The 57,671-nt window shown below is 51.4% G+C and carries 50 protein-coding genes and 1 pseudogene (1 of these 51 running past the window's edge); 30 read left to right on the forward strand and 21 right to left on the reverse strand.

Features of this window, described 5'->3' with window-relative positions; translation table 11 throughout:
* Positions 1–47: 47 nt before the first annotated feature.
* The 3 genes and pseudogenes from C5S62_RS12240 to C5S62_RS12255 form a co-directional block, all read right to left on the reverse strand.
* Positions 48–1,112: pseudogene (locus tag C5S62_RS12240) on the reverse strand (phage integrase SAM-like domain-containing protein); the annotation flags it as partial.
* 406 nt (positions 1,113–1,518) lie between these two features.
* On the reverse strand, positions 1,519–1,932 hold the full coding sequence (locus tag C5S62_RS12245; RefSeq protein WP_104405664.1) for a hypothetical protein: 414 nt from the start codon (positions 1,930–1,932) through the stop codon (positions 1,519–1,521).
* 280 nt (positions 1,933–2,212) lie between these two features.
* Positions 2,213–2,611, reverse strand: coding sequence for an XRE family transcriptional regulator (locus C5S62_RS12255; protein WP_104405666.1), 399 nt, complete (start codon positions 2,609–2,611; stop codon positions 2,213–2,215).
* A gap of 121 nt (positions 2,612–2,732) precedes the next feature.
* On the opposite strand from C5S62_RS12255, the gene C5S62_RS12260 reads away from it, so the two are divergent.
* The 28 genes from C5S62_RS12260 (at position 2,733) to C5S62_RS12380 (ending at position 19,742) form a co-directional block, all read left to right on the forward strand.
* On the forward strand, positions 2,733–2,927 hold the full coding sequence (locus C5S62_RS12260; protein WP_104405667.1) for a hypothetical protein: 195 nt from the start codon (positions 2,733–2,735) through the stop codon (positions 2,925–2,927).
* 11 nt (positions 2,928–2,938) lie between these two features.
* Positions 2,939–3,136 carry a hypothetical protein gene (locus C5S62_RS12265; RefSeq protein ID WP_104405668.1) on the forward strand — a complete coding sequence of 66 codons (198 nt, stop codon included), beginning with the start codon at positions 2,939–2,941 and terminating at the stop codon, positions 3,134–3,136.
* A complete protein-coding gene (locus C5S62_RS13665; protein ID WP_190311590.1) occupies positions 3,133–3,273 on the forward strand; it encodes a hypothetical protein in 141 nt (46 codons plus the stop codon). Before C5S62_RS12265 ends, C5S62_RS13665 begins: the two co-directional genes overlap by 4 nt.
* Before the next feature lie 19 nt (positions 3,274–3,292).
* Positions 3,293–3,529 (forward strand): lipoprotein, encoded by a 237-nt coding sequence (locus C5S62_RS12270; protein ID WP_104405669.1) that lies wholly within the window; start codon positions 3,293–3,295, stop codon positions 3,527–3,529.
* Positions 3,530–3,540: 11 nt separating this feature from the next.
* On the forward strand, positions 3,541–3,759 hold the full coding sequence (locus C5S62_RS12275) for a hypothetical protein (RefSeq protein ID WP_104405670.1): 219 nt from the start codon (positions 3,541–3,543) through the stop codon (positions 3,757–3,759).
* The gene (locus tag C5S62_RS12280) at positions 3,756–4,034 is read left to right on the forward strand and encodes a hypothetical protein (RefSeq protein WP_104405671.1); all 279 of its coding nucleotides are present in this window, start codon (positions 3,756–3,758) and stop codon (positions 4,032–4,034) included. Before C5S62_RS12275 ends, C5S62_RS12280 begins: the two co-directional genes overlap by 4 nt.
* 134 nt (positions 4,035–4,168) lie before the next feature.
* Positions 4,169–5,194, forward strand: a complete 1,026-nt coding sequence (locus C5S62_RS12285; protein ID WP_104405672.1) for a recombinase RecT — start codon at positions 4,169–4,171, stop codon at positions 5,192–5,194.
* A 24-nt stretch (positions 5,195–5,218) separates the two neighbouring features.
* Positions 5,219–6,433: a hypothetical protein gene (locus C5S62_RS12290; RefSeq protein ID WP_104405673.1), complete on the forward strand. Its 1,215-nt coding sequence runs from the start codon at positions 5,219–5,221 to the stop codon at positions 6,431–6,433.
* Between the two features lie 2 nt (positions 6,434–6,435).
* Positions 6,436–7,092, forward strand: coding sequence for a PD-(D/E)XK nuclease-like domain-containing protein (locus tag C5S62_RS12295; protein WP_104405674.1), 657 nt, complete (start codon positions 6,436–6,438; stop codon positions 7,090–7,092).
* On the forward strand, positions 7,089–8,549 hold the full coding sequence (locus C5S62_RS12300) for a DEAD/DEAH box helicase (protein WP_104405675.1): 1,461 nt from the start codon (positions 7,089–7,091) through the stop codon (positions 8,547–8,549). The genes C5S62_RS12295 and C5S62_RS12300 overlap by 4 nt, the downstream gene beginning before the upstream one ends.
* A 140-nt stretch (positions 8,550–8,689) precedes the next feature.
* Positions 8,690–8,977, forward strand: coding sequence for an HU family DNA-binding protein (locus C5S62_RS12305; RefSeq protein WP_104405676.1), 288 nt, complete (start codon positions 8,690–8,692; stop codon positions 8,975–8,977).
* On the forward strand, positions 8,961–9,590 hold the full coding sequence (locus tag C5S62_RS12310) for a DUF4494 domain-containing protein (RefSeq protein WP_104405677.1): 630 nt from the start codon (positions 8,961–8,963) through the stop codon (positions 9,588–9,590). The genes C5S62_RS12305 and C5S62_RS12310 overlap by 17 nt, the downstream gene beginning before the upstream one ends.
* Positions 9,583–10,026, forward strand: coding sequence for a DUF1064 domain-containing protein (locus C5S62_RS12315; RefSeq protein ID WP_223301235.1), 444 nt, complete (start codon positions 9,583–9,585; stop codon positions 10,024–10,026). Before C5S62_RS12310 ends, C5S62_RS12315 begins: the two co-directional genes overlap by 8 nt.
* A gap of 3 nt (positions 10,027–10,029) precedes the next feature.
* Positions 10,030–10,614: a DUF6291 domain-containing protein gene (locus tag C5S62_RS12320; RefSeq protein ID WP_104405678.1), complete on the forward strand. Its 585-nt coding sequence runs from the start codon at positions 10,030–10,032 to the stop codon at positions 10,612–10,614.
* A gap of 2 nt (positions 10,615–10,616) precedes the next feature.
* The gene (locus C5S62_RS13980; protein ID WP_223301236.1) at positions 10,617–11,444 is read left to right on the forward strand and encodes a hypothetical protein; all 828 of its coding nucleotides are present in this window, start codon (positions 10,617–10,619) and stop codon (positions 11,442–11,444) included.
* A 2-nt stretch (positions 11,445–11,446) separates the two neighbouring features.
* Positions 11,447–11,656, forward strand: a complete 210-nt coding sequence (locus tag C5S62_RS12330; protein ID WP_104405679.1) for a hypothetical protein — start codon at positions 11,447–11,449, stop codon at positions 11,654–11,656.
* Positions 11,653–12,018 carry a hypothetical protein gene (locus tag C5S62_RS12335; protein ID WP_104405680.1) on the forward strand — a complete coding sequence of 122 codons (366 nt, stop codon included), beginning with the start codon at positions 11,653–11,655 and terminating at the stop codon, positions 12,016–12,018. The genes C5S62_RS12330 and C5S62_RS12335 overlap by 4 nt, the downstream gene beginning before the upstream one ends.
* Complete coding sequence (locus C5S62_RS12340) at positions 12,015–12,341, forward strand: hypothetical protein (RefSeq protein ID WP_104405681.1); 327 nt, start codon at positions 12,015–12,017, stop codon at positions 12,339–12,341. The genes C5S62_RS12335 and C5S62_RS12340 overlap by 4 nt, the downstream gene beginning before the upstream one ends.
* Positions 12,338–12,505 carry a hypothetical protein gene (locus C5S62_RS13670; protein ID WP_190311591.1) on the forward strand — a complete coding sequence of 56 codons (168 nt, stop codon included), beginning with the start codon at positions 12,338–12,340 and terminating at the stop codon, positions 12,503–12,505. Before C5S62_RS12340 ends, C5S62_RS13670 begins: the two co-directional genes overlap by 4 nt.
* Before the next feature lie 43 nt (positions 12,506–12,548).
* Positions 12,549–12,875, forward strand: coding sequence for a hypothetical protein (locus C5S62_RS12345; protein ID WP_104405682.1), 327 nt, complete (start codon positions 12,549–12,551; stop codon positions 12,873–12,875).
* Entirely contained in the window at positions 12,868–13,140 is a 273-nt protein-coding gene (locus C5S62_RS12350) for a hypothetical protein (protein WP_104405683.1), read from the forward strand. Before C5S62_RS12345 ends, C5S62_RS12350 begins: the two co-directional genes overlap by 8 nt.
* 192 nt (positions 13,141–13,332) lie before the next feature.
* Positions 13,333–13,476, forward strand: a complete 144-nt coding sequence (locus C5S62_RS13675; protein WP_190311598.1) for a hypothetical protein — start codon at positions 13,333–13,335, stop codon at positions 13,474–13,476.
* A 257-nt stretch (positions 13,477–13,733) separates the two neighbouring features.
* Entirely contained in the window at positions 13,734–14,444 is a 711-nt protein-coding gene (locus C5S62_RS12360; protein ID WP_223301237.1) for a hypothetical protein, read from the forward strand.
* Complete coding sequence (locus tag C5S62_RS13985) at positions 14,437–14,637, forward strand: hypothetical protein (protein WP_223301238.1); 201 nt, start codon at positions 14,437–14,439, stop codon at positions 14,635–14,637. The genes C5S62_RS12360 and C5S62_RS13985 overlap by 8 nt, the downstream gene beginning before the upstream one ends.
* The gene (locus C5S62_RS12365) at positions 14,634–15,128 is read left to right on the forward strand and encodes a hypothetical protein (protein WP_104405685.1); all 495 of its coding nucleotides are present in this window, start codon (positions 14,634–14,636) and stop codon (positions 15,126–15,128) included. Before C5S62_RS13985 ends, C5S62_RS12365 begins: the two co-directional genes overlap by 4 nt.
* Positions 15,097–16,647, forward strand: coding sequence for a DNA (cytosine-5-)-methyltransferase (gene dcm / locus C5S62_RS12370; protein WP_104405686.1), 1,551 nt, complete (start codon positions 15,097–15,099; stop codon positions 16,645–16,647). Before C5S62_RS12365 ends, dcm begins: the two co-directional genes overlap by 32 nt.
* Positions 16,648–16,689: 42 nt before the next feature.
* Positions 16,690–17,064: a hypothetical protein gene (locus C5S62_RS12375; protein WP_104405687.1), complete on the forward strand. Its 375-nt coding sequence runs from the start codon at positions 16,690–16,692 to the stop codon at positions 17,062–17,064.
* The gene (locus C5S62_RS12380; protein ID WP_104405688.1) at positions 17,061–19,742 is read left to right on the forward strand and encodes a hypothetical protein; all 2,682 of its coding nucleotides are present in this window, start codon (positions 17,061–17,063) and stop codon (positions 19,740–19,742) included. Before C5S62_RS12375 ends, C5S62_RS12380 begins: the two co-directional genes overlap by 4 nt.
* 86 nt (positions 19,743–19,828) lie before the next feature.
* Here C5S62_RS12380 and C5S62_RS12385 read toward each other — a convergent pair whose 3' ends face one another.
* From C5S62_RS12385 to C5S62_RS12450, 16 genes are all read right to left on the reverse strand, one after another.
* Positions 19,829–20,353, reverse strand: coding sequence for a hypothetical protein (locus tag C5S62_RS12385; RefSeq protein ID WP_104405689.1), 525 nt, complete (start codon positions 20,351–20,353; stop codon positions 19,829–19,831).
* Positions 20,354–20,364: 11 nt separating this feature from the next.
* A complete protein-coding gene (locus C5S62_RS12390; protein ID WP_104405690.1) occupies positions 20,365–20,874 on the reverse strand; it encodes a hypothetical protein in 510 nt (169 codons plus the stop codon).
* A 23-nt stretch (positions 20,875–20,897) separates the two neighbouring features.
* Complete coding sequence (locus C5S62_RS12395) at positions 20,898–21,461, reverse strand: hypothetical protein (protein WP_104405691.1); 564 nt, start codon at positions 21,459–21,461, stop codon at positions 20,898–20,900.
* Positions 21,461–22,045 (reverse strand): DUF6808 domain-containing protein, encoded by a 585-nt coding sequence (locus C5S62_RS12400; RefSeq protein ID WP_104405692.1) that lies wholly within the window; start codon positions 22,043–22,045, stop codon positions 21,461–21,463. Before C5S62_RS12400 ends, C5S62_RS12395 begins: the two co-directional genes overlap by 1 nt.
* A complete protein-coding gene (locus tag C5S62_RS12405; RefSeq protein WP_104405693.1) occupies positions 22,042–22,713 on the reverse strand; it encodes an N-acetylmuramoyl-L-alanine amidase in 672 nt (223 codons plus the stop codon). Before C5S62_RS12405 ends, C5S62_RS12400 begins: the two co-directional genes overlap by 4 nt.
* Before the next feature lie 6 nt (positions 22,714–22,719).
* Positions 22,720–23,169 (reverse strand): phage holin family protein, encoded by a 450-nt coding sequence (locus C5S62_RS12410; RefSeq protein WP_104405694.1) that lies wholly within the window; start codon positions 23,167–23,169, stop codon positions 22,720–22,722.
* Between the two features lie 116 nt (positions 23,170–23,285).
* On the reverse strand, positions 23,286–23,771 hold the full coding sequence (locus tag C5S62_RS12415; protein WP_104405695.1) for a hypothetical protein: 486 nt from the start codon (positions 23,769–23,771) through the stop codon (positions 23,286–23,288).
* On the reverse strand, positions 23,768–24,259 hold the full coding sequence (locus tag C5S62_RS12420; protein ID WP_104405696.1) for a hypothetical protein: 492 nt from the start codon (positions 24,257–24,259) through the stop codon (positions 23,768–23,770). The genes C5S62_RS12415 and C5S62_RS12420 overlap by 4 nt, the downstream gene beginning before the upstream one ends.
* Positions 24,260–24,352: 93 nt before the next feature.
* Entirely contained in the window at positions 24,353–24,556 is a 204-nt protein-coding gene (locus tag C5S62_RS13990) for a hypothetical protein (RefSeq protein WP_223301239.1), read from the reverse strand.
* A 41-nt stretch (positions 24,557–24,597) separates the two neighbouring features.
* Positions 24,598–25,920 (reverse strand): RNA-directed DNA polymerase, encoded by a 1,323-nt coding sequence (locus C5S62_RS12425; protein ID WP_223301240.1) that lies wholly within the window; start codon positions 25,918–25,920, stop codon positions 24,598–24,600.
* A gap of 258 nt (positions 25,921–26,178) precedes the next feature.
* Complete coding sequence (locus tag C5S62_RS12430; RefSeq protein WP_104405697.1) at positions 26,179–34,581, reverse strand: hypothetical protein; 8,403 nt, start codon at positions 34,579–34,581, stop codon at positions 26,179–26,181.
* Positions 34,578–35,213, reverse strand: a complete 636-nt coding sequence (locus tag C5S62_RS12435) for a hypothetical protein (protein ID WP_104405698.1) — start codon at positions 35,211–35,213, stop codon at positions 34,578–34,580. The genes C5S62_RS12430 and C5S62_RS12435 overlap by 4 nt, the downstream gene beginning before the upstream one ends.
* Positions 35,214–35,225: 12 nt before the next feature.
* Positions 35,226–35,789: a hypothetical protein gene (locus C5S62_RS12440; RefSeq protein ID WP_104405699.1), complete on the reverse strand. Its 564-nt coding sequence runs from the start codon at positions 35,787–35,789 to the stop codon at positions 35,226–35,228.
* Between the two features lie 79 nt (positions 35,790–35,868).
* Positions 35,869–37,446, reverse strand: a complete 1,578-nt coding sequence (locus tag C5S62_RS12445) for a hypothetical protein (RefSeq protein WP_104405700.1) — start codon at positions 37,444–37,446, stop codon at positions 35,869–35,871.
* Between the two features lie 27 nt (positions 37,447–37,473).
* Entirely contained in the window at positions 37,474–37,644 is a 171-nt protein-coding gene (locus C5S62_RS13680) for a hypothetical protein (RefSeq protein WP_190311592.1), read from the reverse strand.
* A gap of 2 nt (positions 37,645–37,646) precedes the next feature.
* Entirely contained in the window at positions 37,647–38,387 is a 741-nt protein-coding gene (locus C5S62_RS12450; protein ID WP_104405701.1) for a hypothetical protein, read from the reverse strand.
* A 137-nt stretch (positions 38,388–38,524) separates the two neighbouring features.
* On the opposite strand from C5S62_RS12450, the gene C5S62_RS12455 reads away from it, so the two are divergent.
* Positions 38,525–38,971 (forward strand): hypothetical protein, encoded by a 447-nt coding sequence (locus C5S62_RS12455; protein ID WP_104405702.1) that lies wholly within the window; start codon positions 38,525–38,527, stop codon positions 38,969–38,971.
* Complete coding sequence (locus tag C5S62_RS12460) at positions 38,925–41,036, forward strand: terminase (RefSeq protein ID WP_190311593.1); 2,112 nt, start codon at positions 38,925–38,927, stop codon at positions 41,034–41,036. The genes C5S62_RS12455 and C5S62_RS12460 overlap by 47 nt, the downstream gene beginning before the upstream one ends.
* Before the next feature lie 17 nt (positions 41,037–41,053).
* Here C5S62_RS12460 and C5S62_RS12465 read toward each other — a convergent pair whose 3' ends face one another.
* Together C5S62_RS12465 and C5S62_RS12470 are read right to left on the reverse strand one after the other, a co-directional pair.
* Positions 41,054–43,006 (reverse strand): hypothetical protein, encoded by a 1,953-nt coding sequence (locus tag C5S62_RS12465; protein WP_104405721.1) that lies wholly within the window; start codon positions 43,004–43,006, stop codon positions 41,054–41,056.
* Between the two features lie 61 nt (positions 43,007–43,067).
* Positions 43,068–57,671: the 3' portion of an LPD38 domain-containing protein gene (locus C5S62_RS12470; RefSeq protein WP_190311594.1), read on the reverse strand. Its footprint extends 5,238 nt past the window's final position; only the last 14,604 of its 19,842 coding nucleotides appear in the window; the start codon falls outside the window, past its right edge; its stop codon occupies positions 43,068–43,070.

Below are 57,671 nucleotides of genomic sequence, written 5' to 3' on the forward strand. Positions count from 1 at the left end.
CCAAAGGGGTCAGTCCCGCGTGCCCGAAGGGGTCAAACTCACGCGCCTTTTCCAATGGTAGCCCACGTATGCCGGAATGTATAGAAACAATAGCAGTCTTCTTTTTCCATGCCCATATCCCTGCAAATTTTGCGGATACCGTGGTTCACGTTCGCATTGAAACTGTCGAAATCACAGTATCGCTTATGGAAGTTAAACAGGTATTCGTCTTCTTCGTCCGAAAGATACTTGTCAAAGGTTGATTGGATAAACGGTTCTATCCGCATCTCCATATAGGCTTCATCCCTTCTGCTGTGCCTGGTCTTCGCCCTCTTGTAACCTATTACGCCGTTATTGTAGTCTTTCTTTTTCAGACTATACAGGTCTACCGTATTGATGCCACCGATACAGAGTGAGAGAAGTGCAACATCCCTGCCAAGTTCGGGTAAGGAGGAAATCATCTTGGTTTGAGGCAAAGGACGGTTGAAGAACTCCCGGCAGGCTTCTGCGCTTATGGCACGTTTCAACGTGGTGTCAGACTTCGGAATTTGAATCTTTAACCAAGGATTGAATTTGATGCGTATGACACCACGTTCCTCGTCATTCAACTCGATGATAGCCTTCTTGAAGATTTGACGGATACAAGTGGGGTACATTTCCTTTGCACGATTCGTTTGAGATAGATGCTCTATCCATTTTCTCAATACAGATGATGTAAGATGGTTAAACATAATTTTGTTCGTTCCCAGATAGCGTTCCAAATGATTAACCGAGAGTTGATAGTTCTTTGCTGTACGCTGACGACCTTGGGACTCCATTTTCCCAATAAATGATTTCGCATATTCGCTAAAACAAACTTCCTCGTCTGCCTTTAACAAATACTCTAAAACTTCTTTTATACCCCAAAGAGACACGTCTGTTCGGTTTAACCGATCCGTGTATTGTCTAATTAGCATAGCACAATACTCATTGACGACCGGATCTGTCAGTTCGCCATTACTTGTGATATGTTCCGCATCAACGATTTTATTCGTTTTGATGTACCCCGGTTTTCGATTGTGCACAATTCTGATGTACACAGAGTAGAAGCCATCTGTTCTCGGCTTTCTTACCATTGCTTTTAGTGTTGTCATATCCTATCAGTTTATTACAGTGAAATTATTGGTGTAAGCAGGTGTAAGCAGGGGCTATTTTAGTGTAAGCAGAGAGTAATCAAATACGTTCATTTCGCTCATTTTTTGCGGTCAAGTGAACGAACCGTCCAAACGCAACTCAGGCTGTAATTACCGCTAATGCAGTGAATTACAGCCTGATATTAATATTTATATGTATCGGACTTTAGTCCTCTATTGCAGCCTGCGCCGCGCTCGAAAAGCACGTAATATCGGATATTTAGAGCGGCCTTGTAAGTTTCCTTACATTTTGGCTAATCATTCATTTTTGATTCATTGTTTTTGACGGTCTAACAGAGAGGGCGGAAACCCTCTATTTCTTTCAGAAATGCCCCTCTGCCGGACTTTGTGCGCTCGGTTGAGGGTTTTATTGTTTTGGCGACTGACGCGCCTGCAAATGCCTTAAAATCGCTTCCTGCTCTGCGGTCTTGTCGTATCGGTCTATTGCGGAGTATGAACAGAACCGCTTTGCCCACTGGCGAAAGGTATTGCACTCACCCGTCTCCGGGTCGGTATATTCGTCATCCCACATCTCGCAGAGAGAAGCGTATGCCTCGGCAGGGTGTGAGCCTATCGCGTCCACAACCTCGGTCGGATACTGGCGCATAATGATGTCAATCCATTCGTCCATGTCAATGCCGGGATTCTCATGCAGGACGTTCCATGCCGCCGTCTTGAGTTCGCCGTAGAAGTCCGGCTCTTCCTCGTCAAGCATATTGTCAAGTGCCTCAACAAGGGATGCCATTTCTTCGTCCGATATGTTGTAGTTGCTTTTATTCATACCTCTGACTTTTTGTTTTTTATAGCAACATACTTGGAATGATTCAAGATTTCGACATCTCTTGGAGATAGAAGCGTCTTGTTATCTTCAATCATTTCTATTAGTTCGTTGAGTGCTTCGCTCTGTTCGTTCAAGTCAATCTGTAGGGATTTGAGTTTGCTCTCAACAGTCTGAACATACTCTGACTTATCATGCTGTCTATTCAGAATTTCTCTAATTGAGTATAGTTCAGCAAATATAAGCAAACCGACAATTATAACAGCGATACTGAAGCCTGTCATTATTTCCCTTTCAGTTCCTCGATCCGTTCTTTGAGTTCTGCAATTCGCTCGTCCTTTTCCTCAATCAACTGCTGGAGCAACTTCACACGCTCGGCAAGGACAGCATCGCCGACAACCACCGAAACATCTCCGCTATCAGAGGCAGGAGAATAGTCCCCCTCGGTATGAACCTCTTTTTTGGGCGATTCTTCTCCCGTAAGTAACCAACGTGCATCAACATCGAGGGTGACCACAATTTTTGTAACCATGTCCACACTCGGTTTACTACGGCGTTGCTTGCTCAAATAACTCGACATCCCAGTAGGTGGTAAGCCTATTGATTTAGCAAAAGCAGCCTTATTACCATCAAAACGCTCATTGACAAGCATTTCAATTCGGTCATTGATAGTTTCAGCCATAAGCCAATATGTTAAAAATTCTTAATTGTTTATCAATGTTGGGAAATTGCTTTGGTAAATCAATTCAATTGCATTACCTTTGCATTCAAATTTACTAAAAAGTAATCAAGCTACCACAAAAATGGAACTAAAAAAACTCAAAACCGCTTCACTCGCCGATGCGCTCAAGGAAATGAATGTCGGAGAAACGTGCATAGCCCCCGATGGATATGCACCTGCAACGGTCATCAAGACCTGCTCTGAGTTAAAGGACAAAGGTTACCTTTTTCAGACTTCGCAACGCGCCGGAGTACAAATCATCACGCGATTGAAATAAACAATTGAATTATGGCAAAGCACGGAATTTTCTACGCACTCTGCGACCTCTTCAACGAGGGCGAGGCGGTGGTCAGCATCGACAACGCCAAACAGGTAATAACCGCAGCTCGGCACACTCTTCCCGAATTTGTGGTCTGCGCAGGGTTATTCGACCCCGATAGCAAGACAATCGAACTCTATGTGGAGAACTACAAAGACGCAAAATGATGAAGACCACTGAGCAGAAGAGAGCGCAGGCACAGCGCATAGTCAATCTGATTGACACTCGCGGCGACTGGGTCAACCGCCTCTACCGCTTCACCCAGTTCCTGCTCAAATACCACCCCTATTTAATAATCAAGTAACATCAAACCGACAATAGATATGAAAAAGTACATTCTTACCCTCGCACTCGCAACCGCCCTGCTGACCGGTTGCACCACCAACAAGGTTGCCCTTGACGACCTCCGCGCCGAAATCTCGTGGAACGCCTTTTGCGATGCCCACGGCTACGACCGCAACGACAACACCTATCAAGCAACCAATGAATACCTCGATACTTGGTGCGGCTCCGTGGACGAGGAAGCCGCCTTCATCAAGGCAGGAGTTGAACCCTATTAAATCCCACCGCCATGCTACACAAGATAGAAAAGATATACCTCATCGCGCAGGTCACATTTTCAGTACTCGTGATTCTTTTTGGATTTAGTTACGGCATTCGTTGCCTTGTAGCTAATCAGATATTCTGCGCCCTCTGCTTCGCCGTAATAGGATACGTCAGCGGATACCGTCTGCTGTTCAAGGCTTCAATGGCAGAACTCCGAGAATACAAACAGCGTGTTGGCAAATGACATTTCTCCAGTTCGCCGACAAGAGCGTACCCTACGGCGTATTCGTGAAAGATGTAGCCGCTGAGGTAGCCGTATTGCTCCAACAATTCAAGGACGACCCCGAATACATCAGCCAAAACAAGGCTTTTGCGATTTTCGGCAGGGCAAACGTGGAGCGGTGGCGCAGGCAGGGCAAAGTCACCCCATGCAAACGTCCTGGCAAACTGGAATACCGTACGGCAGACCTGCGACTGCTCCAACGGACACAACAGGACTACTTAGACCCATCGAAGTAGTCATCAAGGGAGAATACAACCAAGCGGCCGAGGTGACCAGTAGGTGAAAGCACTGGTGCGGTAAAACGCCATCGCAGGTTCGACTCCTGCTTCTCCCACCAACGAGACAACAAACATTTTTAATCTCTCAAAATATGAGCAAAATCAATCTTACCGTTGAGCAAATCAACGACCTGCAACCGCAGGACATCGCCACGAATGATTTTGTGCGCGACAAGTTCATCCAAATCTACGAAGCCATGTGGACACCCTCTACTGGCGTGTCCGGCGAAGCCGCCTATGAGCGCGAAAGCCGTAACTTCAACCGCATCCTCGCCGAGAAAGAGGACATCCGTAAGAGCTGCACCCGATTCTCGCTCTTCACGGCATTCCTTGACGTGGCTATATCGGGTCTCTCCCTTGACGCAGGAACTCGTGCGCAGGCATACCTGCTCTCTCGCTCCATCGCCGTTGACTCCGACCTCGATCAGCAGGGCAACAAGAAAAACAGATACGAAACCCAGTGCGTCCTCACCATCTCCGGCTACGGCGAACTCCTGCACCGCGCCCGTGTCGGCCAGATACGCCACGCCGACAACCCAGTCATCGTATATGCCGAGGATGAGTTTGAGTTCGGAGAGCGCAACGGCAACAAGTTCGTGAACTACACCTGCCGTCTGCCCCATACATCGGGCAACATCGTAGCCTGCTTCATGAAGATTACACGCGCTGACGGCTCGGTTGACTATGCTGTCATGCTTCCCGAGGACTGGAGCCGCCTCGCAGGTTACTCAGCACGTCAGAACCGCAAATGGGATAATCAGAACCGCCGATGGGTTGAGGGTGCGCCCAACGCCCTCTACGGACAGCGCGGACAGGACAACACATTCAAGATTGATACTGGCTTCCTCATCGCCAAGTGTATCAAGCACGCTTTCAAGTCATACCCGAAAGCGCGTGTCGGCCGTGCTACCCAACTGGAATCACAGCAGGTCGAAGAAATGGAAATCAGCGATGGCATCTACGGACTGGAGGACGGCTCTTCCGTCAACACCTCAACTGGCGAAATCATGCCCAAGCAGGACACTGGCTTTGCCCCTGCCCCCGACACATCCAACGGCGTGACAATCGACCCCGAAGCCTCTGCCGACAACGCAGGTGGTAACGATGACGTATTCTAATAACCCTTACAATACCAAAGTACAATGAGTGAAACTAATAACAACCTGCCTATCCTGCGCGAAGAGAACGTGCAGATGATAGTGCAAAGCGCACCCAACGCCTACAACACCAACTCGCTCTCATCCATGCGTTGCGCAGACTTCGGCAAGAATCTTCTTGACGAGATAGAACGTTCCGGCATGACCGATGAACTGGACAAACGATGTGCCGACTACATAGACAAGGCGAAACGTACTCTCAAGGCGATGAATGAACGCCGTGCGCCGTTCACAAAACTCTTCGACCAGATACGCTCCGAGTTCACTGGCATGGAGAACACCATCGACCCGACCAAAAAGGACACCGTGCCTTATCTGATTCAGCAGAAGCGCAACGCCTATGCCGCCAAAAAGCGTGAAGAGGCTGAACGCGCACGCCAAGAGGAAATGCGCCGTCAGCAACGCGAACAGGCTATTGCCCGATACACGCAGGAAGCCGAGGACGACTACCGCCGTCAGTTCGACAGCACCGTCACCTCCACCATCAACGAACTCACCAGCCTCAACCAGTCGCTCACGATCGAGAACTTTGACGAGGTCAGCGAGAAACTCAAGAACTTCAAGACTACCCTCGGCAACGAGTGGTTTCAGCATTGCCAGTCCTACGCCCACAAGCCGTTTGAAATCAGCGATGGCGAGGCTATCAAGATTCGCCAGTCTATCCTCAACCGCCTCTCCACGCAGTTCAAGGCGCAGTACTCAAGCGAAATCGGGGAATACCGCGACACCATTACTGACGCTCTGCCCTCAAAGAAGCGTGAACTGGAGCGCATGGCGAAAGCCAGTGCCGAGGAGCAGGCACGCATGAAAGCCGAACTGGAGGCCCGCGAAGCTGCGGAAACCCGCCGTCTTGACGAAGAGCGCAAGCGCAAGGAAGAGGAAGCGCAGGCCGCCAAGAAAGCACAGCAGACCGCTACCGAAATGGACGGACTTTTCGGCCAGGCCGCCGTTGCTACCCCGGTAGGCTATCAGCCTAAGACCGCCGTCCGCAAGCGCGTTGTCACCGACACCCCCGACGGCATCCTCGCCGTGGTATCAATGTGGTGGTCGAAAGAGGGCCGCTTCCTCTCAATGGAAGAACTCAGCAAGATTTTCAAGAAGCAGATTACCTTCTGCGAGAAACTTGCCAACGACAAGGACAACCCCGAACTCATCAGTTCGCCTTTCGTGCGCTACGAGGACGAGGTTAAAGCAAAGTGAGCATGAACAATCCCGATGCATACTATCAGCGCAGTGAGGTCAGCAACTCCGACCTCACTGCCTTGAAAGAACTCCTGCACCCTCGCCCGATGTTCGGTGACCGCGAGGCGGCTTTCCGCTTCGGGTCTATCGTGGACGCTATCATCACCGAACCCTCGCGTGTGGATTTCCTGCGCATGACGATTGATGGCGAACCGGTTGACGAGGACGAGTTTCTCCATGCACGCGAAATGCAACGCGCCCTCCGCGCCGAGGCACGCCGTGACCCATTCCTCGCCAAAGTCCTTGAACTTGCCGACACACAGCGGTTCATGGTCAACAAGGCGCAGGAGTTTGAGAACGGCGGCTTCCACTTCACGCTTGACACTCGCTGTAAGTGGGACTGGTGGTTGGATGCCGCACACTTCGGCGGTGACCTCAAGACCTGCGCAGCATCAACCCAAAGGGAGTTTGAGGATGCCGTTGACTTCTTCGACTGGGATAGGAGCCGCGCATGGTACATGGACATAGCCAAGTCCAACAAGGATTTCATCTATGCCATCAGCAAGAAGAACTGCAACATCTTCAAGTTATTCATCAACCGAGGCGATGCCATCTACAATCGCGGACGCGAAAAGTATGAAGACCTCGCTTTCAAATACTGGGCTTTCACCTTATGAGCAATCTTCAGCATAAACTCAAGGTTGAGCCGTACCCTTACCAAAAAGAGGGTATCGAGGCAGGACTGAAGTGGAAACGCTTCCTCATCGGCGATGAGCCGGGACTGGGCAAGACGCTCCAAAGCATAGGCGTGGTTGACACAGCCAACGCCTACCCCTGCTTGGTTATCTGTCCGTCCTCGCTCAAAATCAACTGGCAACGTGAGTTTGAGAAATTCACCGACAAGAAAGCACTGGTGCTTGACAACTCCGTGGCTACCACATGGCCCTATCTCCTGCGGATGGGTATGCAACAGGTCGCCATCGTCAACTACGAAAGCCTGCGCAAGTTCTTTGTTTGGGATATTCACGCACGCAAGGGTCAATCGTTCCGCCTCAAAGACGTGGTGTTCTGCCCGGACATCCAAATCTTCAAGTCGGTAATCATTGACGAGAGCCATAGGGTCAAAGACCCCTCGGCACAGCAGACAATCTTTGCGCGTGGCATAGTCGAGGGCAAGCAGTGGCGCATACTCCTTTCGGGTACGCCTGTTGTCAATCGCCCTGCCGACCTCATTGCGCAGCTCTCAATCATGGGGCGATTGGCAGAGTTCGGCGGTAGATCTAAATTCCTCGCCGACTACGGCGGTGGAGAAATCACCAAAGAACGCCGGGGCAAAGATGATGATGACGAGCCTCGCAATCTTGACCGCCTTTCGGCAGAACTCTACTCGCGGTGCATGATTCGCAGAGAGAAAGCAAAAGTGCTGACGCAGCTCCCCGACAAGACACGGACAGACCTCTATGTTGACATATCCAATCGTGAGGAGTACGCACTGGCGGCCGAGGACTTGGCAGAGTACCTGCGTACCTATGCCAAATGCGAGGACTACGAGATACGCCGTAAGATGCGCATGGAAGCGTTGGTGAAGTTCATGACCCTACGCGCCCTCTCGTCAAAGGGAAAGGTCAGGCAGGCGGTTGACTTTGTCAAGACGTTCCTTGCCAATGGCAAGCCCCTCATACTCTTCTGTTCCCTGCATGAGATTGTGGACGAGTTGAAAAAGGCTTTCCCGAAAGCGGTCAGCGTCACCGGGCGCGATTCCATGATGATGAAACAGGCGGCTGTTGATGCGTTCCAGTCGGGAAAGGCGCAACTGATAATCTGCTCCATCAAGGCCGCAGGTGTCGGTCTTACCCTCACGGCTTCCTCCAACGTGGCATTCGTGGAATTTCCGTGGACGTATGCCGACTGTTGCCAGTGCGAGGACCGTGCGCACCGCATAGGGCAAAAGGATAATGTCACCTGCTACTATCTAATCGGCCGTCACACTATCGACCGAACCCTCTACGACATCATCCATAAGAAGAAATCAATCGCCAACCAGATAATGGGTACTGACGATGACATTCCGACCGATGAGATGTATTTCGACCAACTGGCAGACCTGTTCCTGAATTCCGACCCCGATGGCTGATGTCTGCAAGACCGACCTGCAAAAGGTCATTTCCTACCTCGATGAGGCTGCGAAACTATATGACGCGCTCCCCATGCAGAAATGCAAGTGCCGGGCGTACATGATAAACCAGTTAACAACCAAATTAAAATCCAAACTCAATGACAAAAAATGATTTGGCAAGAGAGGTGTCGGTATCAGAGAAACTGCACCTTTCGACAGCAGTAAAGGCGGTGGACGGAATAATCCGTGTCATCAAGGAAGCACTCGCCAAGGGCGAGGAAGTAACCCTGCGCGGCTTCGGAACTCTCTCCGTAGTACAGCGCGAGGAGCGCAACGCGGTTCACTTCAAGACCAAAGAGCCGATTGTCGTTCCTGCACACCGCACCGTGAGAATCAGAATCAGTAAAGAACTCAAAGAACAACTCAACAATGGCACAGTGGATTGAAGTCAGAGCGCGTTACGACAAGATGATGGAGAACGGCTCGGTAAAGAAAGTAACCGAACCCTATCTCGTTGACGCGCTGTCCTGCACCGAAGCAGAGGCAAGGGTAACTGAGGAACTCACGCCCTTTATCAGCGGAGGCGACTTCCGCATTTCATCGGTAGTCACTACCAAAATCTCGGAAATCTTTTGGGATGCGTCCGGCGACCGCTTCTACAAGGTTAAGGTCAATTTCATCACCCTTGACGAAAAGACCGCTACCGAAAAGCGGACGGCAACCTACATCCTCGTGCAGGCTTCCAGTTTCAAAGAGGCATACGACAATTTCATTGACGGCATGAAAGGTACGATGGCCGACTATGAGATTGAGGCTATCAACGAAACAAAGTTGGTCGATGTGTACCGCGCCAACCTTGCCTCGGAAGCCGAAAGGGAAGCCGACAAGATGTTGCGTGACCCCAAAGTTCAGCGTCACGTCAAGAAGTTCGTAGATGCCTGCGCCGAGGGCGGTGTTGAGAGTGTCACCATGACTGCCTGCGATGGCAGGACAGTCAAGTCTGCCACGATCGAGATTCCCCAAAAGGGTAACAAGCCTAAACCAAACGACAATGGCTAAGCGTGCTAACAGAGTGGCTATGCTTGCCCGGCTCGGATATGAGGTTAAGAAAGATGCACTCTCTGCGCTCTCTGCCCCTGCCAAAAAGAACAAGTACGGCGCACAACGTGTCGGCGGTCATGCCTCTCAAAAGGAGCATGACCGCTCCAACCAACTCAAGTTGTGGCAACGCGCAGGTGTCATCTCCAATCTCTGTGAGCAGGTGTCCTATGAACTTATCCCTGCCCAGTATGGCGAGTGCGGCACCGACCTCAAAGGTAAACCGGTCCGCGTCTGCCTTGAGAAAGCCTGCAAGTACATTGCCGACTTTGTCTATACCGACAACGAAACCGGGCAGACCATAGTTGAGGACACGAAAGGAGTTCGCACAAAGGAATATATAATCAAGCGGAAACTAATGCTATATCTGCATGGCATCCGCATAAAGGAAGTCTGAACTATGGACCGTGAGAGTTTCATATTCTACCGCAGCTTCTATGAGGCTATCAAATGTATGCCCACTGACGTGCAGGCTGAAATATATCCAGCCATCTGCGAGTATGCTTTGTTCGGGAAACTGCCGAAGAATCTTTCCGAGGTTGCCAAAGGTATGTTCACGCTGATTAAGCCTAACATTGACGTGAACACCGCTCGGTTTGAGAATGGCAAGAAAGGCGGTCGCAAGAGCCGAGCCAAGAAGCAGACCGCCACAGCCGAACCTGCCTACACCCTTACCTATGAGCAGGAGGTGGAGCAGATGAGGTCTGATGAGAAATGGCGCAAAACTATCTGCGAGGATTTCAACATCACTGCGGAAGAGTATGAAAAACGCCTCTCTCGTTTCCTCGATCGCTGTAACGAAGATAAGACACGCAAGGGCAAGGAGCATCATGATAGTTTCGTGGACTGTCAGAGCCATCTGCGATACTGGATGTCCAAAGCATACGCTCACCAACAAACATCAACCCCTGCGCCCGAAGATGATGCAGTTCCTTTCCCGGATAGGGGTGATTCTTTCGGTGGCGTGGACTATGACGAACAATAACCATGAGTTACATAACAGAAAATACAACTGGACTGACACCCGAAATGATTGCGCAGGTCTACGAGAAACGGCGCAGGGACGCTCTGCGTGACGAGCAGATGAAGATTGACAATGCAATCAAGCAGGTGCAGCTTGATGTGCGCAGGGCTGCCCAGTCTTTCCCCGACCTGTCCGACCCCGACATATTCAAATGGCACTGGAACTTCCTGCATCAGGTAGCCGAGGACATCGTTCTTGCACCTCAACGGCGCAAGTTCGTGGTCGATGACCACAACAAGCAGATAATACTCTTCATGCTGTATTACTTCAACAACTGCGCCCTCGCAGAGCAGGTGTTTCCCGACAAACGCTACAAACTTGCCAAGCCCCTGCTTGTGCGCGGTGAAAAGGGAGTCGGCAAAACATTCCTCATGCAGCTCTTCTCCGAGTACCTGCGCAGGACAAAGAACCCCAACTTCTTTTTCAACGTGTCGGTTACGGAAATGGTGAACTACTATACCATCAACAACAACCTCAACCGATACACCTACAATGACCGCTCCGGAACAAAAGAGGATAACACCTTTGACGGCTGTCGCCCCTCCAATGTTTGCCTCAACGATGTCGGATTGCAGACACAGACTTTCTTCGGCCAGAACACCAAGCAACTGGTAAGCGAGTTTATCCATGCACGCTATGAGATATGGACGCAGTTCTCCTGCCGGGGTCATCTTACCACCAATCTATCCGTGCAGGCCCTCGCCAAAGAATTCTCCGATGCCTACGGGCGCACGGTCGATAGGTTCAAGTCATACAACATAATCGAAATGACCGGTTCAAGCCGTAGATAGCCATGACACCTACTGAAGAAGTTATCGTAACCCACGCTCAGGAAGCCAACCACAATGCTGAACGCGCCTACTGGTGGATGAAAGGTATCGACCGCGAAGAGGCTCAACGCCTCGGCCTGTCCGACATGGTTCAGTCGGTACTCTCGCTCCTGCAGAAGGTTGACAACATCACTATGGACATTCAAATAACAATTAAACAAAAATCAAAATGACAATCGTAACACCACTATCAATCTGCCTCACGGTCGTTTGTGCGTTCCTGCTGGGTCGCTCTGCAGTCATCAGTACCCGGCGCGACAACTACAACAAGAAACTCAAAGCCGAGGTCAAGAAACTCAACCATCGCCTCGATCGCATTGCCGATTCCTCAAAGTACGACCGCTACTATGAGATTGAAGAGGATGCAAACGCCTACAACGTCAACATGAAAGTCTATGTGCGCGTATCTTCCTACGCAGGCGAACACATTGACACCTGCTGTTACTGCCTCATCAAGCAATTCCCCTTTGCCGATGACAAGGAGTTTGCCAAACGTGAAGCCGAGGAACTCCTCGATAAACTCAACGAGAAATGAAAATCCTTGATTTAGTTGTAAAGCATAAGTGGTACGACATGGAAGAGTCCGGCGAAAAGCCGGAAGAATACCGCGCACTCTCTGACCATTGGGTAAAACGATTCCTCCGTATTGACACTGGACGAGAGGGAGCATTGAGGTATCTTGCATCGCTTCCAACGAACCAAGTGTGGCAGGAATACACCCATGTCCGCTTACATAGAGGCTATACATCAACAACAATGCTCTTTGAAATTAAGAGTATGCACATAGGTGTCGGTAATCCCGACTGGGGCGCACCCAAAGAAGAAGTATTCATCATAAAATTAGGAGAACTAATATGAGAGTAAGAATCGCACTAAAAATCTTTAAGGCAGTTGGAGAGTATTCCGGCTGGGAACGCTTCGATATGCCTTACACTGGTAAGCAGATATATGCAGCCGCCAAACGTCTGCTTCCTGTGCAGTGGCGCAAGGGATATAAGGGGTGGCATCGTGTAACCAAATAGCAAGGCATCGCCGAAGTCATGACAATTCTGAAAGGAGGTAAAAATGATAAGTAAAGAAGATGCACGCCTGCTGTATAACCTCCACTCGCAGATAGAAACAACTCAGACCATAATATCAGACTTGGAAGAGTTTGTGAAACAGCAGGGCGAAAAAGTCCCCGACATCATAGACAAAAACTATAACACCTATGGTAGTATCTCAATTGATATTCCCTACTTTGAGAGTGGCAAGTTCTCAAAACGAGGTGCAAGAGTTTACAACATCAGTTACAACGCGGCTATGCGCGTGCTGAAGAATCACATTCGTAACCTTAAAAAGCAAGTCAAGGCATTAAGCGATAGACTTGAGAAAGGAGATAACAATGATTGAATTACTTGTAAACTTCGCTTCCTTAATCATTTCGGCAGTAATAATCACTATTATCATCAATCGCATTGAGCGCAAAAGGCACGGAGATTATCACATAACCTGCGAGTATATGCGCTACCGCTACTCATACAGCAAAATGGACGAGTGCATCGCCGAACTCTGCAAGCTGGGTGCTGATGGTTGGGAAATAGCAACCTGCGCAGGCGAAGATAGTTTCGCAGCTTACCTCATACTCAAACGTGAAACCCTCCACACATCTAAATAGCCATGACTATCGCAAAACAACTCGCACTCGTTCTTGTCAAGGAGATTATCGCCAACAAGAGGAGCAGCCACATCTCGCCGGACTACGCTCTGCGCAATGAGGTCAACTTATTGCTCGGCCAGGCACTCGATTCACTGGTCGCTGATGGCTCTCTCATTCAGCGCAGCGCATCGGTAAACCGTTATCAAGCTTATGAGATTCCCCAAACGCCGTGCCAACCTGCTCTATAAGCTGCGCCGTAAAGGGATTGAGGCTGACACCAAACAACGTGTCATCTTCATTCCCTACGGCGAAGAGCCTCGGCAATACGTGCAGGCCGGTCCGGCTCTGCCGTGAGTTTTATTTCAGTATTCAATTCATTATCACATGAAGAAAGACGGCAATCGAATATCGCTAACAATAAAAGAGGCGGACGAGATAAGAGAATACCTCGAAACTCTTTATGCGATGGAAGGAACGCTTGACGAGGATTTCAATTCCGAATGTCATCGGGCAGGATTCTATGCCCGGAATATGTGTAAGTTAATCTATGGGCATAGACATCCGACATGGGATGCTGCAGGCCAAGTCGAATCTAAATACAATCCATTGATATGAACATAGGTATAGTTGACGTTGATGGGCATAACTTCCCCAACTTCGCACTCATGAAAATATCAGCGTGGCACAAGTCGCAAGGCGACAATGTGGAGATAGCGTTGCCCATGTTCGGCAACTATGACCGCGTATATCAGTCCAAGATATTCACGTTCACTCCCGATGAACAAACCGACTGGCAATGTGAAGTTGTCAAAGGTGGTACTGGCTATGATATTCACAGCCGATTGCCCGAAGAGATTGAGCAATCCACGGCAATGGACTATTCAATCTATCCCCAGTATCCTTTCTCGATCCAATTCTTTTCTCGCGGTTGCATACGGCATTGTCCGTTCTGCCTCGTCCATGACAAAGAGGGCATGATTCGTCCTGTTGAACCGGTCCAACTCAACCCCAATGGAAAATGGATAGAGGTGCTTGACAATAATTTCTTCGCCAATCCCGAATGGAAGAGCGCGATTGATTACCTCATCAAAGCCGGGCAGAAAGTAAACCTCCACGGCGTGGACATAAGAATCATGAACGAAGAGCAGGCATATTGGCTCAACAAACTGCGTCTGCGCCGGAACATACATATCGCATGGGACTTGCCTGCCATTGACCTTACCGAGAAACTACGCGAGGTCACACGCTACTTAAAGCCATACAAAATCATGTGCTATGTACTTGTCGGCTTCAACTCCACCATAGGGCAAGGATATGTTTAGGATTGAAACGCTCCGCTCCTTTGGTATCAAACCATACGTCATGCCATACCGCGACTTTGAAAACAAGCGCACGCCCTCGCAGTATGAAAAAGACCTCGCCCAGTATGTCAACAAACCAATGATATTCAAATCATGCACCTTTGCAGAGTTCTCTCCACGCAAAGGCTTCAAATGCCAAACCTATCTCCAATGAGCAATACAGATTTCAAATATCCTGCCTGCGGCTTCTGCCGTAACTTCCAATGGGAAGCAGGCAACACTTCATCGGCGCAATGCAGTGAAATGCACAGAGAGGTCACAGCCAATGGTGATGTATGTGGCTTTTACAAAGCCGCGTGTAACGAGCAAGCGATAAAAGAATACATGGCATTTCAAAAAATGTTGATAGAGGTTGATATGCGTCCAAAGTTGCACTATAGCCCCTATGTAGATGCTTGTGGAAATAATTATGAAGGACTTAGCCGTTCTGAATGCATGGATGTTTTAGTTAACCACGTTGAGGAATATGGGCTATGGTATGAACTTGATGTAATGTTCGACCCCTTTGGTAATGGTTGTGATTTCTTCTTTGCTCCTGATGTTATGTTCCATTTTTCGGCGGATGAGTACGAGGCATTTTATGCCCGGATTAGCAACGCCATAAAGAAATTTCATGAACAATTCAATGAAACTCCGCGTCTTTGAAGCCTTTGCAGGCTACGGCTCTCAGTCTATCGCCCTTGAGCTGCTTGCCCAAGCGTTCCCCGATTTCCAGTTTGACACTGTCGGAATTTCGGAGATTGACAAGAACGCTATCAAGGCATATCGTACACTTCACGGGAATATCATTCCCAACCACGGCGACATAACCAAGATTGACTGGACGCAGACAGCCGATTTTGACCTGCTTACATATTCGTTCCCCTGTCAAGACATTTCTTCGGCAGGCAAACAGCGTGGCTTCACCGAGGGTAGCGGAACACGCTCGTCCTGCTTGTGGGCCTGTGCCGATGCCATTGAAACAAAGCATCCCCAGTTCCTGCTCATGGAGAATGTAAAGGCACTCGCCACGCAAAAGAAATTCAGCGATGACTTCCGCAGGTGGCGTGAGTGGCTGATAAAGCACGGTTACACCAACTACTATGCCGTCCTCAACGCAAAGGACTACGGCGTGCCGCAGAACCGTGAGCGCGTGTTCATGGTGTCGTTCCTCGGCGAACATACTCCGTTCTATTTCCCGGCTCCCTTTGAACTGACGCGCCGACTGAAGCACGTCCTTGAAGATGAGGTTGACGAGAAATACTGGTTACAGCAGGAGCAGATTCAAGCCTTGATAAAGCACAACGAACGCAAGCAGTCCGAGGGTTGCGGATTCAAGACGAACTTTCAGACTGGCGAGGGCATAAGCGGTGCTATCAAGACCAAAGAAGGGAGCCGCGAATATGATACCTACATCAAAGTGCCGACCTACGGCAACAGCCGCCTCAACGCCATGATTGCCGACGGCAAGATTGACCCGGAGCAGACGTTGTGGATTGACTGCTACAACCAACGTGTTGACCCCGACATAGCAGGCACGATACTGGCTCGAGTAAATGCTACTGGGCATTATCTCATATCCGACCCTCGCGGCTGCGCCATGCGCGGCCGCCCCGATGCATCGGGGCGAAATTCACAGCAGATCGAACTTGGTTCGGATGTTGCCAACGCTCTCACGTCCGTCCAAAAGGACAGCATGGTAGCCGAGGCGCGTGTCATACAGGTCGGCAACCTCATAGAGGATTCCGCTTACAAGAACCCTCATCGTGGGCGCGTCTATTCCGTTGAGGGCATCGCCCCCTGCCTCAACTGCAACGAGGGCGGTCAACGTGAAGTCAAGATTATACAGCGCGGTCACGGATATGCCAAAGGCGGTGTATTCGATATTTGCCCGGCTCTCACCACCTCAAAGTGGCAGGACAATCACTTTGCCCTCATTGAGTACTGGATTCGCAAACTCACTCCGCGCGAGTGCTTCCGCTTGATGGACGTACCCGAACACTATATCGACCGACTGCTGTCCACAGGAATATCCAATTCGCAGCTCTATAAACTTGCAGGCAATTCTATCGTGGTCGCCTGCCTCTTCCACATCTTCCGAAAGATGTTCTGCGAAACGGCAAGGGGAAGCGGCTCTCCGATTGCTCATAGCCGTGAAACCCCGGCGCAGTTGTCGCTTTTCTAAACTTAAAACATCATAACAACTAATTCCCAATATCTTTGCTCCATGATTAAACTGTTGGAACATAATCGCCGACCCGACATCTCTTTCAGCCGCAAGAGAGGTACTATCCGCATTACGGCAAGGGTGGCGCGTGTCCTCGCCCTGCGTCCCGGTGATGCAATCAACATAGCCGTCAGTAACGGCGAGTATTACCTGCACGCCGTCCATATCACAAACGGCATCGGACGGTTTGAGGCGCAGTGCTGGCCCACAAAGAAAGGGAGCGGTAACTACTGCGCCAGTTGCGTGCGCCTATGCCGTTCCCTGCTTGATTCCGTAGGTGTCAAGGCTGACAAGGTCGCCTACATGGTCGGCCAGGCATTCGAGCGCGACAGCACTACCTATGTTCCAATCATAACTCTGCATCCGCTACTATGAACAAAGATGTAAAATACAATGGCTACTCCGCACAGCCGTCCGACTATGAATGTCAGGACGGCGACCTTGCCGTAGCCATAAATCTTGTGCCGGAAGATGGTGCGCTTAAACCAGTCCTGCCTCCGAAAGTCGGGGGGCAGGCTTCGGACACAATCGGCAACTGCGTTTATATCCACAAGAATTCGGGCTACACACATTACATTGTCCGCAACGGCAATTCGTTCAGTTGGTACGATAAGTCAGCACCCGACACGCTGACAACAATCGGCTCGATCTCAAAATACATCAAGGTCACATCGGTAGGCAACACGCTCATATTCCTTACTGATGACGGTATGCAATACTACCTTTGGAAAGGAGGCACCACCGGGTATCTCTATCTGGGCAACAAGATTCCCGAATGCCCTATCTCGTTTGGATTGCAGGGGAAGATGGTGCGTACCGATGAGTTCTCAATATCCTTTGATTCCATCAAAGAGGGCGACATTTGGAACGAGTTTACCGACAACAACAAGACACGCATAACCGACCAAGTGTTGGCGCACATCAATAAGTTCATCGCTGACGAGTCAACCAACAAGGGAAAGTTCATATTCCCTTTCTTCGTCCGCTATGCCTATCGTCTGTATGACGGCTCTCTCACAATGCACTCTTCTCCGGTTCTCATGATTGCTTCCTCCGACCTCGCTCCGCAGGTCTTTTGGTCGCACATTACTGGTAAGGGTAAATACACCGATGCGCAACTCCGTGTCTGCGCTATGGTGCATACGCTTGACTACGCCGTCATTCTCCAGTCACGGCTTGATATGCTCAACAACTGGAAAGATATTGTCCGCTCGGTCGATGTCTTTATCTCCAAGCCCATATACACCTACGACCAAAACGGCAAGTGTACCAAATTCGCCAACTCCGAGGGCTATAACTCCTATTGCGTCTGCAAGCATACCAATCAGGCCGTATCTACCTCCACATATCCGTTACGCTATCAGCGTCACACATTCAACAAACTCTACGCTTTCACATTCGACCCGACCAACCTCACATATCCGATGGGCCGCTTGATGATTCCGCGCCGTAGTGTCGATGCGGTCAAAGAGGATATTCGCTCCACCGCGCAGTTCTACCTGCTTGAGAGTATCAAGGTAGAGCAGCTTACGACCACGCGCACGGCACTCAATGTAGAGGAAGATTATCTTCAGTCGTTGGTGACACGCGAGGTAATGACGGATGACTACGACAGCCACGATACTCTGATTCCGCGCTATTGCTTCACCTACAACTCACGCCTTAACCTCAGCAACATATCGAAGCGTCTGTATGCGGAATACAATGCCGGGGCATTGATGACACACACCGATGGATATATCGGCAACTGGACAGATACGCCATCGGACTTTTTCGACAACACCGCAGGCGTGAGCGTTTACTTCTTCATCAAGCAGGACGGCAAGGATATTGTTGTGCAGGGTGAAAGTTGTGCCATGTCCCGTTATAAGGCCCCGTTCCTGTACCTCTACTATCCGAATGTGAACGCATATAAGGCGGTGATTGTGTCATGGTACGGTGTGCCCATGTACTATGAGGTTCAACTGGAGCAACACGGATTCCTCAACGGCTCGTTCTATTTCGCAGGTTGGGAGAATCCGAGTATGAACGGCAATATGCCCTCGGCAAGTTCCAACGCCGACCGCACGATAGAAATCCCTAATAAGATTTACACGTCCGAGGTCAACAATCCTTTTGTGTTTCCGCTTCTCGGCATCAACACAGTCGGTACTGGGGAAATAAAGGGCATCTGCTCGGCGGCAAAGGCTCTCTCCGAGGGTCAGTTCGGACAGTTCCCCCTCTATGCTTTCACGTCCGAGGGAGTTTGGGCGTTGGAAGTGTCGGCGACTGGCACATATACGGCGCGTCAGCCTATCACGCGCGATGTCTGCATCAACGCTGATGGAATAACTCAACTGGATAATGCGGTGCTGTTCCCCACGGATCGAGGCATAATGTTGATTTCGGGTTCGCAGACACAATGTATTTCAGAAAGCATAAATTCTGAGTATCCGTTTAATGCCCTTGACCTGCCCGGCTTTGACAAACTGCACGATATGTTGGGGCATGACCCGGTTACCGACAAGTGCCTGCCGACACTACCGTTTACGGAGTTCCTTAAGCAATGCCGAATGATTTACGATTATGTGCATCAGCGCGTCATCGTCTATGCTCCGAATATAACCTATGCCTATGTGTTCTCGTTGAAGTCTAAACTATGGGGCATGACGTTCTCAAACATCGCCTCACACCTCAACTCCTACCCGGAGGCTCTTGCCGTTGACAAGGAGAATAACATAGTGAACTTTTCGGAATCGGACGAAACGCAGGTCAAATGTCTGTACGTTACACGTCCGCTCAACCTTGATACCGTCAATATCCACAAGACCATTGACAGCATCATTCAGCGCGGATTCTTCCGAAAGGGCAATGTGGCAACCGCACTCTACGGCTCACGCGATTTAGTCAACTGGTATCTGATATGGTCAAGCAAAGACCACTACCTGCGCGGCTTCCGTGGCACGCCCTACAAGTATTTCCGCATTGCAGGTGTCGCCACGCTCGATGCTGATGAAAGTATCTATGGCGCGTCTGTGCAGTTCACTCCGCGCCTCACCAATCAACCGAGATAACTCATGTACTAATTCAATATCTATTGTAAGACGAGAAAGGCCGCCATGCGTGATGCACAGCGGCCTTTCGCTTTGATATGGCAACATTAAAAAGGGTGCATACGTCTGCGTGCCTTTGCTATCCTGTTGTGCAGGTTTATCCGTATCTCGCTCTCCGCGTCCTCGGCTTTGGCTTCCCATACCTGCGCCTTTGCGGTGTTGGTAATAGTCAGCCAGTCGGCCACAGCCTTGCAGACAAGGTATTCGTGGATGAGGTTCTCAAGCAGGTAGAGTGTGGTCTGCGAGAAGTCGAGCGGTACGCTCAACACTATCCCATAGACAGGCGGCTCACGCAGGTTGTCGTTCAGTTCCGTGCGGTGCAGGTCGTTCTTGGTGTAGGGATAAAGGAGTTCCCTGCATTTGCACACGGTCAGATTCAGCACTCGCGTCACACGGTCCACGTTTCCGTCCTCGCCCACATCCTGCACCATGTGGCGGTTGTGGTTGCTTTCCGTGTCCATGACGCTACCCTCTATAAAGGCATAGTTCTTTATGTCATACAGCAGTTGGTCGCGCTTGAACCCTAACACGGCGTTGAGCCTGCCGTCCTTTTCTTCCAAAAAGCAACTCATGGAACCTGGGATTAGTTGGTGGGACGTGCCGGGCGGCTACGCTTGCTCACGGTCTGACGGATTAACTCCATGTTCTTGTTTGCAAGGGCGTAGTATTGCTCCGCGTCTGCCTTGTTGGTAACCATGTACCAGTCGGCGATAGCGGTGTTGGCGAGATATGCGTGGACGGCTTCGCCTACGCCGGTTGTCGCGGCTTCGTTGAAGTTGCTCGGCATGGTGAGATTCAGCACAAGGTCATGGCTTCCGTCATAGTGACTGTTGTCGGTCGTTGTGCCGTTCTCGTTGAGATACTCGCCCAGTTCGGTCTGAACCTCCGCAAAGGCTCTCTTGACTGAGCGGAGTATCTTCTCGCGGTTTTCCTCGTCCTCCGAGGCGAACATACTTGCAACCTCTTTGTGGTTGTCTTTGTTCTGAATGGTACGTCCGCGCAGGAACGTTTCATTCATGATGTCATAAAGCAGCCACGAGATTTTGATTGTGGCTGTGACTGGTTTCTTTGCGCCTAAAGTGGGGTTTGGCATAGTTCGTAGTTATTAAATGTTGATTAGTCGGTGGGGCGTGTCGGCTTTCGGCGGCTGTAGAGTAACCTCTCGGCGGTTTCCATCATGTCGGCCGCCTGCGTGAAGTAGTCCTTTGCCTCGCCTTTGTTTGCGAATTTGAACCATTGCCCGATGATCGAGGCAATGAAGAAACTGCGCAGGGTTGACTGGACGCTTGCGGTCAGCACCTTGTCAAACGACTTGCTGACCTCTATGACGGCTTCGTAACCGGTCCTGCCTAATGTTACCGGGGGGAGAACTGGGGGTAAAGCATTTGCGTTTTCAGACTGCGTTGATATGACCGGTGGTGTGGGTGTCGGGTCAATTATAGCAATGGTGCTGATGAGTTTTGTCCTACCCGACACCAGCATTTCCTTTAGGTTCTCGTTGGTGGCGGACACAGACTCTTCCCAAAACCTGCTCAATTCCGCGAGGTCATCATCGGCCGCAAGGATGCGGTCGCGTGCGCCCTCGTCGCCGTCTATCAGTTTAGACCCTGTGTAGTCGGTCGCCTTGGCCACCTCTTCGTATACATCGTCTTGAAATATCTGTATGGTGATTGTTTCCATTATAAATCAATGATTGAATAGGTCAGACTGATTCCGATGAACGGCTCAAAGCCGTGTGGCGTATAGCCGAAGCCGACTGTCGGCCCTATGTGCCACCGCTTGGGAGGCTTCTTTATAGTCACTATCTCGCGCCGGGGATATACGAACAGGCTGTCAAGGCTCGGATAAACACCGCTGACGTATGCCTTGTAGTCCTCTCCCTCATAGACGTTCTGCGTGATTGGCAGCTGTAATGTCAGGCTGTCGGGTGTTGTCACTTCAACGTCTGCGCTTGTCAGTTCGGCGGTGTCCGCTCTGATGTCGGGCAGGTTCTCAATCCCTCGGTCAATGTATGACGTGGGGATTGTAACCTTTTTAGAGCCTACCTGCTGTGAGTGGACAGGCGCAGGCTCGATGTAGGGAATGGTGTCATATATCGTGATGGTGTCGGTTTCGATTGCCTCTCGGCCTGGGATGTTGTCGCCGGGCGGTGACTGGCACTTGTGGAGATACGCGCCTGCCGCCATGCAAGCGACAATTACAAGCACTATGGCAAGGATGTCCTTGACCTTGCGAATTATTTTGCGTGGTGTGTCGCTTCTCATTTCTTGTGGTTTTTGATGTAGTTGATGATTCCGTTGGCATGGAGTTCCACGATTGCCTTTGTCCCCTCTTCCGAGAGCAGGAAGTCGCAGTCTGCCTTGTTGTCTTGGAAGAGCGATTCGGTCAGCACAGCCGGGCATTTGGTGTGGACGAGGATGTAGAACCGCGCCTCATAGTCTGGGTCACCGTCACTCCAGTCTGCCCTCATGGGCTTCTGTCTGCTGTCGTATGCGCCCTGCGCCTGCAAGAATGGGAAACGCTCTTTGTAGTCTTTCAGCCCCTCGTCAGCGGCTTTCCAAATCTCGGTGGCGAGGTCGTCAGCCTTAGTCCTGCCCGGCGAGGTATAGACACACCAACCGCCTGCGCTCTTCCACTTGCCGTCCGCGCCTGCGGCGTTGCAGTGGATGGAAACGAGCAGAACATTCTCCTTGCCGTATTTGTCGCAGTAGGCATTGGCTCTGCGGCACCTTTCGGGCAGGCTTATGTCTTTATCCTCCTCAACGAGCAGATGCGCCTCTATCGGTGTTTTGGCATTGACCATGCGGCTGTTCAATGTCTTTACCAATCGGCGTGCTATCTCGCGGCTCTTGAGATACTCTTTGAGTTTTCTGTCGGGGCTACACTTGCCGGGGGTGTCGCTCCCGTGTCCATTGTCAATAAGAACTATCATATCTAATTAGTGATGAGGTGATACTTCGCTTTTGGTAGAGATTACACCGATAATCTTTTCTGCATCTTTTTTTGATGTTGCTGCGATGATGCCATCTATAATTTCGGGCAAATCAATAAGATGGCTTTTCCTGCGTTTGGCGTGTTCAAACATACTGATTATCTCTACGACAATCAGGCCCATGCCGAAAAGCAATGCCATGAACGGCAGGAAATAAAAACTGAACAGGAAGCCGAGGCAGTCTGCCAAAAAGCCTATCAGCAAAAATCGCCAGTACTCGCTTACTTTGGCGATGGTTACTCGCAACTTATGGGAGTGAACCCGTTGCCCAGTTCGTTTCGCTGTGTATACTCCGTCCCATAGGTCAAGCATTATGGCCATGATTACCAAGAGCGACACGGCGAAAAACACCCCGATGAAGAAGTATCCTTTCTCTAATGATAAGATTGATTCCATGATGATTTATCGTTTTGGTTCGGCGCAAAGTTACCCATATACTATCCCTGCCACGCTTTAACTTTTGTGACGCGACACAAGGACGGCGCAAGATTGCTCCTGCGCCGTGTCTGCTTTTAACGATATGAGAGTATCAGAATCAGTGATGCGTATAGGTTGTATAGTAGTCCGGCTTCAAGCCAAAAGACAAAGTGCCTGCGGTCTGTTGCCAGGCCGATGAGCGTTGCCGTGAGTGCTATGTATGGCACTCCGCTTGTCAGTATGAGCCATGCCAGTGCTGACAGCCCCAGTATTATGGCGGCTCCGCTGTGGACGTGGTTCGTCAGTTCCTCGCGGAAAGCAGGAGCAGCCGCCACAAATAAGATAGAGGCGACTATGAAGAATGCCACGAACTGATAATTGTCGGGCGTGACATTGAGCAGAGGCACAAGGGCGAGTGTTCCGGCGGTCGCCGTGCAGGTCGGGAAGAGCCACTTTTTCTGCGTCTTGTAGTAGGTTTCGCTGATAGATGTCGGCACTCCTACGTTCAGAAGGTACGCTATGAGATACAGCGTCATGATGGTGCATGACATCGTCACGCATATAAGTTCCGCTATCATCATAGTGCGTTCTCGAATTTAGTCCAGTCAATAGCGGCTTTCTCCTGCCACGATTTATTGTAGCACTCCTGCGAGAACATCATGAGAGCGTCCGTGAAACTCTCAAATTCCTCGGCATCGGCGAAATAATGGAAAGCAGGAGAGCCGTCAGGGTAATCTCCCAGTTTGAATTTGAGGGGGAACATGGCGGCTCCCAGTCGCGGTATCTTGACCGACAGCCCGGTTATGTTGCGCTCTGCTTCCTCATCGTAGCGGACAGGCACGCCTTCCCACTGGAAGCCGTTGCGCTTACGCTCGTCAGCGTCTGCCGAGAGTTGCGCGTTGATGACTGCCTTTATCTCGTCAAGGGTCGGTCGGCGGTTGAATGTATGGCGATACTCGTATGTGCTTCCCTCTGCCGTTGTATAAAGACCGAAGAAAAGCACCCATGTGTTGCGCCCTGTTCGTTGCAGGCTGTCCTGCCTTACGGTTGTGCCAAATATCTTTTCCATATCGTTATATGATTTTTGGCACAAAGATAAGGACCTGCGCTTTGCAGACCCTTTTAAGTTTAGTGACGTGTCACGCTTTGGGGTGTGATGGTATTAGGTGAACGAGAATTTCTGCTTGTTGCCGTCAAAGATTTCGCTCACGATGGTTGTTTCAAACGGGAACCCATCCTCAATGTCCGAGATTTGGTCAAGGATGTTCTTCATCTCTTCGCTTGCGGTGAAGAATTTGCCCCACTCGCCGGTCGCCTTGACCTTGAACGATACGAGATAGCGGCTGTTGCCGTATGAGGTGTCCATCTCTACCTCATAATCGTGTATCTCTAACTCTTTGTTTTGGATTACGGCATGACTTTGCCGGGAAAGCGGTTCTTCCCATCGGCAGGAGTGTATGTCACTCCCATTTCTGAAAACTTTTTCATACGTTTACCAGTGATTAAGTGAAATATATACTTACAGTCGGCATGGCACGCCATACCCTTGAATGAGCCTATGATTTCCTGTCTGCGTTTCCGCGATTTCACCTTTGCCAGTTTACGGGCCGCGTTCTGCTTCGTGCGCCTGCGTATCCGGGCATAGTCGCCGAAATTCACATAACCAAGTGCGTCCATCCCTGCTGTTATGGGCGCAATCCTTTCGCTCGGCTTTATTGTCAGTCCGAGTTTTGAACTCTCTTCATGTAAGCACTCCCTTAATCTCCATAACTCTCTTTTACTTTCTGCCAGTATAAACGTATCGTCACAAAATCTGAAATAGTAAGTCGCTCCGTGTTTCTCGATCATGGCGTGGTCGAGGTCGTTCAGATAGAGATTGCCGAAAAACTGCGATGAACGTAAGCCCTTGCTGATACCTATGTCCCCATCGGGGTGCAGGGCTTTTACGAAATTCCGCAACATCGGTAATAGTATCGGGTCGGATATGTATCGCTCTATAATAGCAATCATATCGTCATGAACTATGTGGTCGTAATATCCTTTGTAGTCCGACTGGTAATAATACTTCAGATTCGGGTTAGCCTCTATCGCGGCTTGTATCTCATGGAACAATCCGTGTGGGCCTCGTCCCTTTATGGAAGCGGCCGTGCTTTCAATCAGTACTGGAGCAAGCCGGGTTTCTATGACTTCCATAATGCTGTTGCTCCCCATGCGCTCTACGACAATGGGTGCTTGTACTGTCCTTATCTTCGGGCCGTCCTGCGTATCAAAGGATGTCAGTTTGGTTATACGGAATTCTCCACTGCTTATAGAGTGTTTAAGCTGCTCTATAATCTCTTTCTTCTTACGCACATATCGCGCCTGCCTCTTGGTGTATTCTTTGCCGTCAATGACAACGGTATCCTTTTTCTCGCTGTCCGATGCCGACTGGCGCAGGTTGCTTATTACGCGATTGAACGATGATATTAGATTGGCTTCCGTGATTATCTCCGGGATAAGATTGCATAAAGGATAGTTGACCGAGGGGCAATCCTCGGTCAACTCCATGAATGTTGCTATGTCTGTGACCGCCTTCCGGTCCTGTGGAGAGAGGCATTGCCCCTCTCCACTGTTGGTTATAATGTTCTTCCGGCTTTCCATATTCTTATGCTGTTGCCGAGGCGCAAACCCCTCGGAGAGTGCTGTGCCTGTCGCGCAGGCGTGCAGGGTCATCCGATTGTGTTTAACCATTCAGAATTTGAGCCGACCACCGTAGTTCGTGTTCGAGTTCGAAGAAGCGTTGTTCGCGTTCGCATAAGCGAGGCCGCCATTCGCATTCGAGTTGTTGCCCGACCGCAAAACCACACGGCGCGCGGGGTTATCTGCCTTTCAAGGTGCAAAGTTACAAAATTTTCGCCTAACTCGACTCGCTTACGCGAGAAAAGGAGAGGGAGCAACCTCCCGTTGGTCGGTTCTCCCTCTGCGCTTTTTTCGTGGGGACGAGTTCCGCTATCCGACAATGACGAATTTTCCGCGGAAGGCGAGCCGACCACCGCAGCTCGCGACCGAGCTCGAAGAAGCGTAGCTCGCGCTCGCATAAGCGAGGCCGCCACTCGCACTCGAGTTGTTGCCCGACCGCAAAACCACACGGCCACGGAAGCCGGGCAACCAGTGTCCTGCCGCATAGTGGGTAGTGTATCGGCTTGTGTCGGTCTGATGCACCTTACTTGCAAGAATGTCACACTTTGCGCCGTGGACTACACGCACCACGCAGTTACCGTTGCCGGTTACTGTCTGCACAACACGTTCCGTCTTGGTGATTGGGTCATAGATATGAGCCTTGTAATCAATCGGGTCATCGTTGTTGTTATCAAGACAGCGGTTTTTATAGAATTCGGCATAACTCTTAACGTTGCAGGCGATATAGTCCATCCACTCCGAGTCACAGCCGACATAGTGCTTGAGTCCCAGTATTGAGTTCATGGCATTGCCGACATATTCCGTGTCAGCCATACCGATGGAGTCACGGCTGTTCAGCGTTGCGTCATGCGCTCCGTTGCCGACAACAGCCTGCTCGTTGGTCGTTCCGCTCAATGCCCACCATAGGTTGCTGATTTCCTTGTGCTGTTCGTAGTCTTGCAACTGATAGCCTGCTCCGCGCCTGCGAGTGCTGTTTTGGAAATCCTTATCCGTGTAGTGGATTGTGCCGACTGGGGTTTCGGTCGGGTTGCCGTCTGAATCATGCGCCCACTCGGACGAGGTGGTTGAATTGCCGTCACCTTTTTTGGAACGGATAGCACCCGAAAGACTGCGAGGCATTTTCAGTCCGTCAATAGTAATCGGGTATGTTCCGATGAGGCTGTCGTTCTCGCCGACCGTGTGTTCAGTCCATTCGGGTTCGATCGCCTCAATGTGTGAACTGTCAACGGCAAGACACATGATGTCGCCGATGTCGCGGTATGAGGTGAAGTACATCCACTTTGCACCGCTCGGCACATCGCAGAAGACGTAGTTGCCGATTGAGAAATCAAAGTAGGTGTGGCTTACCTGCATGATGAACGAGCCGACAATCTTGCCGTCAGCGTCAGTAAAGACTGCGCCGAGGCGTGCGTGGTTCAGTCCGGGCCAGCGTGCCTGCTTCATGCCCTCTACGTCCATGCGATAGGCGTTAATGTTGGAGGCTGTGGCGATGACAGTATCATCAATGGTTTCTCCAACCTGCGCTTCGTCTGCATAGACCCCGGTGTTTTCAGCATAGAGCAGTTCCGAAAGCATAGCCTTAACGCTCTTGTTGACGGTCGATAGAGGTTCATTCTCCGTGGTAGAATACAAGATATATTTCTTCTGATTCTTGTAATCGTTCACCCCCTTGTACCAGTGGTGCGGCAGGTGATGGAAGATGTCGAAACCCTCTCCGGCTTGGTCGGAGTTGTCAAAACTTTCGCCCGAATTGAGGTAGCCGAAATCGGTGTCGCTCAACTGCACTCCCTCCATTTGATTGAGTTTGGAGTTGAACGTACACTTGTAGGCGTGAATACCCTGCTTGATTTTGAGGGTGTGACCGCTCGGCGCGAATGCCTTGTTGTAGTCTGCGCCAGTCTGATTTTCGGGGTTACTGTACCTCTCGCAGAAATCTCCGCCGATGATGTCATCAATCTTCAGCAACGAGAACTGGGAGTTGATGAGGTCGAGTTCGGGGAAATAGTTGCTCAGCGTTGTCATGCCTGCGTTGCCGTCCGTGTCAGTGTCCTCAATGAGTTCCGACAATATCCAACGGCCCGTGATGCCCGAACACTGTCCGCTCTCTTCGTAGGCTTTGCCAGTCGCGTCAAGTCCGATGGCGCCGGTCTTGCGCAGCTGACGGAGTACCGACACACTGGCGGTCATGTTGATGTTCGGAATGCGAACCTCGCGGATTGCTCCTGCCTCTGCGATTGTCATCACAAGGCTCTCCACGTCCACGAAGTCGCAACCCTCTACCCACAGACGGTTGATGCCGTTGACGCTTGCCAGTGTCAGACCGCCGGGATATGTGAGCCTCGGCAGGTTCACAAGTTCCAGTTTGGTTACTGACGCAGGCAGTTTCAGCGTTTCGATAGGCGATGTCTGCGCAAGGTCGCAGTTGGTAAGCAGTGTGTTGCTTGCGTTGATTGATTCAATGCGCGGACAGCCCTTTGCATCAATGCCAGTAGCAGTGGTGTTGCTCACGTCAAAGATGCGCAGGAACGGCATATCTCCCAACGTCAGGTTGCCGAGAGGATTGAAGCCGTTGAGCGCGGTGTTCTCGGTGTGCTTGTCACCGCCCAGTATGATTTCTTCGGCAAGCTGCAACTTGCTCAAATCGTCAAAGTGGAACGCGAGGGACATTTCCGAAAGGTCAATCTTGCTCATGCGCCCAGTCTGATAGATGTAGAGCAGTGCGCCTGAGTCATGGGCGAAAAGCGTGAACGCGTGGGTCTGTCCTGCTTCCAAAAAGACGGATTCCGACAACTGACCGCTTGCGTCATTACCGATTCCGAAATATCCCGGAGCTGCTGCGGTGATGTAGATTTTAGAATCGGCTTTGATGGCAGACACACGTCCGCTCAATGGATTGGTAAAGAAGTCGCCTGTCTGATAATAGCCGTCACGGATTGCCCAACGCTGTTCGATGAATCGGGGCAGTGTTGTCAGTCCCAGGCCGTGAAGCGCGTAGAAGTACGGCAGGTTGGCTATGCCAGTGTGGTCAATGTACTTGCGCTCTCCGTCATACGATGATACGACTTTGGGCCAGAATTTCAGACGCTTCTCCACAAAGAAGTATAACGCTCCATCGGGCGAGAACGGAACGAGGGTCTTGCCGTCTATCTGCGCTGTCTGATTACGCATTCGGTTCACAACACTCTTCAGTGATATGGTGGTCGTGCCGAGGTCGTTGCTGTTCCAGCACTCCTGCTGACGGTCCATGTTGTTGAAGAGTACCGAGCCGTAACCCATGTAGGGATTGGTATAACCGGTAGCTTCATCAGTCATCTTGTTGGGGTCTACCTCCGCGTCTATGTCTCGGCCGCCGTCATTGTCTGCGCCGTTGCAGGTGTCACAGTCATATACCTTGTTAAGATACATTCGGGTTGGCTCCATATTTCGGTAGCCGGAGTAAACGCCGTTCTCTACCGAACAGCCGTCCTCCAAGAAGAACATAGGCTGCATATTCTTGGCTCGTTGGTCAACAGCCGCGAGATAGTCAGTAAAGGCGGTGTATGCCATTGCGCTCTCAAGCGACATATAGCGGTAGGCGTTCTCTCTCCATATCTTCTCCCACCCGTTGACTTTGGAGTAGTCGCAGGAGTTGAAGAAACGAAGCATATTGAAGAGGTCGTAGGGTACTTTCTTGCCGAGTGCCAAATCCTCTTGGAGTTGGTCATCGTCAATCATGCACTCAAAGTAGTACGTCCATGCAGGATATTCCGTAGCCGCAAGTCCGAGTTTGCGAACCCATGATGAAATCTGTGTTGACGGCTTCATCATGTCTTCAATAGTCGCTACACCCTGCCACCAGTCCATACCTGCATATTGCAGTAGTTCGTAACCACTCACCGGGTTAAGCACATCGCCGGTCACAACCCACATGCCGTCAACCTGCTTCATTGAGCCAGTCGAACGTGTCCATGCGCCGTTCTTGTAGCGGTAGATAGCATAGTCGCGTCCGCAATACTGTGATATGAGATACACATTCTTTTGGGCGGCCTCTGTATTTGTTTCGGGGTCTGCCTTGAAACGAGCCTCGGTTTGCGCGAGGGTTTCATCGGGTGTGCCGAAGTATTCCACAAAGTCTCCGTAGTTGAGACAGCCTTTGTTATAGCCGGGTGTATCCTTGAAGCCGAGGGCGGTCTGCTCTCCCTTGTCCTCTTTCCAGTTGCCCTTGGCATGAAACCATGCGTCCTGCAAGGTGTCGGTCGTGGCGCGGAAGCAGGCTATCGGGTGGTTCTTTGTGGAATGGTCCATCTGACGACCCGTGATAACGTCTCCGTTGGAAAGAATCTGACGCCCGTCAAAGGCTCTTTGCGCCGGGGTCATGTATGACGAGCCGAGAGAGCGGAATGTGGCGTTCATCATATCGCACACGCCGCAGTCGTTGGCATTGGAACTGTCGGAATAATCGACTTTGACAGTAACCACGTCAATAAAGTTACCAGTCTCAGCGCAAAACACCTTTCGGTCAGCAGCAGCCTTGATTGCGTTGCGTCCAAGTTCGGTGCTGTCATCGGGATTGAGCAGGGTGACGGTCGCTTTAAGTCCTGTGGTCTTGTTCTTCTTGTTGAAGTTGAAGCGGTCGTTCTTAATGGGTCGCTGTGCCGAAGTCGTTCCCTGCCTGCGCCAAAGCACATTCACAGCCTTGAAGTTTACTTCCGGATGCTGTGGGTTGAAGTAGTACAGCGTGCAGGCAAACTGGTCGCTTGTTGATGTACCGCCGTTCAGAGCATAGTCGAAATTATTGAATGTGGTCTGGTCGGCGACAATCACATAGTAAGGTATACCTTTGGCCGCCATAAGGCTCATGGACGGCTTGCCTGTCGTATCCAGTACATTCTCTTTGTCATACTCCGCTATCATGGCGCGGACATCGCTCAACTTGCAAAGGTAGTTGCGGAATGCCTGCAACCATTCCATATAGGAGTTGTAGGCCATGATGTAGTTGAGGTTGAAATCGCCGTTCTCGGAGTTGAACGTGATTGTCCTGTTCTGACGCAGTGCGCTCGTTCCCGGCTGATAGCCTATGGCGGCGCACTCCTCGCCGTTGACGTAGAGTTTGACAAAGGAGTAGTTCGTTCCGCTGGATGCGTCTGAGGCTTTGTATGTGACATACTTGCTCCCCGGCTCAACGACAACGGCGACTGTCACTTTCTCTCCGCATTTGAAGCCTACGCGCTGTCGCCTCGGCGTGCCGTTAAGCACTGTCAGCACAATCTCATTGCCACGTATATAGAAGCCGACACCTGCCGCAGGGTCGTAGCACTCGCAGAGCATAGCGTTTCTATCCTTGATACTCTTGGTGGAGAATGCCAACTGGATGGCGGCTCCGCTCGTTTCAAGGGCAGAGGGCGAGAACGGCGCATAGGGTATCTCCGCTTTGACATTTTCGGCGATGCGCAGGACATTCTCACCGAGGACGGACACAAAGCCGTTGGAGCTCCAGTTACTGCCGATGACCTGCATCGTGTAGCCGTTGTCCTTGATGGTGTGGTCGCTCTCGCTGTTGTTGCGTGTGGAGAAATCGTAGGCGAAGAGTGCGCCCTCTTTGATCTCAGCGTCAATGGCCGAACCCTCGACCGTGAGTGTGATTGTATAGGACTTGGATGTTCCGCTCTGTGCGTACACGTCAAAACTCTTGCTTCCGTCCGAGGCATAACCTTGAATCTGCTTCGTTACATTGAGCGTCTGACTGGTTTCGCAGTTGGCGGTAGTGGCTATATGTCCGTCAATCATTACCTCAATGGCTGTGCGTGTTTTGCCCGGAGTGTAAGCTGCGACATCAAGCGCGATGGAATCATACAAGCGCACTTTACCCTCGTTGCGGTCATCGTATCGCATGACTACAATCGGCGTGCTGTTGTTTGCGTCAACGCACATCACGGCTGTGTAGATTGTATTGCCTGTCACACCCGAAGCAATGTCTTTGCCTTGAATGCGCAGGGGGTATGCGCCGTGCGTCAGTTGTTCGGAATTGCCGAACACGTTGTTCGGGTCAATGCTGATGTTGTGGCTGTACTGGTCTGTGACCGTAGCCGTGCCGAGGGTGTGCCATGCGCCGTTGTAGAACATCTCGGTTGTCACCAGTATGCCCTGTTTGGTGCTGACGTTGTTTTCAAACTTATACATCGGCAGGCTCTTCTCGCGTCCTCCTGCTTCAAGAGCGGTGGCGGCTGAGTAGTTAAGTGCCTGCACACAGGTACACGTCACGTCAACGGCGGTAACGCTGATTACACGAGTGCGCTCGTTGCCGTCCGCGTCAGTGGCTTTGATTTTGTAGTCCTTGCTCGATGCCCCGGTTATGAACTCGGTAAAGTCAAATTCAAATTTGAGGTCATTGGCTGATGTTGAGGACGGCTGATTGACAACCTCACTCCACAACTCTATATTGGTGGTCGGGTCGATGATACTCAGTGAGCGGATTGTTCCCAGTACCTCATCTTCGCCGTCATAACTTACGCTCTTGATGGCGGCCGACAAAACGATTTTACCACCATACGCGCCCCATACGGCAGAGTCGCAGTAGATGGTGAGTGTGCTTCCGCTCTGACCGCCACCGCCGTTGCTCTTGGGTATCTTCACGGAATCGCCGAGAGGTTCGCCTGCTTTAGTTACGGCTTGTATGATATAATCCGATGGGGCGGGTTCTATCTGCAAGCCTCCGAATGAGCGTTGTTCCATATCGTACGCGCCGCCGGTTGACAATGCTTTAGTGCCGTTTACCTCTGGCTCGTTGCCGAGTTCAAAAGTAGAGCCACCGCCACCGCCGAAGTCTGGCCATAGGTCATCGCCGTTTGTCGCGGATATATCCTGCACCTGCCCACGGAACTGCTTTGTCTCCCATGCATGGGGCGTTTTGGAAGAATCCCTGCGGTAGGTTATGACAAGTCCGGATTTGAGATAGTTTACCCCGGTGGTGTCGCGCAGGTCAATGAGTGCCTGTATGGCAAGCGACATGGTGTAGTCTTTATCTTCGCACACCTCATTGACATTCACGATGGCTTCTGCGCCTGCGCTCATGCCTGCGAGATCGAGCCAGTTTTCACTGCTCAAAACATCTTCCTTTTCAAGTGTCGCGCCGACATACTGGTATATCTTCCACGCACCGTGAGCAACGGCAAAGGTAATCTGCAAGCCGAAACCTGCCTTTCCCTGCTCATAGACTATCGCTGGAGCATAATACTTGGTGTCGGTCGGGTCGTTCAATTGATAGAACAACTTGTCGGGGTCGCTTGTGGGTATTTCCGATGTGAGGTTGAACGTATTGCCGACTGAAGCCCCTCCGACCATTGTCAGTTTATCGTTGATAATGCGGTATAGTCCGTCTGCCATACGATATAGACAGCCGGAATTATACGTCATGTCAGAGTTATATTCTTCTTCAGGGAGGTCATAAAAATTGGTGTTGCCAAAACTGCGGAAATACCAACCGCCCTCTTCATTCGGACAAAGCCATACACCACTTTTAGGTGTAGTGCCGGTTCCATCCCATTGACCGTCACAAAGCAGAATCCCTAAGTTGCGCAATCGGTTGGCTGTGTTTTTTAGATTTTTCTGCAACTGCGCTCCTTCATCGCCGGGGAACGCCGTGTTTGCTGTACGACCCAGTGCAAGGTCATTACCAATGATGACAAGTTGTGTGCCACTCCAACGATAGGTTTTATTATCTGAGGTAGAAATATACACCTTGCCACCTTCGGGGATTCTACCTTTTGCGTCACCTTCACCAAAGGAGCCACCGTCAAGCCAGTTGTTGTAGTAGGTGAATTTTGATGTGATGAGTGAGGCTGTTCCGTCCGTAAGTTCCCAGTAATCCACAACGTTCAATAGAGGCAACGCCTCAACGCTCTCTGCGGTGGCGGTGGCAGGAGTGTTGAGTGTCTTTATCGGGCGCAATATCTGCTCTCTCCATTGTGTACGCTGTTCATCGGGTATGGCCAAATGCGACACTGCAAGAATAAATCGGTTGCGGTCGCTGTCATAAACCACCATACAACCGGCATCAGTTGATTTTTTGTTCGCTGATTGTGCAAGCGGTGTTATGTCGGAGACTATGGCATTGAACTCTACGACATCATCAACGAAGCCGGGAAGCTGCGCTGACGGAACTTTGCCGTTTGCGTCAAGAGAGGCCAGGCCGTTAGCCTTGCCCTTGCTGTTGTTGATGCTCTGAATGCTTGTCTCAGCATTGGTCACGCGAGTTTTCAGGCCGGACACATCGGTCGTGAGCGTATTGACCGAACTGCCGATAGTGTTTATCTGCGTGCGTATCTGCTCAATGCTCTGTGCGTTTGCCGATACATCTTTCGCCAGTTCTTTCAAATCAGCGTCAAGGGCCGCAACGGCATCGTTGTACTGTTGGCTGTCAATGGTCGGGTTGCCTGCCGATTCGCCGGTCGCTACCCATGCACCGCCGTCTGCGATGTATAGGGGCGCAGGCAGGGTGTTGCCGACTAATGCCCACCAACCGTCATGCGGTAACGGATATGCCTCACGGAGTTTAGTCACGTCAAGGAAGATACCTTTGTTGGGGCCTTTGATGTTTCGGGCATCAAGCCATCCCTCAACTTTCAGATTCTTCTTGACAGTCGTATTCCCCTGTATGGTCGCGTTACCGCCTGCGGTGACGTGTCTGCCGATAGCCACATCACCCTCAATTTCGGTTGTCTTTATCTGACTCATACTAAAAGTTGTTTGCTAAGTTCTGACATTACTGAGGATAGTTCGCTCTGACCGATTGTGGCAAGTACAAGCGAGGCGGCTTGATAGACCACCGACATATAGCACCGCTCCGGGATTTCGATACCGCCGTCACAATCCACTTTCGGTAGAGGGATATAGACGGCCTGCTCAACGGTCGCGGTCTTGTCCTTGCAGGAGAATAATTCCAGCGCACGGCCCTCGGCTCGGCTGACAATAGCCACAACTGGTTTCTGCGGATTTCCTCGCAGTCCCTTGTAGCGTGAGAATTGCAGCTGATACTGAGGGTCGGCGGCTGTGATTGGTTCATACACTGGTCGCTCCCAATCACTCATTTTGAAGATTAATAGGCGCATGAAATCTTCGGGCAGGAGTGTCCAGCCCGAACCTTTGCTTCGCCAAAAGACGGCATCGCCGAATGGCAGACCGCCGTCAAGCAGGTGCGTGGGTGCTTCGGTCACAACCCTGCGCACAGCCTCGACAATCTTGGAGCGCACAATATCGTTCAGCGACAGGGTGTCAATATCCTCATCGGCTACCAGTTGTTCGCTCGTCTTGTTTTCGTCTATGGCGATACGCACGTCACGCGCGATTTGCAGGATTTTATACACCATATCGCCGGACGTTTACACGAAGATTATTTCTACGTTGTGGACCTTGCCTGCGTTGATGATGTCCTCGCGGTTGCGCAGCTTGCTACGGACGTAGCCGAAAGTCTGCTCAAGGTAGTCCTTTGCATCATCGTTGCAGGAAAACTCCACCTGCGTGAGCGGTGCGGTCGGCGCGGATTCTTCGGGCTGTTCCTCGGATGTCGCGCCGTCCTCGGCGTTGACCTCGGCGGCCTCTGCTTCCTCGGTAGGTTCGGGGACTTTCTCGGCTTCTGCCGTGGGCGTGGGCGCAGGATTGCGCCGCTCTGCGATTGCAGTAGCAGGCTTGGGTCGCTCGATGTGGATTTCTTCATCCAGTTCTATGGTTCGGACAATGCGGATGCGTCCGCGCTTGAACTCGTTGCTGTTCTCTATTGCCTGCTGAATGAGGAAACTACTTGTGGTATATGTGGCAGGTGTCACGCCGATGGCATTCATACTGCCTCCAGTAAATGTAACCTTGAGGGTATTCTTACCGAAGCGGATGATGCTCTGATATTCCATCATGCCCGACACGCCGTAGGTTATTCTCTTTTTTTTCATTGTTGTGGCATTTATTAAAAGAGGCGGACGGCATTTCTACCAGTCCGCCTCTCTGTTGTTTACTTAGTCTTGATGGGCCTTAGACGCTGATTACATCGCCAACCTCATACTCGCTCCACGTTGTTGTGGTCTTGGTGGTCGCGGAAGCACCCTCACCTGTGGTAGTGGTGGTGTTCTTGGCACGCCAAAGCGTACCCTTGACAGCGGTGGCTGCGATACCGGGGCAGTCGCTCAGCAGGTAGTAGATACCGCCGTCAACCGGGGATTCGGGGGCAGTAGAGCCTTCGTAGAACAGATAGTGGGCTGCGTCCTCGTTGACGTTGTCGTTGGCGGTGGTGTCCTCGCCGTTGATCCATAAGTGGCAAGAACCTTTGAGGGCGATTGCATCCCATGTGAGAATGCTCTCGCGTGTTGCCTCTTCGCCCTCCACGCGGTCAGACGATGAGTGTTCCGCGGCGAGAACGTAACGCACAAGGCGGTCGGGCGAAAGCAAGAATGCCGAATTGCTCCAGCCGAGGCGGTCAAAGGTCGGCTCACGCTTGAACTCGATGTCGCCGAACACGGTGTGAATGGCGGTGACGGTCCATCCGAACTTGTTGGTCTTGACGTCAATCTTGACCTCCGGGTGCTTCGAGAAGTCGATGCACTGGATGTTCTCAAGGAAGTTCTTGCCGCAGAGGGCCAGGCCACTGCTCGGAACATCCTCGCCGGTGAAGAACATCTTGGCAAGGGCGATGAACTCTTCGTAAGTCCACTTGCCGATGTGCTGAATCTCTTTCTTCACCTGATAGCGCACGCCCTCGGAGAAGTAGATGTCCTGCACGCCGACTTCGGGTGTGTTCACCTTAATCTTGCCCTTACGTCCGGCAAGCAGGGAGCGGTTGGTGTCGCACTTGAACTTGGTAAGTGCGGCCTCGGCGATGATTGCCTTGGTGAACGGGATGCGTTTCTTGACGGCATCGAAGTAGTCCGACACGATGCGGTTCATGCCACGCTTCTGCAAGAACACGCGAGTGGGCTGCGGAACAAAGAGGTCGGGGTCAACTTTCTTCTGCGTTTCATAGAGCGCGTTGCCGAGCAGAATGAGTTTCGTTCCGGCAGGAATTGCAGGCGTAGTGCAATACTCAGCATCAGTGGTTGACTTGGGACCGTTCACGGCGCGACAGATGGGATTGCCTGTTGTGGGGTCGTGACCGACAACAAACAGCATGAGGTCTTTGCCGGGCGTTGCCTTGCTTCCGTCCTCGGTATAGCCGTCAACGCCAACGGCAAGCAACGTGCCGTAGGGGCGCGGAATCTGCTGGTCGTCGCCGTCAAGGGAAACTACGAACTGATTGCTTGTGCCTTTGGCAACGGCGGCGGTTGTGGTCACGCAGGTGCGAGGCTCGTCAATCATGTAGTGGTCAACTTCGGGCGATGTTACCTTGACACGCTTTGCTTTCAGCGCAATCTGCATGAGGGGTGTGTCATCGCCCTTAAACTTGTAGAGTTCTTCGTCAAGGTCGGGCTGCACGAGGTTTCCACCGTCAATGCCGCCAGTTGCCCCTGCGAGATTGCTCACAGTAGCGGCTGCTCCGCTTACCTGCGAACTGACTCCGGCTGAGCCGGGGGTCGGGGTGGGATTTGTACCACCAACAATTACTGTTTCTCCGTCCATGGTTGGAAAAATTTTGTGATTAAAGATTTATTTATTGTCGTTTTCAATGAAATTGCCTTTGCCTATTCCACCAGTCGCGGATGCAAGATTGCTGACTGACGCGGTCGCGCCTGCAACATGACTGCGGATTCCTGCCGACCCTTTTGTCGGTGTGACCTTATAGCCCTCATCGGGGCAGTGTACCACAACGCCGTCCATGACTACATGGCTTCGCTGGCGAGGTCAAACATAGACTGCTCTTTGCGTGTCGGAGCTGCGCCCTGTCCGTTCTTGCCGCCGATTGGGGCTGTGCCGTCACCTTTCTTGCTCTTGCGCAGTTTCTCCACAACTTTTGCGTTGCGTCCTGCTATCTCGCCCTCTTCACCTGCGGCCGCTACATCGGCATCGTAGTTGAGGGCCTTGCTGGCCATGTCAAGAGTTTCGGTGCTGAACTTGCCCATAACGCCGTCACGGACTATGCCGAGGAGGAGTTCAACGAGTTTGTCAATCTGCTCATCGCTCATGCCGCGCTCGGCCTGGAACTGACGGAGAGTTTCAAGAGTGGTGTCCATGTTCTTCTCATACTCTTCGTCCAGTTTCTTGGAGTTGGCTACGCGCTCGACATAATCCTTATTGGCTTCGGCAATCTTGTCCTGCATTTCGGGGTCGTCAAGCACGTCCTTGATTTCCACGCCGAAGTTGCGCACAAGACCGAGAACCGGGTCAGTGCCGTTATGCATATCGGTGAGGAACTGCGCACTGCGAGGGTCGGCCGCGAACATATCCGACAGAGATTTCTCCCTGCCGCGATACCCCTCCAACTCTGCCTCGTAATTGTCGTAATCATCGGAAATCTGTCCGTAGATTTCCTCATCGTCCTCGAATTTCTTTTCGGGGTATTTCTTGCGCAGCCGTTCAAGGTGTTGGTCGCGCCTGCTCTTAACTTCGTTAGTATCAGCCATTATTTTGAAAATCTTATGGTTGGGTCATTATCTATGCGCAAAAATAAGTCTATAAATTCGGGCGCGACTTTTAAGTTTTGTGACGTGAATTGGTTAACTTTGCATAGGAACTACCAATCAACATCGCAATGGAATAGATGGCTAAACATTTCGGCTCTATAATGGATTTCACGAGCCAACGCAATGATGACCTCATGCGTGCATATCGTGAACAACTCGCCTTGGCGAATTACATTATTATGCCCGAAATTTTTGAGAAGGTGGCTGAATCACCTGCAAGACGCTTCTGGGTTTCCGAAGAGCGGGCCACCGTGGAGGTGGCGCGTATGTTGGTTGGAAAGCCGTTTTCGCGTATGCGTCAGAACAAACGCGAGATGTTTGAAGAGATATTTCGCAGGTACTTGGCTCTCCGCGATTTGCACCCCGACAAATCACTCTTTGAACTGGTGTCAAGGGTTGTCCATCAGCCTGCTCCGAAATTCTATCTTACACCTCGCACAGTAGGAGAATTCATATACCGCATTAAGAATGGTTGGTATGACAAGCAGTTTGACCGATATAGACAAGATATTGACGGAGAATGACCGCCGTAATGAGGTGATGTATGCTTCGTTCAACCCGATTACTGGAGAGGGTTCTATTGGGGAAAGGGTCAAGGTGTCTATCTCCGACTTCGTCATGCCGGTCCAGTGGTTGCCTGATGAAATGATGTCTATCCCTTTTGTCAGCAAACTGGTTAAGGCAGGCTCTATTGACAGATTCCTTTCGGATGTCCTGCACGTTGAGCCGAACGATACAGACCATGACAAGGTTTCCGAGAAGTTCATACGCCTGCGCTATCGGCACGATTTCGCTTTTTGGGCCGCAACCCTTGTGTGGATTCACAACAAGGATGCAGGCTCTGACGTGCTGTTCCGGCTACGCTATCCGCAACGCATACTGGTGTCGCGCTTTGAAGAGAAGCGAAAGGCAGGCTTGCCTATACGTCTTATCCTGCTGAAAGCACGTCAGTGGGGCGGCTCCACTACGACCCAGTTGTATATGGCATGGTTGCAGTTCTTTCACAAGCGAGGGCTGAACTCCCTTATCATCGCACATCAAGGCACGGCATCCGATGAAATCAAGGATATGTTCGACACGATGATAAAGGAATACCCGATTGAATTGCTCTACGACATGGGCGCGTCATACGACCGCAATGCCCCAAAGATGGTAGGTGTCGGTAAGTCCGGGTCAACATCGCGCGTACCACAGCGCAACTGCAAGATTAAGATTGGTACTGCCGAACGTCCTGACGGTTGCCGTGGCGGTGCTTATTCGCTCGTCCATCTCTCCGAGGTCGGGATATGGAAAAAGACTGACGGCAAATCTCCCGAAGATATTGTGCGCTCTGCCTGTTCGGGTATTCTCCTGCGTCCGCTCACAATGATTGTGATGGAATCAACTGCAAATGGTACTGGCAATTTCTTCCACACCGAATATTCTGCGGCCGTTGACCCTAATACTCCATCCCAGTTTGAGGCGTTGTTTATAGCATGGTTTCAGATCGAGCAATACTCTCTGCCGTTTGAGAGTGGCGAGGAGTTGCGAGATTTCGCAAAGTGGCTCTATGATAACCGGGAAAATGACAATGTGCTGTCATCGCGTGAAGAGTGCGGAAAGTATCTTTGGTGGCTGTGGGAAAAGGGTGCGTCACTGGAAGCAATCAACTGGTACATCAAGGAGCGTAGCGGTAAGAACGACCACGGCATCATGGCTTCCGAGTTCCCCTCGGATGATGTTGAGGCTTTCGTTCATTCCGGAACAATGGTGTTCGACAAATATCAAGTCGAAGAATTTGAGAACGCCTGCCGTCCTCCGCGCTACATCGGCGATGTATATGCGGATAGTGATGAGGGCGAAAAGGCTCTTGAGAACCTGCGCTTCCATGAGGACAGGCAGGGGCAGTTCTGCATTTGGGTAAAGCCCGAAGATGATGACGAGGTGGAAATAACCGACCGATACCTCACTGTCGTTGACGTGGGCGGTCGCTCGGCAAAAGCCGACTGGTCTGTGATTCTTGTTATCGACCGTCTGAATATGATAGAGGGCGGTCGCCCGGCTGTTGTAGCCCAGTGGTACGGACATTGCGATATTGACCGCCTCGCGTGGAAAGCTGCGCAGGTGGCGGCTTACTACAATGAATCGCTCCTTGTCATAGAGAGCAACACACTGGAAACACATGACCGAGAAAGGCAGGTTGAGGGTGGCGACCAGTCGCAATATATCCTCAATCAGATTTCAACCATCTATCCCAACCTCTATGCACGCCGTCAGTCCGAGGACGAGATTAGGCAGGGCGTTCCGCGCAAATATGGCTTCCACACCAACATTGCCACAAAGCCGATGATTATCTCAACGCTCGTCAAAGTCATACGCGAACACCTCTACACGGAACGCGACAAGCGGTGTCTTGATGAATATCTGACCTATGAGCGTAAGCAGAACGGCGCGTATGGGGCTATCATCGGCAAACATGATGACTTGCTCATGACACGCGCCATCGGTATGCACATCTGCTTCTATGAAATGGATATGCCTCGGATTATTCCCAAACAGCATGGCCCGGCGAAAAAAAGAAAAGGCCCCGTTTCCGAGGCCGTTTTCTGATTGGTGTACTGGGGTTGTTATGCTGCAAGCATACGCTGTGCCTGCTGTGCGGCTTGCATATTCGCGCCCTGCTGTGCCTGCTGTGCCAGTTCGGGCGAAATCCCTTCGGGCATCTGACCCTGCTCCAGTTGTTCGCGTTGGCTCTTGATGCTCTGCAAAAGTCCGTCCGCAAATGGGAAGTCACCGTGTTCAAGCAACTGCTCTATGGAGATTGCCTGCGCTTTCCACAACTCCATCAGCATATCGTTCACAATTGCGCGGTATGCAGGCGTTGACGTGCTTTCTACAATAGACAGGTCAAACTCAACGTCACGGATTTTCCGTGGGTCATACTCAACGATAGCCGAGTTCTTGCCTGCGATGTTGAACACTCTCGGAGTTTCGTAGTATTGCTGAATGTTCTTGACATCCTTTGTCGCGCCATCTCTGATGAACGAAGAGAACGTATCGAGCAGGTCAAGCAACGAGGTTGTTGCGTTCTGCGCCTGCTGATTGTAGAGGCTTGCTGACATTCCCGAATAGCCAGGCTTGCCCTGCAATGCGCCGTTCACGCCCGATATGTCCTCAAAGAATTTCAGCTGCATATTCAGCAACTCGGTTATGCCTATCTGCGTGCAGTTGTTGGCAACCTGCTGTGGCAGGGCCGTGCCTGCCTTTGGCTGTCTTATCATTATCACGCCGTTGAACCGCGCCCACTCGTCTGCAATATCTTCTATTGTCATTCCTTTTGGCAGGCAGTCCTCCGGGAAGAGAAGCACACCCTTTGCACTCGCACGCATAATCCAGTCGTACATCGTGATGAGGCGGTTGGTGTATCGCTGTTGGTCGATCACGTTGCTGACTAAAGAATGAATTTCTCCGTCAATGAACGGATACGCCTTGAAAACGTATGGGTGGCTCTTGTGTTCGTAGGGCGTTTCTCCCTCTTCCAGTATGTCGCCGAAAGGAGAGAGCAGATAATAATACCAGTAGGAGTCCATGAACCATTCGCACTGAATCAGAGGAACGTCACTCTCGTCCATGCCCAATTCCTGCGCCTCGCGCTTTCGCTCTCGGTTCACACTGCCGACAAATTCCTCATAGTCCTCCAGTTCGATTTTGAACACATCGCCGTTGTTTATATCGTGACAGCGGTAGCGAGGCTTGCTCTCCTTGCGCCACACCTCAATCACACGGCATCGGGTAATGTCGCGTGGAACGAGGAAATCATAGTATCCCTGCAACGGATGACCGAAAGATTCAAATGCCGCGCCCAATGCATTCTTGTCACGGGCATCTTTGTATATGTCCGCAAGACGTTTGTAGTCTGCCGGATTATGCGCGAACCGCTCACACAATTCTTCAAACGATACGTCATGCACCTCTCCGAGGCAGGACACGTCCCATCCTCGGAAGTCGCGCATATTGTTATCTATAAAGAAATTGTTAGGCTGAACATAGTCCGTCCAACAATCCAGTTTATCATTGCGCCAGCCATACCACTTGCGCTGTACGACAAAGCCGGAGATTAAGAACTCTTCCATGCATCGGGCGTTAATCTCGGTCATGCGGTTGAGCTGCATATTGCATTGCAGGACGGTTGACATGGTTTCGCCGTATTTCTGCTCGTCGCGGTCACGCGCCGTGCAGGTCGGCTCTTTGGCCTGACTGCGGTACACGCCCAGTACAGCCTGCACCATTCGGCGGATAAGGTTGTTCTTCAGTGCGACATTGCCCTGCGACTTGATGTAGTCCTCTTCCCTCATCATCTTGCCGTCAACGCATATCAAGTCATCCCACTGCCTGCCGTAGGTATAGTTCTTGTTGCGCTCTCGGTCTTGACGGAATGTCTCCATTGCCTGCCAATATTGTTGCGCTTCCCATAGAACATCAAAGGCTCGGTTGCGCCCCGTACTCTTGGCGCGTGCCACGCTGTCCAGTTCACTCTTGGGCATTACGCGGCTTGCTTTATGTAATTTCTTCTTTGCCATTGTAATTGGTATATTATGGACGGTGCAAAGATAACACTCTGCATCGTCCACAATCATTTAACTATTGCTGTATGTATTCCTCTGCGAATCGTTCCTTCATTTTGTTGACCTGCACAGAATCATGAGCGACTTTCATAAGTGATACAACCTCCCGTTTGAGCCTGCGCATTTCTTCCTCGTATGTCGCCCGTTCTTCATCGGCGATTTCAGAGTCTTTTGTCGCTCTGTTCAACCAGTTGTAATCGGTTATATACTCATCCATCACATCATGCCTTGCTCCGTCTCTCGAATGTTTCAGAGCATCAAGAAAAATACTGTACCTGTCTGAGCCTCGCTCTGCCTCGTCCTCGTATTTACGCAAAAGGGTGTGAGTGCGTCTGTATTCCTCAAGATATTTGAAGAAGTCCGAGTTTATTTTTTTCTCGGCGGTTCGTTCGTCTCCCATCTTGACAAGCCTGTTCACCAGAAGGATGCTGCTCGGGTCATACTCCCGCTCTCCGAGCATCGTCTCGCCGGTCTTGACCATCTTGTTGATTACATTTGAGTAGCCGCCGAAGTAACCGTTAAGAAGGTACTCCAGCTGCGCGGGGTTGAAATTCGCCCATCCTGCGGCATAGTTGTTCCCTCCGCTTGCCTCGTTAGCCCATCGGGATAGTTCAACGAGCTGAGTGTTGGTGCGTGGATATGCTTTTGTCCATTCGGGCATATTCTTGTTGAACGGAGTGTTTTTGTAGATGGGCAATCCTGTCCATGATGTATTTGTAGCTGTTTCCACCATGGGTTTAAACGCACTCGGAACGAATGCATGCAGTCCGCCTCCTCCCTCCATGAAGTCAAGAGGAAGCAGTTGCGAGAGTTGGGATGCTGTCTCTTTCGCCAGTTCTGCGTCTGAATACTCTTCCCTTCCTGATGTCACACTGTAAGCGAGTTCTCCAAGACCATAAATTGCCCGGTATTCAACCGGTAGTGGAATTGTTAGCCATTGTTCGCCGAAGCGGAACATCAGATTCGAACGGCGCGTGTACTTCGGTACGTTATAATATCCATTCTTATCCTCATCATCTCCGTCATCCGCCAGTAACGCCATTATATAACCCAACAGCAAAAGTGAGGTTGCGGCTGTGATAGACTTGACAGGGTGCTTGCGGAATGCCTTGCCGAAGTTCGCCGTGCCTTGTATGGCAGCATTCCAGAACACATAGAAACTCCTGCCGAGACCGGAAGTGAATCCGGCAGCTTTGCCTGCAAAAGTCTGTCCCGTTGCATCCATGAATTTGCTGCCAGCTCCCTTCTTGTTGAAATTGACGGATATTTCCTTTGCATCATACGCAGACCTCTGTACGTCTCTTCCGACCTCTCGCGATGTTATGAAGGCCGCGAATCGCGCACTGTTCTCCACTGCCCGGTTTATCTGGTCGAGGTTGTTGCCGATAAGACCAAGAATACTCATCGGATTCAGCTGCCCCCTGCGGGCCTCTTTCATTATTTTTGATACAAGCTTCTTCTCCTGTTCAAGATTCCGCTGCAAGGTATAGCCGGTCTCACCACCCCAATGCATGAACTCATAGAACATTCTGTGCATTGGATTGCGCATATCAAGTTTATTCGCCTCATATAGGTGCAGAAGCTCGACCATGCGTATGGGATTGACCTTGGCGTGGTTCTTGTGGAATCTCATCGCATAACCTTGATTCTCCTTCACATGTACCATCGTGTTGGAATATATCAGGTCTCGGATAAAGTTCGACACAACAAAGTCGGGGTTTCGTGTGGTGTAGAGCTGGCTTAACTCCCGGTTGACGGTTGAGGCTATATTGAACACTTTGCCGATAGCACCGTTGAGGTCATTGTCGGGATTGGTAAGCCCGTTGACTGCCTGAGCAGCCCTCGGATTGCCGTTGATGGTGATGACATAACTCTCGCCGTTGCGTTTCACTACCACTTGATGTTCTTTGATATTGCCGTCAACAATACGATACGGTATGCCGATAGCGTCTCGTCCTCGCTTATACTTGTCCGGTTCCGATTGCGACAACGACTCCATGCGCTCCTCGAAATCCATCACAACTTTGTCTATCTCATCCGGTGTCATGTTTTCGTCCACATCGGCAAAGACAGGCTTCCATGTATCCGTAATTTCGTCATGGACCAGCCATAGTTTATTCACGCTTGCAAGGTCGCTCGGATGATTCTGAACATATGTGAGGAATTTCTGCTTCATGACGTTGCGGTTACCTTGTATGATACTGTTCTGCGCCATATAGGCAATCGTGGCCAGTGGGTCATCCGCCTTAGATTTTCGCCCTTCCGCTTTCTTTATTGGACTGCTGAACGCACCCTTTTTGCTTGTCAGATAGCCATACACATCATCGCTCGTCTTCTCGTCAAAGCCTTGCAGTGGAATGTAGAAGTTATACATATCTCGAATCTTCTCATACTGCGCCTTGCTTATCAAACCGCAATTATAGATTTTCTGCAAAGATGTTTTGGTAGCTTTGTTTACTGCACTCCACAATGCAGGGATATCTGTTGAATGCGCCGCCTCGTAATCGTCAACCATTTGCTGCGCCACGATTTCAGCGTTCTGCCAGTCCGTCTCTCCGGTCAGACCGCATAACCCGGCAAAGTCTCGCTCTGATTCTTCTCCATTGGCAATAGCTTCATTACGCATATAGGCATTACGCTCCAGTCCATGCTTGGCCATCATATAGTCCAACAGCTCTTCACGTCCTCTTTTATCACCGGACATGCGAGCGGCTATATCAAGGAGAGGGCGCAGGATGCGATGTTCATACTCGTCCATTTCAGCATGGCTCTTACTGCTCATAAGGTTTTCTGCTATGTATGCGTTCTCAAAACTTGACACATCCTCTATGTCGCGTTTTGCACCTTGACTTTCCACGGCTTTGTAGAATTCCATAAGTCCTCGCATGGAATCCTGCATAGCCTCGGTAAACTGGTACATACTTGACTGTATCTGCTTCTCATACATGGCACGAGCCATCACCGGGACGCGCTCCACATAGTCAGCCCCGTCTCTGAATCTCACATCTTCGTCTCCGTCAAATGTCGGATTCTCAAAAGTTTTTATTACCTTTGCAACATCTTCCAAGTCAAGATAGTCAACGTCAGCGAGAATCGTTCGCTGTTTGTCTATTAAGGCTTGGATTTTTTGTTTGTCTGCATAAAGCAGCTTCCCTTGCGAAATCCAGTTCAGCCATTCGGCGTTGTGCTTGGGGAATACATTTCTTACGCTGTTTATCTCCAGCGCTTTGCCATTGACAATCGGATTTAGGGAAAGTCCTACGATAAATTGCTTGCCATTGCTTTCAATTCCCACAATAATATTCTGCATCTTCCCCTTGTTGCCGTAGGCGAATACTGCCATAGGGGTCTGCAGTTCCTTCACAAGATTCCGTATCTCCGCCAAATCAAAATCATGCCCATATTCGGTTGCTTTGGCACGTAGTCTTGTGGCAGACATCTGAATAGGCAGATTGGGAACACCGGTGGAGCGTAAAATGTTACTTGGCATTCCTAACTGATAAATATGGCCGTCAGGAAGATTCCCATCAACCTGCCGCTGTAATTCTTTATTGAAACGATTGTTGGCGTCCTCAATTTTGGCAGATTCGCTCAACATAGCCTCGCCCCATCCCGTACGGTGACGCATAACGGCATCCTCGGCATCGGCGAACACGCCGCCTTTGCCCTGTTTATCGCGCATATTCTTCCATGACTTGAAGAGGATATATGAAAGGTCTTTATCGTTGAGGCGTATGCTCTTGGCAATTTTTAAACCGCTCAGGAATTTGTCCAGGAACGATTGAACCTTTGCCTTGATTTTACCCCAGAGCGTCAGTTCGTCACGGCTCATCTTCTCAAAACCCTCGCTGCCGATACGACCGGCGAGATCTGCCATATATTCCTCAGTGGCTTCCTTGCGGAAATCCTTGCGCTTTGCTTCGGCCTCAACTCGCGCCTCTGCCATGTCGGTGTAGTAATTGGCGTTCACATCTTTCCCGGCTCGCTCGTGTGCCTGTGCCTTGCGAGTGCGCAGGCGGTCGGCTTCCTCGCTCACCATTCTGTCGGTCATCTTGTCAATGACTTTGCGGATGGGATTTGAGGCATGGTCGTAAATCTCGCCGAGGAATTCATCGAAGCGTTCCTCTCCTACGAGCGCACGCAGGCCCTTGTGTCCTGCAACTTCATGGACAAACGTATTGTCCACATCGGCTACATTGACGTTGTTAGGCAGGACGATGACAACCTCATCATCCTTTGCGCTCCACCAGCCTTTGGCACGCCTCTCTCTGCGAGTGGGGAGTGCATCGGCCTCTTCCTGCGTCCTTACAATACGGACTGGGGTGTTGGCTCTTGCCGACAGGTCGGCGACACGCGCTTCTTTGGCTTCGGTCGATGATTCGTAAGCGTCAAGGTAGGCGCGTGCCTTTTCAAGACCTGCGTCCCATTCGCCTGCGTTCACTCGATCGCGCAGCTCATTGAGCATGGGTATGTCGGCTTCTGCCACGCTTCCGCTGATGTCACCGAACTTTGCGCCACGTTTGGCGAGTTCGGCACGGAGCATCGGGGGAACGGCATTTATGGGGAACGTAATCTTTTGGTTGCCCACGCGCTCCATGATGAGGTCTGCAACCTCGCTCCACGGAACAATGCGCCCCGGCTTGAAATAGCGCGACAGCATGGTCTGAACCTTGGTGTCATCGCTCAACTGACCGTTGACGCTTCCGCTGTGCCAGTCCATAAGACCTACGGAATCCTTTGCGCCCTCGGCCTGATAGCCGCTCGTTTCCTCGCTTTCGGGATAGTAACCCTCGACAACAAGAAGTTCGGGTCGGTCGTAGGCGGCTGTGAACTGGTCGTTGAGCGGAGAGGTACGGATATGGAAATATGGATTGTAGGCCACATCCCCGGTGGTGCGTCCGTTACCCTGCACAAGGTCGGCTTTGCCGTTCTCCTTGCGCATACCCTCTTCGCTCTGCTCCCAACGGCTGAATATCATCGGCGCACGCCATTCTCCGTTCTGCTTGGCGGTCATGGGTGGCAATACGCCCATGTTCGCCCACTGCGAGTAGCGGTAGCCTTTCTTCAGCGGCTGTGCGTCAAGGAAGTCAAGCAGTTCACGCTCGGCGACAAGGCGATACTTATTGCCGTCCCCTGTGGTCGGGGTGTCAGTGCTGTCCTCATCGGTCAGAGTGATGTCCGAAGCGGTTTCTACCGATTTGTCAAGTTCGGCATACTTGGCTTCTTTCTCTGCCAATTCTTTCTTCATGGCTTCCTCATACTTGGCAAGACGCTCTTTGGCTTCTGCCAGTTCCTGCTTGTGTGGGAACTCACGGCCGTTGCGCTGTTCAAGTTGGGTTCGTTCCTCGGTGTAATGAGCGAGTTGCTGTTGACCCCTGCTAAGGAGTTCACGGCTCTCTCTGCCAGTCACAATGTCCTCGGCGATTTTCTGCATTATGTTCTTTAGACGGTTGCCCTTGATGGCTTGGTCTTTAATGCCGAGTTCCTCGCAGGAATATGTGACATTGCGCTCCGGCTCAAACGTCAGAGTACCCTGACCCTTGCTGTCAACGGTTCGGCTGACGGTCGTTGTGACCTCAAATTTCAAGCCGTCAACATCGACCACAAGTTTACTGGTGTAGTTGTCAGCACCCTCACGGACATTCTCGGCCGCCTCGTTCATCTTGGCATTCTGCTCTTTGAAGAAATCATCCATAGCAGCCACGCTGTCGAATGTGAGTTTGCCGATGGTTATCTTCTTGATAGTGCCGTCGGGGAAGTGTGAACCGATTATTTCAAGGTTCTTGGTTTCAATCTCGATGCGGCGTTCAGCACCTTTGATGAAGCCCTCAACCTTTGGCAACTGGTTGTGAACATAAATCTGATCGAGGTCGTGACCTTTCTGCTTGGCGGTAAGATTACGAACCTCGCGCTCGGCTTGATTCTTCAGTATGGCATACTCACTGCCCGAAAGTTGCGCGGTCATGTCGCCGAAAGAATCTTCTTCCTCTTCCAGTACGCGGTTTTCCATTGAGTTCTGCATCATCTTTGAGCCGTTCATGATTGAATCGGCTATCGCGCCTTTGGTTTTAAGACGCTGATATGCGGTTACGTCAAGGCTGTCCTCAACACCGAAACGGATAATGCGGACCGGTATGTCCATATCCTTGTGCAGGTTGCCCTGTCGCAGGGCGCGTCCGTTGCGCTGTGTGTAGTCCATCGGGCGGTTGGGCGCGTCCACATGGATGAGGGTGTGCAGGCGTTCCTGTATGTTCACGCCAGTACCGAGAGTAAAGGTTGAACCCATGATGACACGGATTTCACCTGCGTTGACTTTCTCGAAGATGTCCAGTTTCCTCTTGACAGTCATACCCGGCTTGATGACAACTATCTGCTCGGCAGGAACGCCCTCGGCTATGAGTTTCTTGCGAATGTCCTCATAGAGGTTGAATCCGCTCTGCTTATTCTGATAGTTGTCGGAGAAGATTGCGACTGTGCCTTTGTATTTCTCGCTGTCGCGGAGTGAGCGCAAGGTTTCGCGCACGGTCGCATTGGTCTTGCTGTTGGGGTCATCTTCGGCGTTGGGAACGACAAGGCGCACGTCAACGGCGGCTGCCTTTGCAATGCCGTACATCGTGAGCGGAATATGGCTGTTCTCTTTCTTCTCCTTGCCAGTCATATTGTCGTAGCGGTCAAGTTCTGCCTTGACGTACTTCATGACACTGCGCATGGCGCGGGTTTGCGGCAGGTAGATGTCCTGTGGCTTACCGCCTTCCATATCGGGAATCTTGTCGCTTACACCGCCTGCCTCGCGTGTGAGGACAGTATCGGCGACACTGCTCCATATACGCACGAGTTCGGGCAGGTTCACATATCCGGCGAAGCGGTTGTTCTCTTTGAACTTGCCGTTGGTCGAGAACTCTACCATCTGCGCGATGTTGCCGAAGTTGCGGACAAAATCGTCAAAGTAGTAGATGCCGTAGGATTTCATCGTGTCAACTGGCATGAGATAACGCATGAACGTCCATATCTCGGCGGCTGTGTTGGAGATAGGCGTACCAGTCGCAAACACTACGTTGCGTCCGTTATTGCGCTCCATGACAGCCTGCGCCTTTAGGAACACACCCTGCGACTTCTTGCTGTATGAGGGGTCAACGCCTTTCACACCGCGTTGCATGGCGGTGGCGAAGCCGAGGTGCTTGTATTCGTGGGCCTCGTCCACAAGTATGGCGTCAATGCCCATATCGTCAAAGTTCTCCACATCGTCAACCTCGCGGTCGAGCATTTCCAGTGCGCGAACCTCGGCGTTCTGACGAGTGGTGGCCTCGCGCTTCTCATCGCGTTTCTTCTTCTTGCCCTGCATGGTTTCGGTCAGTTCGGCAAGTCGCGCTTCCTGCTCGGCAAGTTCCCTTTCGGCTTGGCGAACAATCAAACTGCGACCGTCTGAATCAGCCTCGCGCATGGCTTCAAGAACTTTCATCTTCTCTTCGATGATGTCCTTGACGTATGCCATTTCGCGCTCCTCGCTGTCGGGGATGCGCTCAAATACGGACTGGGGAACGACAATCATGTCCCAGTCGTTGTACTTGATTTTAGCATAGAAGTTCTTGCGGCCCTCGGCTGTGCGGTCGGCTTCCTCAATCGTCAGCACCTTTGCATTTGGATAGATTTCCTTTGCGCTCTCCACAAACTGACCGACTGTCGCGTTCTGAACGACAATCATAGGCTTGCGTGCTGTGCCGAGTCTGCGCATTTCCATAGCCGTGGTGATGAGTGTATAGGTCTTGCCAGTACCTACCTCATGTGCAAGCAGGATAGGTTCGGTAGTTCCTCTTACCACGGCTCTGCCTTGATGAGGACGCAGGGCAAAGGGATTGCCGTGCAGCTCGCTTACTTGACCGCCGAAGTGCTGGGGAACGAACTCGTCCGGGATAGACATAGGCACATAGTTGTTGAACTGGTCGTTGTAGGTTTGCTCGATGCGTGCCGACATTGCAGGGTCAGCCTGCATATGCTCACGCGCCCAGTCCTTGAACTCTGCGCGTATCTCGTCAACTTTGGTGCCGCACTCGGCGGTGGCCGCCTTGTCGGTTATCGTTTTGGTTGAGCCGTCATAGTGCTTCTCGGTCTTGCTGACGGTTATCTGCCTGTTGGTGATGGCGGCTTCAATGAGTTCGTGACCCATGATTGTCTTGTCACACATCTTGCTGACAACAGCCATAGCGCGGTTCTTCTCGTTGAATGTACTCCACGGAGTTTTCATGAACCATGTACCGCCTGCGTTGGTGAGAGTGACGCGCAGACCAGTCTTTTCAAACACGAAGTCCTCATATAGTTTCGGCTCGATCCACGATGAACCCAACGAGAACTCAATGAGGTGCGCAGGTATGGTCATCGGCATAACTCCCTCAAGAGCCTTGATATTCGCGTCATACCTGCCGTCAGCATTATTCTCCTGCGCAATATGCAATTTCTCGCGCACATTTCCCGAAAGGTATTTGTACGATACCTCCATTGTGCCGGTCGACGGATTTTCAAAGCCGGGTCCGCTTGACACGATTTCGCGCTTCACCTCCTCGGTCGGTTTGCCGAGGGCCTGGCCGATATATTCAACATCAACACCGCCACTCTTGTATAGGCTTGCGAGGATAGCGTCTTTGATGGTGGTAGGCTGTGGCTCTTTCTCGGTGTCAATAACTCGGTGGCTGAAGATGTCAGTCTTGCCGACCTTGACAACCTTGTTGCCCTTCTTATCGCCTTTCTCGGAATAAGTTTCCAGTGCAAGGATGCTTGAGAAGTCAACATCGTTGCGCAGGAATGAGATTGCGGTGTTCTTATGCAGGTTGCCGTAGGTGCGTGTGAATGTGTCAAAGGCGCGGTTCAACTCTTTCAGAAGAGGTGCAAGTCCCTCGTCACCCTCATTGCTCGACTGGTATTCAAGCACATCAGACAACGCTTTCTTGATAGCCGAGTATGCTTTGAAACACTCCGCTTTGGTGTGACCCTTGACCTTGTTTTTGTTCAGTCCGAGGGGAACAGCCTCGCCCATTCGTGCCATGCAGAGTTCGCCCTGCGAGTTCAGCACCATGCTTCCCTCCTTGACACCCTCGCCGAGTTGCTCATTGATTCGGGTTATCTCATCTTCGACTTTCGGCGCGGCTGTGGCTTCCTCTTCCATGTCGGCGAAACTGCTTGCCCATTCGGACAACATCTTCGACTGTTCCTTTTCCTTGACTGGGAAGAGGGCGCGACTGGTCGGGAAGCGTGTTTCACCACGCTCAAAGTTGAACATCATCTCGCCTGCCATATTCTCCGGATGTTCCGCAAAATATTTGTTGTACATCATGCTGTACTGCTTGATGACGGGAATTTCCTGACCTTTGACCTTGCGAGTGTCGCCAGTATCATAGTCAGCCACGCGCACACCTATTGCATCCGTCACGTCTATGGCATTAGGTGAGGGCTTGCCGTTGACGCGCTTGCGCACAACGATGATGTCCGAGGTTGCCCCGGTGCCTCCGAATGTCTTGTTGTGCATACGGAAAGCACCTACAACGTCAGCATTACCCTCGCCGATAATCCAAAGGCGAAGTTCCTTTGAGTTGTCCATCGTGCCGCTTGACGTGATGAATATGCCAATACCGCCCTCGCGGAGTTTGCGGATATTCTTCGCAATGCAGAAATCGTGGATGTCATGGAATTTCTTGGAGAGGTCTTTGTCGCCTGTCTCGTCAAACACTTTCGCACCAGTTATGAAAGGCACGTTGGTAATGGCGAGGTCAACGGTGCCGTTCTGCACTCGCGTTTTCTCAAAGCCTTGTATCTCCACCTTGGCATCCGGGTAGAGCAACGAGAGGATTCCGCCAGTGGTGCGGTCAATCTCAACGGCATGGATTGAGCTGCGCTCACTCATGTCGGTAGGCATAAGTCCGATGATATTGCCGATACCTGCTGACCCCTCAAGCACGTTGCCGCCCTTGAAGCCCATAGCGCGTGCTACATCCCACATGGTGTCTATGACCTCGGCAGGAGTGTAGTAAGCGGAACGGCGGCTGTCCACAGCGTCTTGATAGCCGTCCTCGCCCAGTAGTTCTTTCAGACGTTTGGCAATCGGGTTCGGAGTATAGCCCTGCTCATTGAAAGCCTTGCCCAGTCCACCCCAACCGCTGAACTTACGGAGTACGGCCATCTGTTCGGGTGTGGCGGTTTCGCCTGCGTCAAGCAGTCGCTTGGCAAGTTCGATCGCTTCCATATTGGCCTTGATGCGTGCGTCCTCGCCTTTGGGGGCATAGTCAACGCCACGCTCGGCATGGTTGTTGCGGACATTCTTCCGCTCCGATTCGGGGACCGGCTCAATTACTGGTTGGCTCTTAGGCTTTCGAGGTACGCCTGCGCCTCGCTCTCCGTCAGACATAGGATTGACGCTACTACGTCCACCCATTCCTCGTCCGTCAGTTCCTTTAACTTCATTCCGTTGGCTCTCTCCCAACGGTTCATGCGATTGAGGTTCGTGTCCTCTTTCTCGCTCGGCAGTGCCGGGGCGAGGTTGTACGTCAGTTTCTTCATGATTGCTTGAGTTTTGAGTGTTATCGAATAGGCCGCCGAACAAATCTCCGACAGGTTGTTCCGGCTTCAAAGTTACATCTTTTTTGCGAGAACTTCGCTTCTTCTCCTGTGCGGCTCTTGCTACACGCTTTGCCTCGCCGAAGATTCCATCGGCAGGCTTGACGCGGCTCCAGTCTCCCTTTTCTGACATGACATCCTTGACAGCCTCAAAGATAGGCCCACCGTCAGTGTCAAAATCTTCTATCTTGACTTTCTCCCAATTGCCGTTGCCGTAACGGTCCCACATGACCTCATCGCCGACCTTGTAGCCGTTGTGAGTCACGTCTACTTTTCGCTCTTCGGCAAGCTGCGCTTCAACTTCGGGAGTGATGGTATATGGAGATTCGCCACGTTCTGCCATATCAGACCATTCATGCCAAAGCTCATCTACAGACTTTTCTTTAGGAAGATAGTCGCGTGTAATCTCTTTTACCCTGCGCAGAAAATCGGCATAGGTTGATTCAACCGGGGCATACATATTGTAGCCCCAACGTTCCATACCGCTCCCATTCGGATTTTCCACCCGGTATAGTATCCGCTCAACGGCAAGATTGTCACCACGTCTACGTGTGCCTCTTTCTGCAACTGGTTCAAGACCGATATAGATGGCGAGTATTCTTCCCTCGTTGAGAGGGAGATTTACAATTACGTCACCACCTGCCGGGGCGATGTTCGCTCTTACCGCAGTGCCTTTCTTGACTCTCTTGCGGCCGAGCGTGGTCGCACTCGTGACTTTAATGTCAATGCCGAGGTCGTTTACCAACTGCTTTGCAAGTTTTGTAGCATCTGCCACGGCTTTTTTCTCTGCTGTGAGCATATAGCCGTAACTCTCATGGAACTTTGAATCGTCCTCAACGGCTTCATAGTAGCCGAGGACTGCCAGTTGGTCGTTGATCTCGTCAAGTGTTTGGTCAATCAGTTCTGAGGCTCGGTTGAGTTCGCCTGCGTCTGCTGAAGTTTCTGCGATACTTTCTGCCTCGCCTGCAACAGCCTCTGCTTTTTCTGCAAGAGCTGCTGTATCTGCTTCTGTCTGCTTGTCATTTTCTCTTCGGTTTTTGTTTCGGGTTTCGGTAAGTTCTTTCTGCGCCTGCGCGGATGCGGTTGAGGCTTTGCGCTCTTCCACAATCATAGCCGCCTGCGCGATTGGGTCAGCCTGCTTCTTGTCGAAGTTCTGCACGTCAAACGTGGCAACCTGCTCGGTCGGTGTAAAGGTATATTTGTCATAGCCGGGTGTCCAGCGTGCGCCCTCATAGAACGATTTGAGCCACGGACGTATCTTGTCGCCCAACAATCCCACCATCTTGGTGGCATAGTCGGGGAATGCCGTTGTGCCTCGCTCGATAAGACCCATAGCAAGACGGATGCCTGCGGACTGGATGCGCTGACGCTCCTGCGCTGTCAGTTCGCCGGGGTCGCGGAACTTGATGTTGGTGTCGCCCTCGTCATCGCCTATGCCCAACAGGTCGCGCAACTCGTCAGCCAAAGACTTCATTTCGTCATCGCTGATTTCGTGCTGTTGCTCCGGCTCTGCCTTGACTGGTTCGGCGTGGTCGCTCAACTTGGTTTCTCCTTTGGTCGACAGGTCGGTCATCACATCTTCAAGGCTGACGCGGTTGATAGGTGCTTTCTTCGGCTTCCGTGCAGGCTTCTTCTCCGCAGGAGCCGCAGGAGCGACAGCCTCACGGAGTTCCTCGGCGGTCATTGGCTGTGCGTCCGCAACCGCTTCTTCGTTGCCAATCATCTCGGCGAGTTGGCGTGCGGCTTCCTCACTGCGCATCATGTAACCGCCCTGCTTGCGGTCATACCAACCGCGAGAGGTTTTCTTACCCTCGGTGAGAGGCTCACGCGCGAATGTGTCAAGAGCCGCCTTTTGCTCGGCGGTCAGTTCGCGGTTGAACTTGACAAGGTGAACATCGCTCGTCTTGCCTTTCTTGTTGGTGTAGGTTGTCGGCGTAATGGTGTACGGTTCAGAACTTTCCGCGCTCTCCGTTTGTTTATCTGCTGACAAAGTATTAACTTTGCGGTCAGAAGGCGAGTCGAGCGTAGGGCCGGAAAGGGCACCGGCCTCCTCCGAAGATTCGGAGGGCAGTATGAGGGATTGCCCGTCCTCACGCTCTTTCCCCTTAACATTATTGTCGGACGTAGGAACAAGGTCCGGTCCCTCCGATTCACTCGGAGCCTCGGTTAAGTACCTTTCAGAACTGGGGGACAAACTTTCAGAGAGATGTAGAATTTTACCATTCTGCATCTCTTTCTTTATTGCTTTACCCTCGGCTTCATGGCTGCTTATTGATACCTCCATGCCGTCACGCTGAACGGTTACAGATTCAAAATGCACAAGACGGCTTCCATCGGATTTGATGAACGTCTTTACAAACAGATATTTGCTGTCTCGCTCTGCACCTTCAGCAGGTGCGTTTTTCTCAATGATGACATCGGGAGTGTTGAGTGTAGGATGTATCATGCTGAAATACTCTGTCCTTTTCAGTGAGTAGAGTTTCAGCAACTGGTTTGCACCCATCTTGACAATGCCTATGGGAGTTTCAACAGTGCCGTCCTCTCCGAACTGGGCAATCCAGTTTTCGGGCGTGAGTTCAATTGAGGGAGCGACTTCGGCGGTTGCTTCCATTCGTGCAATCAACTCCGTTGCTTCCTGCTCGGTGAGTGAGCGTCCAATCATGCCGTTGCCCTCAATAGCCTTGACGCTCTTGTACTCGGCAAAGGGCTTGGTCTTACGTCTGCTCGACTGAATCCACTTCTTGAACTCTTCCTTGCTGACGTGGGTAATCGCGCCGAGACCGGTCCAACCCGGCTCATAGTTGGAGAGGTATGCGTAACGCGCGGCCTGCTCCGTGGGGAAGCCGTACATAACCTTATGCTCGTCAAACGAGCCGTCCTCGTTCACTTGGTCAACGACAAACACATCGCCCTCTTCGGGAGTGTCGGAAAGGAACACGTCAATGTGGTCGCCGTCCACGCCCTCAGTCCCACGGATATATCCGTAGTCGTTCTGCATGGTAGTTTCCCACGGCTTGCCGTCCGCTCCAGTACCTCGGCGTACACTACCTTTGGCGTTCTCAATGCTGACGTTGTAGCCGTCAACCTTGCGATGTTCCATCTTGTAGTTGCCTGCGGCTTTCTGCGCCTCAGTCGGTTCGGACTGCATACCTCCGTCAACCTTTAGCTCGGCGGACGGATGTCCATCAATATACTGGGCAATCTCGGCGATGTCGCCAAAACGCTTGCCGTCAAATTCAAAGTATGAGCCTGTGTAGTGTCCGTCCTCATTGGGTGCGTCAACTTGCGTAACTATGTGAGTGCCGTCAATGATGATTTCACACTTATAAGTGGGCTTGTCACTGTCACCCTCTTCCCAGTCGTTTTCAGTAATCTCAACACGGGCCGCGAGTGCCTGCTCTTCGGGAGTCAGTTCCTCGCGAGTGCCTGCTACTGGCTGTTGAGGCTCTGCACTGCGTTCAACATCATTCGGAGTTTGTTCACTTTCTTGGTCTCGTCCAAGCTGTTCTGCTTCTGCTCTGCGCTTGCGTTCCGCAATGGCAGCTTCCACGAGTGCCTGCTGTTCTTTGGGGGTTGCATTTCTGAAATGTTCGTTTACATTGGTGAGTATTTCTTCTTTTGAGGGGATCGAGCCTGAAAACATGTCAAGTTGACCGCCCGAAGCTTGTGCAGCCTCGTTGTTGTATGAGGTCAGCACCTTGCGCAGGTCGCTCGGCTTACCGCTGTTGAGAATGTCTGCAAGCAGGAGTGCGGTCGCGTCAGTCACACGGCTGTCTCCAAACTCATCATCAAACAATCCCTGCATACGTCCGAAGGGCGACACTGGCATTCCATCGGTATATACGTCCGGCATAGCGGCCTTGGCGCGAGTAACAAGGTCTACAGCCTTTGCAAGTTCCTCGCTGATGTCGTAGCCGTTTCGGGCAAGAGTGCGGTTATTGGCAATCTCATTCAATCCCATAACGATTGACTGGCGAAGTGTCGGCATAGAGATTATCTGACGCACTGCATCGGGCGA

Source organism: Prevotella sp. MGM2 (assembly GCF_002933955.1).
GTDB lineage: Bacteria > Bacteroidota > Bacteroidia > Bacteroidales > Bacteroidaceae > Alloprevotella.

Excerpts from the sequence above, each read along its gene's own strand:
- C5S62_RS12245 (WP_104405664.1), bottom strand. The coding sequence starts at position 1,932 with ATGAATAAAAGCAACTACAACATATCGGACGAAGAAATGGCATCCCTT.
- C5S62_RS12255 (WP_104405666.1), bottom strand. The coding sequence starts at position 2,611 with ATGGCTGAAACTATCAATGACCGAATTGAAATGCTTGTCAATGAGCGT.
- C5S62_RS12260 (WP_104405667.1), top strand. The coding sequence starts at position 2,733 with ATGGAACTAAAAAAACTCAAAACCGCTTCACTCGCCGATGCGCTCAAG.
- C5S62_RS12265 (WP_104405668.1), top strand. The coding sequence starts at position 2,939 with ATGGCAAAGCACGGAATTTTCTACGCACTCTGCGACCTCTTCAACGAG.
- C5S62_RS13665 (WP_190311590.1), top strand. The coding sequence starts at position 3,133 with ATGATGAAGACCACTGAGCAGAAGAGAGCGCAGGCACAGCGCATAGTC.
- C5S62_RS12270 (WP_104405669.1), top strand. The coding sequence starts at position 3,293 with ATGAAAAAGTACATTCTTACCCTCGCACTCGCAACCGCCCTGCTGACC.
- C5S62_RS12275 (WP_104405670.1), top strand. The coding sequence starts at position 3,541 with ATGCTACACAAGATAGAAAAGATATACCTCATCGCGCAGGTCACATTT.
- C5S62_RS12280 (WP_104405671.1), top strand. The coding sequence starts at position 3,756 with ATGACATTTCTCCAGTTCGCCGACAAGAGCGTACCCTACGGCGTATTC.
- C5S62_RS12285 (WP_104405672.1), top strand. The coding sequence starts at position 4,169 with ATGAGCAAAATCAATCTTACCGTTGAGCAAATCAACGACCTGCAACCG.
- C5S62_RS12290 (WP_104405673.1), top strand. The coding sequence starts at position 5,219 with ATGAGTGAAACTAATAACAACCTGCCTATCCTGCGCGAAGAGAACGTG.
- C5S62_RS12295 (WP_104405674.1), top strand. The coding sequence starts at position 6,436 with ATGAACAATCCCGATGCATACTATCAGCGCAGTGAGGTCAGCAACTCC.
- C5S62_RS12300 (WP_104405675.1), top strand. The coding sequence starts at position 7,089 with ATGAGCAATCTTCAGCATAAACTCAAGGTTGAGCCGTACCCTTACCAA.
- C5S62_RS12305 (WP_104405676.1), top strand. The coding sequence starts at position 8,690 with ATGACAAAAAATGATTTGGCAAGAGAGGTGTCGGTATCAGAGAAACTG.
- C5S62_RS12310 (WP_104405677.1), top strand. The coding sequence starts at position 8,961 with ATGGCACAGTGGATTGAAGTCAGAGCGCGTTACGACAAGATGATGGAG.
- C5S62_RS12315 (WP_223301235.1), top strand. The coding sequence starts at position 9,583 with ATGGCTAAGCGTGCTAACAGAGTGGCTATGCTTGCCCGGCTCGGATAT.
- C5S62_RS12320 (WP_104405678.1), top strand. The coding sequence starts at position 10,030 with ATGGACCGTGAGAGTTTCATATTCTACCGCAGCTTCTATGAGGCTATC.
- C5S62_RS13980 (WP_223301236.1), top strand. The coding sequence starts at position 10,617 with ATGAGTTACATAACAGAAAATACAACTGGACTGACACCCGAAATGATT.
- C5S62_RS12330 (WP_104405679.1), top strand. The coding sequence starts at position 11,447 with ATGACACCTACTGAAGAAGTTATCGTAACCCACGCTCAGGAAGCCAAC.
- C5S62_RS12335 (WP_104405680.1), top strand. The coding sequence starts at position 11,653 with ATGACAATCGTAACACCACTATCAATCTGCCTCACGGTCGTTTGTGCG.
- C5S62_RS12340 (WP_104405681.1), top strand. The coding sequence starts at position 12,015 with ATGAAAATCCTTGATTTAGTTGTAAAGCATAAGTGGTACGACATGGAA.
- C5S62_RS13670 (WP_190311591.1), top strand. The coding sequence starts at position 12,338 with ATGAGAGTAAGAATCGCACTAAAAATCTTTAAGGCAGTTGGAGAGTAT.
- C5S62_RS12345 (WP_104405682.1), top strand. The coding sequence starts at position 12,549 with ATGATAAGTAAAGAAGATGCACGCCTGCTGTATAACCTCCACTCGCAG.
- C5S62_RS12350 (WP_104405683.1), top strand. The coding sequence starts at position 12,868 with ATGATTGAATTACTTGTAAACTTCGCTTCCTTAATCATTTCGGCAGTA.
- C5S62_RS13675 (WP_190311598.1), top strand. The coding sequence starts at position 13,333 with ATGAGATTCCCCAAACGCCGTGCCAACCTGCTCTATAAGCTGCGCCGT.
- C5S62_RS12360 (WP_223301237.1), top strand. The coding sequence starts at position 13,734 with ATGAACATAGGTATAGTTGACGTTGATGGGCATAACTTCCCCAACTTC.
- C5S62_RS13985 (WP_223301238.1), top strand. The coding sequence starts at position 14,437 with ATGTTTAGGATTGAAACGCTCCGCTCCTTTGGTATCAAACCATACGTC.
- C5S62_RS12365 (WP_104405685.1), top strand. The coding sequence starts at position 14,634 with ATGAGCAATACAGATTTCAAATATCCTGCCTGCGGCTTCTGCCGTAAC.
- dcm (WP_104405686.1), top strand. The coding sequence starts at position 15,097 with ATGAACAATTCAATGAAACTCCGCGTCTTTGAAGCCTTTGCAGGCTAC.
- C5S62_RS12375 (WP_104405687.1), top strand. The coding sequence starts at position 16,690 with ATGATTAAACTGTTGGAACATAATCGCCGACCCGACATCTCTTTCAGC.
- C5S62_RS12380 (WP_104405688.1), top strand. The coding sequence starts at position 17,061 with ATGAACAAAGATGTAAAATACAATGGCTACTCCGCACAGCCGTCCGAC.
- C5S62_RS12385 (WP_104405689.1), bottom strand. The coding sequence starts at position 20,353 with ATGAGTTGCTTTTTGGAAGAAAAGGACGGCAGGCTCAACGCCGTGTTA.
- C5S62_RS12390 (WP_104405690.1), bottom strand. The coding sequence starts at position 20,874 with ATGCCAAACCCCACTTTAGGCGCAAAGAAACCAGTCACAGCCACAATC.
- C5S62_RS12395 (WP_104405691.1), bottom strand. The coding sequence starts at position 21,461 with ATGGAAACAATCACCATACAGATATTTCAAGACGATGTATACGAAGAG.
- C5S62_RS12400 (WP_104405692.1), bottom strand. The coding sequence starts at position 22,045 with ATGAGAAGCGACACACCACGCAAAATAATTCGCAAGGTCAAGGACATC.
- C5S62_RS12405 (WP_104405693.1), bottom strand. The coding sequence starts at position 22,713 with ATGATAGTTCTTATTGACAATGGACACGGGAGCGACACCCCCGGCAAG.
- C5S62_RS12410 (WP_104405694.1), bottom strand. The coding sequence starts at position 23,169 with ATGGAATCAATCTTATCATTAGAGAAAGGATACTTCTTCATCGGGGTG.
- C5S62_RS12415 (WP_104405695.1), bottom strand. The coding sequence starts at position 23,771 with ATGATGATAGCGGAACTTATATGCGTGACGATGTCATGCACCATCATG.
- C5S62_RS12420 (WP_104405696.1), bottom strand. The coding sequence starts at position 24,259 with ATGGAAAAGATATTTGGCACAACCGTAAGGCAGGACAGCCTGCAACGA.
- C5S62_RS13990 (WP_223301239.1), bottom strand. The coding sequence starts at position 24,556 with ATGGACACCTCATACGGCAACAGCCGCTATCTCGTATCGTTCAAGGTC.
- C5S62_RS12425 (WP_223301240.1), bottom strand. The coding sequence starts at position 25,920 with ATGGTTAAACACAATCGGATGACCCTGCACGCCTGCGCGACAGGCACA.
- C5S62_RS12430 (WP_104405697.1), bottom strand. The coding sequence starts at position 34,581 with ATGAGTCAGATAAAGACAACCGAAATTGAGGGTGATGTGGCTATCGGC.
- C5S62_RS12435 (WP_104405698.1), bottom strand. The coding sequence starts at position 35,213 with ATGGTGTATAAAATCCTGCAAATCGCGCGTGACGTGCGTATCGCCATA.
- C5S62_RS12440 (WP_104405699.1), bottom strand. The coding sequence starts at position 35,789 with ATGAAAAAAAAGAGAATAACCTACGGCGTGTCGGGCATGATGGAATAT.
- C5S62_RS12445 (WP_104405700.1), bottom strand. The coding sequence starts at position 37,446 with ATGGACGGAGAAACAGTAATTGTTGGTGGTACAAATCCCACCCCGACC.
- C5S62_RS13680 (WP_190311592.1), bottom strand. The coding sequence starts at position 37,644 with ATGGACGGCGTTGTGGTACACTGCCCCGATGAGGGCTATAAGGTCACA.
- C5S62_RS12450 (WP_104405701.1), bottom strand. The coding sequence starts at position 38,387 with ATGGCTGATACTAACGAAGTTAAGAGCAGGCGCGACCAACACCTTGAA.
- C5S62_RS12455 (WP_104405702.1), top strand. The coding sequence starts at position 38,525 with ATGGCTAAACATTTCGGCTCTATAATGGATTTCACGAGCCAACGCAAT.
- C5S62_RS12460 (WP_190311593.1), top strand. The coding sequence starts at position 38,925 with ATGACAAGCAGTTTGACCGATATAGACAAGATATTGACGGAGAATGAC.
- C5S62_RS12465 (WP_104405721.1), bottom strand. The coding sequence starts at position 43,006 with ATGGCAAAGAAGAAATTACATAAAGCAAGCCGCGTAATGCCCAAGAGT.